This window comes from Shewanella sp. SP2S2-4 (assembly GCF_031932025.1).
In the GTDB taxonomy this organism is placed as follows: Bacteria; Pseudomonadota; Gammaproteobacteria; order Enterobacterales; family Shewanellaceae; genus Shewanella; species Shewanella baltica.
Genome location: NZ_JAUOER010000029.1, coordinates 1 through 57671, shown reverse-complemented (window position 1 = coordinate 57671; position 57671 = coordinate 1). Strand labels below are relative to the sequence as shown.

The 57671-nt window shown below is 46.8% G+C and carries 44 protein-coding genes and 8 tRNA genes (1 of these 52 running past the window's edge); 40 read left to right on the top strand and 12 right to left on the bottom strand.

What is annotated here, in order from left to right; genetic code table 11:
* A protein-coding gene (locus tag Q4Q54_RS18960; protein ID WP_311989253.1) for an MBL fold metallo-hydrolase crosses the window boundary here: on the bottom strand, window positions 1-283 show its 5' end (the start). It extends 641 nt beyond the left edge of the window; only the first 283 of its 924 coding nucleotides appear in the window; its start codon is at window positions 281-283; its stop codon lies beyond the left edge, outside the window.
* Window positions 284-570: 287 nt separating this feature from the next.
* Between Q4Q54_RS18960 and Q4Q54_RS18955 the strand changes: the two genes are divergently transcribed.
* Window positions 571-1515 (top strand): LysR family transcriptional regulator, encoded by a 945-nt coding sequence (locus Q4Q54_RS18955; RefSeq protein ID WP_311989252.1) that lies wholly within the window; start codon window positions 571-573, stop codon window positions 1513-1515.
* A 121-nt stretch (window positions 1516-1636) separates the two neighbouring features.
* Here Q4Q54_RS18955 and ettA read toward each other — a convergent pair whose 3' ends face one another.
* Window positions 1637-3304, bottom strand: coding sequence for an energy-dependent translational throttle protein EttA (gene ettA, locus Q4Q54_RS18950; RefSeq protein ID WP_006082645.1), 1668 nt, complete (start codon window positions 3302-3304; stop codon window positions 1637-1639).
* Between the two features lie 189 nt (window positions 3305-3493).
* On the opposite strand from ettA, the gene glyA reads away from it, so the two are divergent.
* The 9 genes from glyA (at window position 3494) to Q4Q54_RS18905 (ending at window position 11193) form a co-directional block, all read left to right on the top strand.
* Entirely contained in the window at window positions 3494-4747 is a 1254-nt protein-coding gene (gene glyA, locus Q4Q54_RS18945) for a serine hydroxymethyltransferase (protein WP_006082644.1), read from the top strand.
* Between the two features lie 260 nt (window positions 4748-5007).
* The gene (nrdR, locus tag Q4Q54_RS18940) at window positions 5008-5457 is read left to right on the top strand and encodes a transcriptional regulator NrdR (protein ID WP_006082643.1); all 450 of its coding nucleotides are present in this window, start codon (window positions 5008-5010) and stop codon (window positions 5455-5457) included.
* 25 nt (window positions 5458-5482) lie between these two features.
* The gene (gene ribD, locus Q4Q54_RS18935) at window positions 5483-6661 is read left to right on the top strand and encodes a bifunctional diaminohydroxyphosphoribosylaminopyrimidine deaminase/5-amino-6-(5-phosphoribosylamino)uracil reductase RibD (protein WP_311989251.1); all 1179 of its coding nucleotides are present in this window, start codon (window positions 5483-5485) and stop codon (window positions 6659-6661) included.
* A gap of 105 nt (window positions 6662-6766) precedes the next feature.
* Complete coding sequence (locus Q4Q54_RS18930; protein WP_106651244.1) at window positions 6767-7423, top strand: riboflavin synthase; 657 nt, start codon at window positions 6767-6769, stop codon at window positions 7421-7423.
* Window positions 7424-7518: 95 nt separating this feature from the next.
* Window positions 7519-8622 carry a bifunctional 3,4-dihydroxy-2-butanone-4-phosphate synthase/GTP cyclohydrolase II gene (ribBA, locus tag Q4Q54_RS18925; RefSeq protein ID WP_063882553.1) on the top strand — a complete coding sequence of 368 codons (1104 nt, stop codon included), beginning with the start codon at window positions 7519-7521 and terminating at the stop codon, window positions 8620-8622.
* A gap of 130 nt (window positions 8623-8752) precedes the next feature.
* Complete coding sequence (gene ribE, locus Q4Q54_RS18920) at window positions 8753-9232, top strand: 6,7-dimethyl-8-ribityllumazine synthase (protein ID WP_006082639.1); 480 nt, start codon at window positions 8753-8755, stop codon at window positions 9230-9232.
* A gap of 11 nt (window positions 9233-9243) precedes the next feature.
* Window positions 9244-9648: a transcription antitermination factor NusB gene (nusB, locus tag Q4Q54_RS18915; RefSeq protein ID WP_006082638.1), complete on the top strand. Its 405-nt coding sequence runs from the start codon at window positions 9244-9246 to the stop codon at window positions 9646-9648.
* A 78-nt stretch (window positions 9649-9726) separates the two neighbouring features.
* Window positions 9727-10683: a thiamine-phosphate kinase gene (gene thiL / locus Q4Q54_RS18910; RefSeq protein WP_311989264.1), complete on the top strand. Its 957-nt coding sequence runs from the start codon at window positions 9727-9729 to the stop codon at window positions 10681-10683.
* Window positions 10684-10698: 15 nt separating this feature from the next.
* Entirely contained in the window at window positions 10699-11193 is a 495-nt protein-coding gene (locus Q4Q54_RS18905; protein WP_311989250.1) for a phosphatidylglycerophosphatase A, read from the top strand.
* 134 nt (window positions 11194-11327) lie between these two features.
* On the opposite strand, the gene recN is transcribed toward Q4Q54_RS18905, so the two are convergent.
* A complete protein-coding gene (gene recN / locus Q4Q54_RS18900; RefSeq protein WP_106651241.1) occupies window positions 11328-12986 on the bottom strand; it encodes a DNA repair protein RecN in 1659 nt (552 codons plus the stop codon).
* 128 nt (window positions 12987-13114) lie between these two features.
* On the bottom strand, window positions 13115-14077 hold the full coding sequence (locus Q4Q54_RS18895; protein WP_311989249.1) for an AEC family transporter: 963 nt from the start codon (window positions 14075-14077) through the stop codon (window positions 13115-13117).
* A gap of 299 nt (window positions 14078-14376) precedes the next feature.
* Between Q4Q54_RS18895 and lldR the strand changes: the two genes are divergently transcribed.
* Window positions 14377-15276, top strand: coding sequence for a LysR family transcriptional regulator LldR (lldR, locus tag Q4Q54_RS18890; protein WP_006082633.1), 900 nt, complete (start codon window positions 14377-14379; stop codon window positions 15274-15276).
* Between the two features lie 21 nt (window positions 15277-15297).
* Here lldR and Q4Q54_RS18885 read toward each other — a convergent pair whose 3' ends face one another.
* From Q4Q54_RS18885 to barA, 3 genes are all read right to left on the bottom strand, one after another.
* On the bottom strand, window positions 15298-15531 hold the full coding sequence (locus Q4Q54_RS18885; RefSeq protein ID WP_106651239.1) for a DUF3319 domain-containing protein: 234 nt from the start codon (window positions 15529-15531) through the stop codon (window positions 15298-15300).
* A gap of 157 nt (window positions 15532-15688) precedes the next feature.
* The gene (locus tag Q4Q54_RS18880; protein WP_006082631.1) at window positions 15689-16288 is read right to left on the bottom strand and encodes a YjaG family protein; all 600 of its coding nucleotides are present in this window, start codon (window positions 16286-16288) and stop codon (window positions 15689-15691) included.
* Window positions 16263-19064 carry a two-component sensor histidine kinase BarA gene (gene barA / locus Q4Q54_RS18875; protein ID WP_311989248.1) on the bottom strand — a complete coding sequence of 934 codons (2802 nt, stop codon included), beginning with the start codon at window positions 19062-19064 and terminating at the stop codon, window positions 16263-16265. The genes Q4Q54_RS18880 and barA overlap by 26 nt, the downstream gene beginning before the upstream one ends.
* 100 nt (window positions 19065-19164) lie before the next feature.
* Between barA and rlmD the strand changes: the two genes are divergently transcribed.
* The 3 genes from rlmD (at window position 19165) to Q4Q54_RS18860 (ending at window position 24669) form a co-directional block, all read left to right on the top strand.
* The gene (gene rlmD / locus Q4Q54_RS18870; RefSeq protein ID WP_311989247.1) at window positions 19165-20517 is read left to right on the top strand and encodes a 23S rRNA (uracil(1939)-C(5))-methyltransferase RlmD; all 1353 of its coding nucleotides are present in this window, start codon (window positions 19165-19167) and stop codon (window positions 20515-20517) included.
* 152 nt (window positions 20518-20669) lie between these two features.
* The gene (gene relA, locus Q4Q54_RS18865) at window positions 20670-22880 is read left to right on the top strand and encodes a GTP diphosphokinase (RefSeq protein WP_011847452.1); all 2211 of its coding nucleotides are present in this window, start codon (window positions 20670-20672) and stop codon (window positions 22878-22880) included.
* A gap of 505 nt (window positions 22881-23385) precedes the next feature.
* Complete coding sequence (locus Q4Q54_RS18860; RefSeq protein ID WP_311989246.1) at window positions 23386-24669, top strand: hypothetical protein; 1284 nt, start codon at window positions 23386-23388, stop codon at window positions 24667-24669.
* A 380-nt stretch (window positions 24670-25049) separates the two neighbouring features.
* On the opposite strand, the gene Q4Q54_RS18855 is transcribed toward Q4Q54_RS18860, so the two are convergent.
* Window positions 25050-25406 carry a hypothetical protein gene (locus tag Q4Q54_RS18855; RefSeq protein ID WP_115334131.1) on the bottom strand — a complete coding sequence of 119 codons (357 nt, stop codon included), beginning with the start codon at window positions 25404-25406 and terminating at the stop codon, window positions 25050-25052.
* Between the two features lie 73 nt (window positions 25407-25479).
* The gene (locus Q4Q54_RS18850; protein WP_311989245.1) at window positions 25480-30246 is read right to left on the bottom strand and encodes a DUF3320 domain-containing protein; all 4767 of its coding nucleotides are present in this window, start codon (window positions 30244-30246) and stop codon (window positions 25480-25482) included.
* A gap of 652 nt (window positions 30247-30898) precedes the next feature.
* Between Q4Q54_RS18850 and Q4Q54_RS18845 the strand changes: the two genes are divergently transcribed.
* Entirely contained in the window at window positions 30899-31873 is a 975-nt protein-coding gene (locus tag Q4Q54_RS18845) for a DUF1852 domain-containing protein (protein ID WP_311989244.1), read from the top strand.
* A gap of 55 nt (window positions 31874-31928) precedes the next feature.
* Window positions 31929-33008, top strand: coding sequence for a methionine synthase (locus tag Q4Q54_RS18840; protein WP_311989243.1), 1080 nt, complete (start codon window positions 31929-31931; stop codon window positions 33006-33008).
* A 190-nt stretch (window positions 33009-33198) separates the two neighbouring features.
* Here the strand turns inward: Q4Q54_RS18840 and Q4Q54_RS18835 are convergent, their stop codons facing one another.
* Window positions 33199-34905 (bottom strand): amidase, encoded by a 1707-nt coding sequence (locus Q4Q54_RS18835; RefSeq protein WP_259513660.1) that lies wholly within the window; start codon window positions 34903-34905, stop codon window positions 33199-33201.
* A 77-nt stretch (window positions 34906-34982) separates the two neighbouring features.
* Window positions 34983-36095, bottom strand: coding sequence for an agmatine deiminase (gene aguA / locus Q4Q54_RS18830; RefSeq protein WP_311989242.1), 1113 nt, complete (start codon window positions 36093-36095; stop codon window positions 34983-34985).
* Between the two features lie 542 nt (window positions 36096-36637).
* Between aguA and mazG the strand changes: the two genes are divergently transcribed.
* From mazG to rpoS, 11 genes are all read left to right on the top strand, one after another.
* The gene (gene mazG, locus Q4Q54_RS18825) at window positions 36638-37534 is read left to right on the top strand and encodes a nucleoside triphosphate pyrophosphohydrolase (RefSeq protein WP_311989241.1); all 897 of its coding nucleotides are present in this window, start codon (window positions 36638-36640) and stop codon (window positions 37532-37534) included.
* Between the two features lie 116 nt (window positions 37535-37650).
* Window positions 37651-39288, top strand: a complete 1638-nt coding sequence (locus Q4Q54_RS18820) for a CTP synthase (protein ID WP_012587102.1) — start codon at window positions 37651-37653, stop codon at window positions 39286-39288.
* Window positions 39289-39518: 230 nt separating this feature from the next.
* Window positions 39519-40814 carry a phosphopyruvate hydratase gene (eno, locus tag Q4Q54_RS18815; RefSeq protein WP_006082616.1) on the top strand — a complete coding sequence of 432 codons (1296 nt, stop codon included), beginning with the start codon at window positions 39519-39521 and terminating at the stop codon, window positions 40812-40814.
* Between the two features lie 99 nt (window positions 40815-40913).
* A complete protein-coding gene (gene ftsB, locus Q4Q54_RS18810; protein WP_086010657.1) occupies window positions 40914-41213 on the top strand; it encodes a cell division protein FtsB in 300 nt (99 codons plus the stop codon).
* A gap of 12 nt (window positions 41214-41225) precedes the next feature.
* On the top strand, window positions 41226-42017 hold the full coding sequence (ispD, locus tag Q4Q54_RS18805; RefSeq protein ID WP_311989240.1) for a 2-C-methyl-D-erythritol 4-phosphate cytidylyltransferase: 792 nt from the start codon (window positions 41226-41228) through the stop codon (window positions 42015-42017).
* Between the two features lie 37 nt (window positions 42018-42054).
* A complete protein-coding gene (gene ispF / locus Q4Q54_RS18800) occupies window positions 42055-42540 on the top strand; it encodes a 2-C-methyl-D-erythritol 2,4-cyclodiphosphate synthase (RefSeq protein ID WP_006082613.1) in 486 nt (161 codons plus the stop codon).
* A gap of 20 nt (window positions 42541-42560) precedes the next feature.
* Window positions 42561-43685 carry a tRNA pseudouridine(13) synthase TruD gene (gene truD, locus Q4Q54_RS18795; protein ID WP_311891861.1) on the top strand — a complete coding sequence of 375 codons (1125 nt, stop codon included), beginning with the start codon at window positions 42561-42563 and terminating at the stop codon, window positions 43683-43685.
* A complete protein-coding gene (surE, locus tag Q4Q54_RS18790) occupies window positions 43682-44431 on the top strand; it encodes a 5'/3'-nucleotidase SurE (RefSeq protein WP_106651220.1) in 750 nt (249 codons plus the stop codon). Before truD ends, surE begins: the two co-directional genes overlap by 4 nt.
* Complete coding sequence (locus Q4Q54_RS18785; protein ID WP_012197442.1) at window positions 44428-45063, top strand: protein-L-isoaspartate(D-aspartate) O-methyltransferase; 636 nt, start codon at window positions 44428-44430, stop codon at window positions 45061-45063. Before surE ends, Q4Q54_RS18785 begins: the two co-directional genes overlap by 4 nt.
* Window positions 45064-45163: 100 nt before the next feature.
* A complete protein-coding gene (locus tag Q4Q54_RS18780) occupies window positions 45164-46060 on the top strand; it encodes a peptidoglycan DD-metalloendopeptidase family protein (protein ID WP_311989239.1) in 897 nt (298 codons plus the stop codon).
* 80 nt (window positions 46061-46140) lie between these two features.
* Window positions 46141-47121 (top strand): RNA polymerase sigma factor RpoS, encoded by a 981-nt coding sequence (rpoS, locus tag Q4Q54_RS18775; RefSeq protein WP_106651218.1) that lies wholly within the window; start codon window positions 46141-46143, stop codon window positions 47119-47121.
* Window positions 47122-47324: 203 nt separating this feature from the next.
* On the opposite strand, the gene mutS is transcribed toward rpoS, so the two are convergent.
* The gene (gene mutS / locus Q4Q54_RS18770; RefSeq protein WP_311989238.1) at window positions 47325-49895 is read right to left on the bottom strand and encodes a DNA mismatch repair protein MutS; all 2571 of its coding nucleotides are present in this window, start codon (window positions 49893-49895) and stop codon (window positions 47325-47327) included.
* Between the two features lie 403 nt (window positions 49896-50298).
* Between mutS and recA the strand changes: the two genes are divergently transcribed.
* From recA to Q4Q54_RS18705, 13 genes are all read left to right on the top strand, one after another.
* Entirely contained in the window at window positions 50299-51366 is a 1068-nt protein-coding gene (recA, locus tag Q4Q54_RS18765) for a recombinase RecA (protein WP_259510686.1), read from the top strand.
* Between the two features lie 17 nt (window positions 51367-51383).
* Window positions 51384-51854, top strand: coding sequence for a regulatory protein RecX (locus tag Q4Q54_RS18760; protein ID WP_371824904.1), 471 nt, complete (start codon window positions 51384-51386; stop codon window positions 51852-51854).
* A 342-nt stretch (window positions 51855-52196) separates the two neighbouring features.
* Window positions 52197-54821: an alanine--tRNA ligase gene (gene alaS, locus Q4Q54_RS18755; protein WP_311989237.1), complete on the top strand. Its 2625-nt coding sequence runs from the start codon at window positions 52197-52199 to the stop codon at window positions 54819-54821.
* 9 nt (window positions 54822-54830) lie between these two features.
* Window positions 54831-56087, top strand: a complete 1257-nt coding sequence (locus Q4Q54_RS18750) for an aspartate kinase (RefSeq protein WP_006082603.1) — start codon at window positions 54831-54833, stop codon at window positions 56085-56087.
* A 118-nt stretch (window positions 56088-56205) separates the two neighbouring features.
* Window positions 56206-56403: a carbon storage regulator CsrA gene (csrA, locus tag Q4Q54_RS18745; RefSeq protein WP_006082602.1), complete on the top strand. Its 198-nt coding sequence runs from the start codon at window positions 56206-56208 to the stop codon at window positions 56401-56403.
* A 205-nt stretch (window positions 56404-56608) separates the two neighbouring features.
* Window positions 56609-56700: transfer RNA gene (locus Q4Q54_RS18740), tRNA-Ser, on the top strand.
* Window positions 56701-56722: 22 nt separating this feature from the next.
* Window positions 56723-56799: transfer RNA gene (locus tag Q4Q54_RS18735), tRNA-Arg, on the top strand.
* 34 nt (window positions 56800-56833) lie between these two features.
* Window positions 56834-56910 (top strand) — tRNA-Arg (locus Q4Q54_RS18730).
* An 87-nt stretch (window positions 56911-56997) separates the two neighbouring features.
* Window positions 56998-57074, top strand: a tRNA-Arg gene (locus Q4Q54_RS18725).
* Between the two features lie 48 nt (window positions 57075-57122).
* Window positions 57123-57199: transfer RNA gene (locus tag Q4Q54_RS18720), tRNA-Arg, on the top strand.
* A gap of 49 nt (window positions 57200-57248) precedes the next feature.
* Window positions 57249-57325, top strand: a tRNA-Arg gene (locus Q4Q54_RS18715).
* A gap of 45 nt (window positions 57326-57370) precedes the next feature.
* Window positions 57371-57462 (top strand) — tRNA-Ser (locus tag Q4Q54_RS18710).
* Window positions 57463-57565: 103 nt separating this feature from the next.
* A tRNA-Arg gene (locus Q4Q54_RS18705) sits at window positions 57566-57642 on the top strand.
* Window positions 57643-57671: the final 29 nt, after the last annotated feature.

Here is a 57671-nt window from a genome sequence, read left to right as displayed (position 1 = left end):
GAGTCAGCTTTTTACCGCTGGCCTTGATGGTATCAACCAAGGTTTGGGCATCGTTATTTTGAAATTGTGCATCGACTAACATCATTTCGTGTTCGCCGCTGATAAAGCTCGATGACACGGCAAAGATGCTGTTTTCGCCCGGATTAAAATGGCTCACTTGCAATGGTGCCGCATTGACCGCGCCGAGTCCCGCTAGCAGTAAGGTAGCGGCTAGACTGATTTTAGACGAGGCCTTCAATGTGGCGTTAACTGTGTTGCGTATAGCATAGGTCGATGTGTTCATTTTTGGCTCACTTATAGTCACAGGATGAAAGAGTAAAAAGGTTCGATTTAGCATTCATTGATTTGCAGCTGCTGCAAAAAGTGAGTTAAGTATAGGTTGCAATAATCAATAGATAAATGCGAGTATCTGCCCATGTTTGTTGCATTAATCGGACGAATTGCTGGATGTACTCTTAGTTATTATTCATGTGGGGCGCGAGTATGTGAGTGAGCCTTCGAGTGATTGAAAGTGAGTGATTAAACGTTATTGATTGAACGTTATTGATTTAACGCGAGTGGAGATAAATCATGGATAGACTCGAAGCGGCTAAAGTGTTTGTCACTATTGTTGAGCGCGGCAGCATGGTAAGCGCCGCTAATGCCTTAGATATGTCGCGTTCTATGGTGACCCGTTACTTGAGCGAAATGGAAGAATGGTCCGGCGCTAGATTGTTGCATCGTTCGACGCGCAGTCTCAGCTTAACGCCAGCGGGTGAGCAAGTGCTGGATTATTGCCATCGACTGCTCGAACTGGCGAACGAAGTGCCAGCGGTCAGTCATGCTTCGGTGGCGATTCCGCGCGGATTATTGCGCATTAGCTGCTCCCAGTTTTTGGCGCATCAGATTTTAGCGCCCGTGGTGCACCAATACTTAGCCAGTTATCCGCAGGCGAGTGTGAATATCCACGTGAGTAGCCAAACTGTCGATCTGGTCGCCGAGCGGATTGATCTGGCGATTCGCATCACCAATGAACTCGATCCTAACCTTATCGCAAGGCGCTTGGGGGAATGTGAATCTGTGGTGTGCGCTGCACCGAGTTACCTTGCCGCCCGCGCCGCCGTGCTGCATCCCGAAGATTTGACCCAGCATAATTGCTTAACCTATTCCTACTTTGGCGATGTGATGTGGCGCTTTTATCAAGCCGATGTGGCTGCGAAGCAGGCTCAGGCGCTGAACTCTGATCCTAAGTTAAACCAAGGTCAGGCGTTTAATGTGCCGGTGAATGGTAATTTCAGCGCCAATGATTCCATGGTGGTGCTTAATGCCACGCTGGCTGGTGAGGGGATTGCGATGCAGCCGGTTTGGGCGGCGAAACCCTATTTAGACTCGGGTCAGCTAGTGCCTTTATTAACTGAGTTTAAACCTCTATCCCTCGGTGTGTATGGCGTGTATCAATCCCGCAAACACATGCAGCCTGCACTTAGGGTGATGATGGACATGCTGGTGGCTTATTTTGCCAGCTTGAAAAGCTGAGTCGTTCATAGAAATCATTCAAGAGCCCACCATAAAACTAGCTCATAAAAAGCATCCAATAAAAAGGAGCGCAGATCCTTCGACCTGAGCTCCTTTTTGGCTTAATCAATTATGCGTTTGACTACTTAATCATGCGCTTGTATTTCAAGCGGTGTGGCTCAACCACATCGGCGCCATAGGTGTTTTTCAACCATGCCGAGTATTCTGTGTAGTTACCTTCGTAGAAGTTCACTTGACCTTCGTCACGGTAATCCAGAATGTGGGTCGCGATACGGTCGAGGAACCAACGGTCATGCGAAATCACCATAGCGCAACCTGGGAATTCCAGAATCGCTTCTTCCAGTGCGCGCAGGGTTTCAACGTCTAAGTCGTTGGTGGGTTCGTCGAGTAATAAGACGTTACCGCCCGCTTGCAGCAGTTTGGCTAAATGTACTCGGTTACGTTCACCACCCGACAAGGTGCCGATAACTTTTTGCTGATCGCCACCACGGAAGTTGAAGCGGCCTACATAGGCGCGGCTCGGGATTTCCATGTTGTTGATACGCATGATGTCTTGACCACCGGAGATTTCTTCCCAAATGGTGTTCTTATCATTCATCGAATCGCGGAACTGCTCAACTGATGCCAATTGCACTGTATCACCCAGTTCAATCGTGCCGCTGTCTGGCGTTTCAGCGCCGGATAACATGCGGAACAGGGTTGATTTACCCGCGCCGTTGGCACCGATAATACCGACGATCGCGCCCTTAGGCACAGAGAACGACAGGTTGTCGATCAATACGCGGTCACCGTAAGACTTGGTCAGGTTATTCACTTCAATAACCTTGTCGCCTAAACGTGGTCCGGGCGGAATAAACAGCTCGTTGGTTTCGTTACGTTTTTGGTAATCGTTAGTGTTCAGCTCTTCAAAGCGCGCCATACGGGCCTTGCCCTTAGACTGACGGCCTTTCGCACCTTGGCGTACCCATTCCAATTCCTTGGCAATGGTCTTTTGGCGAGCACTTTCGGTAGCCGATTCTTGCTTCAGACGGGCATCTTTCTGCTCAAGCCATGAAGAATAGTTACCTTCCCACGGAATACCTTCACCGCGGTCGAGTTCTAAAATCCAGCCAGCGGCATTGTCGAGGAAGTATCTGTCATGGGTAATCGCGACCACAGTACCGGCATATTCCTGCAAAAAGTGCTCAAGCCACGCCACAGATTCAGCATCCAAGTGGTTGGTCGGTTCGTCCAGTAACAGCATTTCTGGCTTTTCAAGCAGCAAACGACAAATCGCTACGCGGCGACGTTCACCACCGGATAACACTTCGATTTTTTCATCCCAATCCGGCAGACGCAGGGCGTTGGCGGCGCGCTCAAGGACGTACTCTAAGTTATGGGCATCTTGGGCTTGGATAATCGCTTCGAGTTCGCCTTGCTCTTTTGCAAGGGCGTCGAAATCGGCGTCCGGCTCGGCGTAGGCCGCGTAAACGGCATCGAGGCGAGTCAGGGCATTTTTTGCTTCTGCTACCGCTTCTTCAATCGCTTCACGCACGGTTTGATTCGGATCGAGTTTAGGTTCCTGGGGTAGGTAACCGATTTTCAATCCCGGCATTGGGCGCGCTTCACCTTCAATTTCGGTGTCGATACCCGCCATAATGCGCAGTAGTGTCGACTTACCAGAACCGTTAAGGCCGAGTACGCCAATTTTGGCGCCGGGGAAAAAACTTAAAGAAATATCTTTAAGGATCTGCTTCTTAGGCGGAACAATTTTACCCACCCGCAGCATGCTGTAAACAAACTGAGCCATTTTTCTCTATCTTAAGTGACTAATGATGCGGCTAATTCTACTCGATTGCGCGCCGAACTCAACTCGACAATGAGCCAAGTTCAAGCACTATCCACAGGAATTTCATGTTTCAAATACTGGGATTGTGGTCGCGTTCCGAGTAGAATACCGCGCAACCCTACCTATAAGAATTGGCAGCTGGAGTAAGCAATGCTGAAAAAAGATATGAATATCGCAGATTATGATCCGGAACTGTTTAAGGCAATTCAGAATGAAACTCTGCGTCAAGAAGAGCATATTGAGCTGATTGCTTCTGAAAACTACACCAGTCCACGCGTGATGGAAGCGCAAGGTTCACAGTTAACCAATAAGTACGCTGAAGGCTATCCAGGCAAGCGTTACTACGGTGGTTGTGAGTATGTGGACGTAGTTGAAACCTTAGCGATTGAACGTGCGAAAGAACTGTTTGGCGCAACTTACGCTAACGTACAACCTCATTCAGGTTCACAGGCAAACAGCGCTGTTTACATGGCATTGTTAAAACCTGGCGATACCGTACTGGGCATGAACTTAGCCCACGGTGGTCACTTGACCCACGGTTCACCCGTTAACTTCTCTGGCAAACTGTACAATATTATTCCTTACGGTATCGACGAGTCTGGCAAAATTGACTACGACGAAATGGAACGTCTGGCCGTAGAACATAAGCCTAAGATGATGATCGGCGGTTTCTCTGCCTATTCAGGTATCGTTGACTGGGCAAAAATGCGTGAAATCGCAGATAAAATAGGTGCTTACCTATTTGTCGACATGGCGCACGTTGCTGGTCTTATCGCTGCTGGTGTTTATCCAAACCCAGTGCCACACGCACACGTTGTGACGTCAACGACCCACAAAACTTTAGCGGGTCCTCGCGGTGGTGTGATCCTGTCTGCTGCTGACGATGAAGACTTGTATAAGAAGTTGAATTCAGCGGTATTCCCAGGCGGACAAGGTGGCCCATTAATGCACGTTATCGCCGGTAAAGCGGTTGCGTTCAAAGAAGCCCTAGAGCCAGAATTTAAAGTGTACCAACAGCAAGTAGTTAACAACGCTAAAGCTATGGTTGAAGTGTTCCTTGAGCGCGGTTACAAAATCGTCTCTGGCGGAACCAGCAACCACTTGATGTTAGTTGATCTGATTGGTCGTGACTTGACCGGTAAAGAAGCCGATGCCGCCTTAGGTAGCGCTAACATTACCGTGAACAAAAACTCAGTGCCAAACGACCCACGTTCACCCTTTGTGACCTCAGGTGTGCGTATCGGTACGCCAGCCATTACGCGCCGCGGCTTTAAAGAAGCGGAATCGAAAGAGCTGACTGGCTGGATTTGTGACATCCTTGATGATGCAAGCAATCCTGCTGTGATTGAGCGTGTGAAGGGCCAAGTATTGGCACTGTGTGCACGTTTCCCTGTTTACGGCTAATTTGCTGACGCATCTAGGTTTAAGTGCGTATGTGCTTAAGTAGATGACTGGCTGAGAGTGATCGCTTGCTGACTAGGTACTTACATGAGGTACTTAGCATCCGGTAGTTAACCTCAGCCCATAAATAGGATAAAATCCCATGGCCGCATTAAGCGGCCATTTTTATTGGTAAAATCTTAGGCTTAAATCCATTGCGTTTAGCTGAGATTTAACAGGTAAAGCCATTAACGCTTTACTCGCATTCACTGGCAGGAGGCTCAATGCATTGTCCATTTTGCAGCGCGACAGATACTAAAGTCATCGATTCTCGATTAGTGGCGGAAGGCCATCAAGTGCGCCGTCGCCGAGAATGCACCGAATGCCATGAAAGATTTACCACCTTCGAAGGCGCCGAGTTAGTCATGCCTAGGGTGATCAAGCGCGATGGTTCACGCCAACCCTTCGATGAAGAAAAACTCCAAGGTGGCATGTTGCGCGCGGTTGAAAAACGCCCCGTGTCTATGGATGAAATCGAGCAAGCACTCAGTAAAATCAAATCGACCCTGCGCGCCACTGGCGAGCGAGAAGTGCCATCAGAAATGGTCGGTAACTTAATGATGGAGCAATTGATGAGCCTAGATAAAGTCGCCTATATACGTTTTGCTTCTGTGTACCGTGCCTTTGAAGACGTATCTGAATTTGGTGAGGCCATCGCTAAACTGCAAAAGTAGTTATTCGACTAACATAGGGTTGAACATGAGCTTGAACATAAGTTGGTCTGTACTCGATACCCAAATGATGAGCCGCGCGATTCAATTGGCGCGCAAAGGCTTTTACACCACGAGACCCAATCCCAGTGTGGGCTGCGTTATCGTTAAAGATAATCAGATTGTCGGCGAAGGTTATCATCAAAAAGCGGGTGAGCCCCACGCCGAAGTGCATGCGCTACGTATGGCAGGTGAACACGCCCGCGGCGCAACGGCCTATGTCACCTTAGAGCCCTGCAGCCATTATGGCCGCACGCCGCCCTGTGCCTTGGCGCTGATCAATATTGGCGTTAAACGTGTGGTGGTGGCGGTTGAAGATCCTAATCCGCAAGTCGGTGGTCGCGGTATTCAAATGCTGCGCGACGCCGGTATTGAAGTGGATGTGGGATTACACCGTGATGAAGCTTATGCCTTGAATTTAGGTTTTATGAAGCGCATGGAATCGGGTTTGCCCAGAGTTACAGTCAAATTGGCTGCGAGTCTCGATGGTAAAACCGCGCTGTCTAACGGTGTGTCTAAATGGATTACCGGGCCTGAATCTCGCCGCGACGTGCAGCGCTTACGCTTACGTTCCTGCGCGTTGGTGACTGGGATTGAAACCATACTGGCTGACGATCCCTCGCTCAATGTGCGATATCAAGAACTTGGCGACATAAAAGACTGCGTAACCGAGGCGCAATTACTGCAGCCATTAAGAGTGATACTCGACAGTCGCGCCCGTTTGCCGTTATCGGCTGCCTGTTTGGCTATCGTATCGCCGATACTCTTGGTCTCGACCGTGGCTTATCCCGCAGTGTTTCAAGCACAATTGCCCTATCATGTGAGTTGCCTAGTATTACCAGCAATTGCAGGTCGCGTATCCTTACCTGAACTATTAAGCTATTTAGGCCAAAGTTGTAATCACGTGCTGGTGGAAGCGGGGGCAACCTTAGCGGGCGCATTTTTAGCACAGGGGCTGGCTGATGAATTAGTGCTGTACCAAGCGATGAAAATCCTTGGTGGGCAAGGGCGTAATCTGCTGCAGCTACCCGATTATCAAACCATGGCGCAAATTCCTGCATTAACTTTGGTCGATGAGCGCAAATTAGGGCCAGATACCCGTTTAATCTTGAGCGTTAAGCTTGATACCTCTTTATCTAAATCGAATTGGAGCAAGATAACCGTTTAACCTTGAGCGTTATGCTTGATACTTCTTTATTTAATTAGGGCAAGATAACCGTTAAACCTTGAGTCTTATGCCTTATTACTTCTTTATCGAATAAGTGAGTTAACCATGTTTACTGGGATTATTGAAGCCGTTGGCACCCTGCGAAAGCTTGAACGCAAGGGCGATGATATTCGTTTGACCGTGGCGAGCGGCAAACTGGATTTAAACGATGTGCGTTTAGGCGACAGTATTGCCACCAACGGTGTGTGTTTAACGGTTGTGCAGCAATTAGCCGACGGTTATGTGGCCGATGTTTCTGCCGAAACCGTGAGTCTAACTGGCTTTGCTAACTACAAAGTAGGCACTAAGGTAAATCTTGAAAAAGCCGTTACCCCAACCACACGTTTAGGCGGGCACATGGTCAGCGGCCATGTAGACGGTATTGCTATGGTTGAGCAACGCTTAGTGCGTGGTCAAGCTATCGAGTTTTGGTTAGCCGCCCCCGCAGAGCTTGGGCGTTACATTGCCCATAAAGGTTCCATCACCATTGATGGCGTGAGTTTGACGGTTAACGAAGTGGATGGCAGTCGATTCCGCCTGACCATAGTGCCGCATACCGCAGGTGAAACCACGTTAATCGACCTGCAAGCGGGCGATAAGGTGAATATCGAAGTGGATTTGATCGCCCGTTATCTGGAACGCTTGATGAATTATGATGGCAAAGACAGCAAGAGCGGCGGCGTCACCCTAGAAATGTTAGCCCGTGCCGGCTTTGTGCGTTAGTGCACAGGAGCAGATTATTTAACTTAAGCTTATCGGCAGCTTAGGTTATTTAGGTATAGAATTTCATAATAACAGCAAAATCATAAGGTCCTACAATGGCGCTGCACAGTATAGAAGAGATCATCGAAGATATTCGTCAAGGCAAAATGGTTATTTTGATGGATGACGAAGACAGAGAAAACGAAGGTGATTTGATCATGGCGGCCGAAATGGTCACGCCAGAAGCGATTAACTTTATGGCGAAATATGGCCGTGGGCTTATTTGCCAGACCATGACCAAAGCCCGTTGCCAGCAGTTAAATCTGCCCTTAATGGTGACGAATAACAACGCCCAGTTCTCGACTAACTTTACGGTTTCTATTGAAGCAGCCGAAGGCGTCACTACCGGTATTTCGGCCCACGACCGCGCGGTAACAGTCAAAGCGGCTGTGGCTAAAGAGGCTAAAGCGTCTGATTTAGTGCAACCTGGACATATCTTCCCGTTAATGGCGCAAGATGGCGGCGTATTAACCCGCGCAGGCCACACTGAAGCCGGTTGTGATTTAGCCCGTCTTGCGGGACTTGAGCCATCGGGCGTTATCGTTGAGATTTTGAACGAAGACGGCACTATGGCACGCCGCCCAGATTTAGAGGTTTTCTCCGAGTTGCATGGCATCAAAATCGGCACCATCGCGGCATTGATCGAGTATCGCAACACCAAAGAAACCACGGTTGTGCGTGAAGCTAAATGCAAACTACCGACCCGTTTCGGCGAGTTCGACATGGTGACTTTCAGAGACACTATCGACAATCAACTGCATTTTGCCTTAGTCAAAGGTGAGGTGAAGAGCGATTGTTTGGTGCGCGTGCATCTGCAAAACACCTTCAACGATTTACTCCATTCAGAGCGCGATCAGCAACGTAGCTGGCCACTCGAAAAGGCGATGGAGCGTATTTCTGCAGAAGGTGGCGTATTGGTTTTATTAGGGAATCAAGAACATCCCTGTGAAATCCTCTCTAAGGTGAAAGCCTTTGAAGCCGAAGATCAAGGCCAAGCGCCTGCTTCTGCAAAATGGCAGGGGACGTCGCGCCGTGTGGGGGTGGGTTCGCAAATCCTCGCTAGCCTTGGCGTGACTAAGATGCGTCTGCTCAGTTCGCCTAAACGTTACCATTCACTTTCGGGCTTTGGCCTTGAAGTGACTGAGTATGTGGCGGACTAAAACCCAAAGTTACACTGAAGTAAAATTAACAATTTCTGATAATTTGCATAGGGCTCTGGGCAATTGGCTGTGATATCATGTCGCCACTTTTCGCCCCGAGCTGGGTGCTTTAGCTAAATTAGGTAAGATAATGAACGTAGTTCAAGGTAATATCGAAGCGAAAAATGCCAAAGTTGCGATTGTAATTTCGCGTTTCAACAGCTTTTTAGTTGAGAGCTTGCTTGAAGGTGCACTTGACACGCTGAAACGTTTTGGCCAAGTCAGCGACGACAATATCACTGTTGTCCGTGTACCAGGTGCGGTTGAGTTGCCGCTAGCTGCGCGTCGCGTAGCTGCCAGTGGTAAATTCGACGGTATTATCGCATTAGGTGCGGTGATCCGTGGTGGTACTCCTCATTTTGATTTTGTTGCAGGCGAATGTAATAAAGGTCTAGCTCAAGTTGCTTTAGAATTTGATCTGCCTGTTGCTTTCGGTGTTTTGACCACAGATACCATTGAACAAGCTATTGAACGTTCAGGTACCAAAGCGGGTAACAAAGGCGGCGAAGCTGCTTTAAGTCTGCTTGAAATGGTCAATGTTCTGCAAGAACTTGAACAACAGTTGTTATAGTAGGAAAAATAATGAAGCCTTCTGAGCGCCGCAAGGCCCGCCGTTTAGCCGTTCAAGCCATCTATTCATGGCAACTAAGCGGGAATAATATTGCCGATGTCGAGCATGAGTTTTTAACTGAACAAAGCCTCGACGGTGTTGATGTAGCTTATTTTCGTGAGCTATTTTCAGGCGTTGCAACGAAGAAAACCCAATTGGATGAGCTGATCATCCCGCATCTGGAACGCCCGATTGATGAAGTGTCTCCAGTAGAGAAAGCCATAGTTCGTTTAGCGACCTATGAGCTGACTTTCCGTAAAGATGTGCCATACAAGGTCGCGATTAACGAAGCGATTGAGTTGGCAAAAGCTTTCGGTGCGGACGAGAGTCATAAGTTTGTGAACGGACTGCTCGACAAACTGGTTGCACGCAAGTAATAAAGACAAACGGTATCTTAGGATACCGTTTTTCATTGCTAACAAAGGTGGCCGATGTAAGTCGTGCCAAACTGTACAGTGAAAGAATTCCAATTAATTGAATGTTATTTTAGCAACCGCGGCCCCACTCGCCGTGATGTGAAGCTTGGCATCGGTGACGATTGCGCTTTAGTGCAACCCGCAGAAAACAAGTCGATTGCTATCTCCTGTGACACCTTAGTCGAAAATGTCCATTTCTTCCCCGATATGCCTCCTGCTGCCTTAGGTTACAAAGCCTTAGCGGTAAATTTATCTGATCTGGCTGCCATGGGCGCTGAGCCAGCGTGGATGACGCTTGCCTTGACGCTACCCGAAATCGATGAAACTTGGCTCAGTGGTTTTAGCGAAGGTTTATTTGAAGCGGCCGATTACTATGGCATTGCCTTAATTGGCGGCGATACGACGCGTGGCCCACGGGCGATTAATATCACAGTGCACGGCCAAGTCCCACAGGGTAAGGCACTCACGCGTCATGGTGCTAAAGCTGGTGATTGGATTTATGTCACGGGCACGCTCGGAGATTCGGCCTTAGGTCTGGATATCATTCGCGGCGCGCAGCAAGCCAGAGCCGAGCACAAAGAATTCCTGATTAATCGCCATTATCGTCCAACACCAAGAGTCTTAGCCGGCCAAGCTTTGCGCTCGCTTGCCTCCAGTGCAATCGATCTTTCCGACGGGTTTATCTCGGATATCGGTCATGTGCTTAAGGCTTCGGCAGTCGGTGCGGTTGTCGATGTTAATTGCATCCCGCTGTCACGCGCGATGCAAGATACCGTCAGTGAGGAAAGTGCTTTAGGTTATGCGCTGACAGGGGGCGAAGATTACGAACTGCTGTTCACCGTTCCTGAGGCGCAAAAAGGCGCACTGGAAACTGCCTTGAGCCATGCGGGTGCAAAGTTTGTTCGTGTTGGACAAATTTGTGCGGGCAGTAAGCTCAAGTTGCAACTCAATGGCGAGCCGTTTACACCGCCTTATCACGGTTTCGAGCACTTTTAAGCTAAGAGCATGTTAATGAAATTGTTGTCAAAGGATCAGGCGTTAACGCGCCTGTCATTAAAAAATCCTGTCCACTTTTTGGCACTCGGTTTCGGTAGCGGACTCGCCGCTAAAGCGCCCGGTACTTTCGGTACCATAGCTGCTATTCCCCTCTATTTACTGATGGCGCCATTACCGCTTGCTTGGTATCTGGGCTTAACTTTAGTGAGTGTATTTGCAGGATTTTATATCTGTGGTAAAGCGGCACATGACATGGGCGTACACGACCATGGCGCGATTGTGTGGGATGAAGTGGCTGGACTGTTGATCACTATGATAGCGGCACCAGCGGGCTGGATTTGGCTGTTAGTGGGCTTTGGTTTATTTCGCTTTTTTGACATCATCAAACCTTGGCCAATCCGTTGGCTCGATGCCAAAGTCGAAGGTGGTTTTGGCATTATGATTGACGATGTTTTAGCGGGTGTATTTGCCTTTATCTGTCTGCAAGGGCTAGTCTGGTGTGTTAGCTAATATGATAGCTAAATTGGCATGATAGTTAACATGGCCAACAACTAACCCTTAGCTTTTGATTTCGCATTTTTCTGATTGAAGCTTGATTGAAGGGATTAGCTGAACATCCCTTATCCCTTTTCTGCTTGATTCTACTATTGCAGCAGTTCCCTTGCGTTCGCTAGGGTATTGCTAGTGATAGTATCGCCACCTAACAGTCTTGCAAGTTCTTGAATGCGTTGCTCACGATCGAGCGACTTCATTGTGGTCTCAGTACTGCCCGCCTTATTAAACTTATCGACGAACATGTGTTGATGACCATTGCCCGCAACTTGCGGCAAGTGAGTCACGCACAGTACTTGGGTCGATTCCCCTAAGCTGCGTAACATGCGGCCCACCACTGCGGCGGTGGGGCCGGAAATCCCAACATCCACCTCATCGAAAATTAATGTCGGCGTGGCTACTTTCTTCGCGGTAATCACTTGGATACCTAAGCCTATCCGTGAAAGTTCACCGCCAGATGCGACTTTTGAAATCGGTTGCAAGGGTTGGCCAGGGTTAGTGGTGACCATAAATTCGATATTGTCACTGCCATTGGCTGACATTTGCTCTGGGTTGAAATTGACTTCGATAGTAAATTTCCCCTTAGGCATATTCAGTTCGTGGATTGACTGAGTCACCAGTTTGTCGAGTTCTTTGGCATATCGAGCGCGGCTTTGACTGAGCTTTTGTGCGTTGCTAAGGTAAGCGGCTCTGCTGGCATCGACCTGCAATTGAATTTCTTCGAGCTTGCTTTCGTCACTGTCTAAGGTGCTCAGTTCTGCTTTTAATGCTAGATGATGTTCGGCCAGTTTATTCGGGCTAACATGGTGCTTACGAGCCAGTTGCATGGCTTTTGATAGCCGCTCTTCTAAATAGGCAAAATGAGCTGGATCGAGTTCAAGCTTACTCAAATAGTGTTGTAATTCGCCTGCGCTTTCTTGCACTTGGATTAATGCATCATTGAGCATAGTGTTGATATTGCTTAATGCAGGATCGTAGCTTTGCAGGTCTTCGGCGAGGGAAACCACTCGGTTGAGCAGTGACTCTATGTTGTTTTCTTCGCCCTCAGTAAGTATATCTAGACTCGCCTGACAGGTATCAATCAACTCAGTGCCATTGGCCAGACGTTTGTGCTCTTGCTCAATTTCATCGAACTCATCGACTTTAAGATCAAACTCATCAAGTTCTTCTACTTGATATTGCACTAATTGCTTACGGGCAATACGTTCATGCTGGGAGGCTTCGAGTTGCTTTAGATCGGCCTCAATTTGTTTGCAGCGTTGAAAGCTGGCGGCAACCGTATCGATAAGCAATCTGTGGTTGGCATAACTGTCGAGCAGGGTGAGTTGGTGTTCACTTTTTAACATCGCATGGTGCGCATGTTGACCGTGAATACCGATAAGCAACTGACCCAGTAATTTAAGCTGTGTCAGTGGTACTGGATTACCATTGATGTAGGCGCGTGAACGGCCATCGCTACCAATAGTTCGACGTAGGATACACTCATCATCGAGTTCAAGATCGTTATCTTCTAACCAACGTTTTGCCAGTGGAATATCGTCCAAGGAAAAGCGGGCGCTGACCTCGGTTTTATTGGCTCCTGGGCGAACACTGCTGGCATCGGCACGATTGCCTAGGCACAGGCCTAGCGCATCGATGGCGATCGATTTACCTGCACCGGTTTCACCTGTGATGCTGGTCATACCGGGGCGAAAATCCAGTTCTAAAAAACGGACGATTGCGAAGTTATTAATGCTGAGTTGGCAAAGCATAGTGAATTCCTGTCGAAAAACATACCAAACCACTGTATTGATAAACAGTATATACTGATTTTATATACAGTAAAGTGGCTTGGGTAAATAATCGGCATTATCGGCAGTAAATATTTTTAATTGACTGATTATGCGTAGGTTCTTACTAAGCTTTCTAAGATAGGCAAACTGAAAAAAGTGACTAAGGTGCCAAATAGAATGCCCTGAGCACTGGTTGAAGCTTGAGTGTTATAGCGCTGGGCGAGCAAGTACACGCTCGCGGCTGTGGGCAGTGCGCTCAAGATCACGCCCATGATCAGGTAGTCGCCGCTCACGCCAAAACGGCAAAGCATAAAGTAGACGAGTGCCGGTTGGATAACCAGCTTGAAGAGGTTGATAAGGCTCAGTTCGATAAAATTCTTGGGGCTAAATACGCTGCTATCTTTCTGGTAGCGCATCGCTTTGGCGAGCACCATACCGATGGCAAACAGCGCGCACGGGCTTGAGGTATTGCCAATTTGCTGGATCATTAGCGCCAGCCCTGAGGGCAGTTTTATCGCTAGCGCCGAAATGCCGACGCCAATTAAACTACCAATAACGATAGGGTTTTTACCGACCGCCATCATCATTATGACTAAGGCGTGGTGTTGTCTTTGGGTGTTTGTGGCCAGTTCCATCGAGACTAAGGCGACGGCAAACATCAGCACGGATAATAAGCTGGCAATCGCGGCGGCGACTAACGCACTTTGCTGCTGCGGAAAGAGGATGATGAGCAGTGGAATACCAATAAATGCGGTATTACCAAAGGTGGCATTGAGAGCTCGAATGGCGGCAACCGCATGCTGTTTAGGGTTAGCGATCAGCGATAGCCCAAGGCAGACAAGATAAGTGATTACCATAGCTGTGCTGTAGCCCGCAATAAATCCCCATTGCAAAATCTCGTCAATCGGCTGCTGGGCGAGGGCGATAAGCATGATTGCAGGGAACGCAATATAGTAGACATATTGGTTTAGCACTTGATCCGTATCGACGGGCAAGAGTTTTAATTTTTGCACTAGTGTGCCGAGCAACATGATCCCGAAGACGGCAAACAGAGGGGTTAAAATGGTCATTTCCCTCACTCATCCTTACGATTAAATTTGAATAAACTCAGCCACCACCGTCATTTCTACTATCGTTATGATTTTAGGTGGGCGCTTGCCTTTTTTATGTCACGTTAGAACCAGAACTAGCGCCAGCGCAGTAAAACTCGCCACAAAATAACATATCATTTCAGTCTAAGGCTATTGCGCTATGGTCGTATAAGTGGATTAATTGATGTTTAAAACACAATGACTTAGCGTACGCTGTGATTGTTGATGACTTTATATAGTGCCTAAAGTGGGCAGCTAGAACAGAATTAGGACATGCAATGAGTGATGATTTAGGCGCTGAACTACAACTTGTCTATCTTTTTGTGCATTTAGTCAATGCGGGCAGTTTTTCACAGGCGGCGAAGGAGCTTGATATGCCCATTGCCACAGTGAGCCGCAAGTTAGCGAAGTTGGAAGAGAAGCTCGATAAGCAGCTTTTTATGCGCAGCACCCGCAAGTTACGACTGACGGAGGAAGGACTGGCGCTCTTTCAACGCTACCAGAGTGTGGTTGCCCAATTTGATGAACTGAGTGGTGCGGGCAGCGATAAACCCGAGGGCACCCTGCGTATTGCCGCGCCGATTTCAATTATTTCCATCGTGTTCATTCAAGCTTTAAATGAATTTGGCCGCCTGTATCCCGATATCCGTTTGCACATTTCCCAGAGCAATGAGTTAGTGGATTTGATCGACAAGGGCATAGATGTGGCGATTGTCGGCGGGGCTCAGCCTGATTCTTCTTGGGTGTCGAGTACCTTAGGCGAGCTGGATTATTGCCTGTTTGCCACGCCAGAATATTTGGCTCAGGCACCTAAACTTGAGCATCCCGATGATCTCGAAGCCCATCAGCTGATAAAAGTCTGGCCGCTGTTTAATTGGCATTTAAAGCATCCGAGCGGTGAGTCTTTCTATTTTAATGGCCCAACTAAGCTGACCCTCACGGATTTGCACGGTGCGATTCAGGCGACCTTAGGCCATGGCGGGATCTTGTATGGTCCCGAACTGTTTGTAAAACAGCAGATTAAAGAAGGGAAACTTAAAGTGTTATTGCCAGAATGGATTGGCGAGCAGAGGCGGATTTCGATTTTATATCATCAGCGTAGCCAGCAGCCGCTAAAGGTCAGAGTCTTTATTGAGTTTATGCAGTCAAAGGCGCCAGAGTTATTCTCTATGCGTTGATTTAACGAGGGGAACGAATGCTTAACGTCTTTTAGGTTTTACCGTGTTTTTGCTCATGGTATTTTGCGTTTGTTTCGCGTCTTGCAGGCTGGAGCGTGTCGCGGGTAATATGCCGAGTTCTAAGAAGTATCCCACTAAACGCCGCAGTTCGAATAAAGAACCGATACGCTGTTGATCTTTGATGGTCAGTTTCCAACTGTCGGTTCGTCCTTCGCTATTGGTTAAGACAAATCCTTGATAAACAATCTTTCTCATTGGAATAACTCAATATTGGCTGATGGAACTTGCTAGCTTTGGTCTTACTCGTTTTGGGCTTGCTTGAACGTGATTGCAGTCGAGACTAGAGGCTTATTGTTTAGACGTACTGTTTAGGAAGAATAAGGGTGCTTGAGTTACCCCAAGCACCCATCAATTAAGCGACGCTGATGCCGATATTTGATACGCCAGCTTCGATAATGTCTTTGCGTAAACCTTTAACCAGTTCCGCTGTGATCTTGGGATTTTCTTCGATAATTTCCAGCAGAGAATTTTGTAACTCTTTCTCTTCTTCCATGACTTCATGGGCAAAAACAAAATCATCTAATGCTTCATCGACTAAATCGACATCACTGATGGCTTCGATATAGTTAGCCACTGTGCTCGATGACAGTTTGCTGATATTGACGATATCTTCTTCAATCTTGCCTTGAATCGCACCCAATAAGGTCGATATGGCGACCACAGCGTCCATGGCTGGATAGACGCCATAGGCTTCAAAATCAGCGGGTTCTGGGGTGTTATCTTCAAGACGTTGCAGATGCACATCGATATTGAATTTAAGCTTAGGGTCGTACAGGGATTGCCACAGTAGTTCTAACGCAGTACTCAACACAGCAGGGTCACCAAACTCACAGACTTCGGAAAACAGTTGATAGTTGGGCAACATGCGTTGGCAAAGTGCAGTGGCGAAGAGTTGTTTTTGTGGCAGTGTTAACGCCTTAAGACGTTTAAAGAAGCCCGTTTTTTTGGTCATCTGTTATTTCCGCTGATAGCTGTGATATCACTTGATTTGCCGCAGATTCTACCTTAGTTAACTCATCAAGTAACTCTAGTATTTCGGGTTCGAGATCTTCGACCGCTGTTTCATGTTTTAGCGCCGATTCAATTTCTTGGCATAGTCTTTGGGTTGTAGGCACGCCGCAGTAGCAGCTCGCACCATGTAGTTTATGGATTGTACTGAGCATGACGGGATGATCGTTTTGACTCAGCGCGGTCTGAATTGTTGTCACGGTTTGCGGTAAAGAGTCGAGCAACATTCTCAGCATGTCTAAGGCAAGATCTGCCTTGTGATTAGCTTGGGTTAAGCATAAATCCCAGTTCAGGGTATGCAGGTCAAAATGGGTGAATTTAGGCCGAGTGATCCAGCGATGGATAACGTCTTTGAGCGCAGCCTCATCAATAGGTTTCGGTAAATATCCATCCATGCCACTGCCTAAAATCAGCTCGCGTTCTTCAGCAATCGCATGGGCCGTCACGGCAATAATTGGCGTGTTACGGTTCATTGAGCCTTGGCGAATTTGCTTAGTGGCACTAATGCCATCTGTGCCTGGCATCTGAATATCCATAAAAATCAAATCGAAGGTGCGAGTCTTCGCCTGTTTAACCGCTTCATCACCACTGTTGACCGCGATAACCGTCGTCACTAACTCACTGAGCAAGGTGTCGATTAGTTTTAAGTTGGCAAAGTTATCATCCACCGCCAGTACGGTTAAGGATTGGCGCGCCGCCGGCGTGGCTATGGTCACTGGGGCTATGATGTCGTATTCCATCGGTGGATAGAGTAAGTTGCGGGCAAGCTGGTGCTCACTCACGGGCAGAGACAACACCACATCGGCATTCGGGCGAATAAATTGGGTTAAGGCATCCTGTTCTTGGCAATCGTATAGCACCACAAGGCAATCGGTTTTGGTCTTCGCCAAGTTAAGTGTGCTTACCAGTTGTCCTGCATCGCTAAACCCATGGCAACTCAAGAGAACATAGTCGTATGGCGCTTCGGCCGTGTTGAGCGTGGTCAGCAAGCTTGGGATATGCTGATGGTGGGTAACTTTGGTATCCCATTGATTCAATTGGCGACTCAAGACAGCATGAGTCAGCACTCTGGGCTCATAAAACAGTATGGTTTTGTTTTTGAGTTTTTCGAGCGGCAGTGAGTCACCGATTTGGAACTGACCTAATCCGAGCGGCAAACTGAACCAGAAGTTTGAGCCTTTCTCTGGGGATGAGGTAAAGCCGATTTGGCCGCCCATTTGATTCACTAAACGCTTAGTGATCACTAAACCTAAGCCTGTGCCACCAAAGCGGCGGGAAATCGACGAGTCGGCTTGGCCAAAGGCTTGGAATAAAAAGTCCTGCTGGCTTTCATCGATACCAATACCGGTATCGACCACATCACAGCGCAGTACAACCTGTTCTTCCGACTGGCTTTGCAGTTCGATTTTGACCATCACGCTGCCAGAGTCGGTGAATTTAATCGCATTACCGACCAAGTTATTGATGATTTGGCATACGCGCATGGCATCGCCATTCACATTGTCGGGCACGTTAGGGGCGATATCGACAACCAGTTCTAGGCCCTTGGCTTGAGCACTGCCCGAAATCAAGGTGATGGTATCGCCTATGGTTTCCCTCAGACCGAAGGGCATGTTTTCCAACACCATTTTACCGGCTTCGAGTTTAGAAAAATCGAGAATATCGTTGATGATGCCCAGCAGGTTAGTGGCGCTGCGCTCAATGGTCTTGATGTAATCCACTTGGCTCGAATGCAAAGGGGTTTTCACCAATTGCCGCGCAAAACCAATAACCCCATTAAGCGGCGTACGTAACTCGTGTGACATGTTGGCTAAGAATTCAGATTTAATTCGGCTGGCTTCTAGGGCGCGTTTTTTCGCTAAATCTAACTCGACGTTTTGGATTTCAATCTGTTCTAAGGTTTCCCGCAGATCCGACGTGGCTTGGTCGATATTTTGCTGCATCTCATCATGGTATTCCGACAACGACCCCGCCATGGCATTGATGCCGCGTTTGAGTAAGTCCAGCTCACCAATCAAGTTGCCATCTAAGCGGGCGTCCAATTTACCTTCACGGATTTTAGCAACGACGCGCACCATTTCAGTAATGGGCTGAGTGACGTTTTTCACCAGCCGGAAAGTGAACAGCAAGTTCAACTGTACCCCGATCAACACGATAATAAAGGCGGCGACCGCGGCTCTATGTTGCTCGAGCAAGGCGCGTTCTTTATTGATGATGATGGAGATATAACCTAATAGCTGACCATCGTCGGTTTGGATATCGTAATTGGCGGGAGCGGCGCTGGGGCCGGTGGAGAAAATCGGTGTCCGTAAAATCAGGCTGTCGCCCACATGCTCAATTTCGGTTTTATGCAGTGTGTTAAGCGCTTCTTTGTAGCGCATAATTTCAAAGTCTTTGTGGTAGTGCGAGGTCACAAAGAGTTGATTGTTGGCATCGAAAATCGCGATGGATTTCACTAAGGTGGATTTGTTGAGCTGCGCCGCGGCGAGTAAGCGTTTGGTCGCCTCGCGATCATTGGCCACTAAACCGATTTCACTGGCAATCGACAGCGGCTCGATAATATTGCTGCCCTGTTCGACGAGCGTATCTTCAAGCTCATAAAAACGATTTATGGTAAAGTAGCTGCCCAGAAGGATACCGACCAAGATTGTTGGCGCGAGCGCCAGCACAAGAACCCAAGAACGTAGGCTGTATTTGGTCATGTTGTTGACTGGGTTCATAGCAGCGGCGGTGTTTCCTGTGACAGAGACTAAGATAATTTTATAAGACTGCCAGAAAGAGGGCGGTCTTTGCCAGTATTTTATTGATTTAGAGGCCGAAATGGCGCAATTTTTTAAAGCAAAACCAAATAGTTCCAAACAGTTGTCGGCTAAGTTATCACTGAGTGTCAATCAGCTCGATCACTTAGGCGCAGGTATAGCACAACATCAAGGTAAAGTCGTGTTTATCCCAGGCGCACTGCCCGATGAAACCGTGACGGTACAGCTCACCGAGCAAAAGAAAAATTATGCCCGCGCCAAGTTAATTAAAGTCGATGCACCTAGCTCTGAGCGCGTCGAGCCTGAGTGTCCACACTATCACACCTGCGGCGGCTGCGACTTACAGCATATGTCATTATCGGGCCAGCGTGAGCATAAAGAAGCGGCGCTACTGGATATTATGGCTAAGTTTGCCGGCGCCGAAGGCGGCGCTTTATCGCCCGCATTAACGGGTGAAGGGTGGCATTATCGTCGCCGCGCCCGTCTTGCGACCTTATTTGATAAAAATACCAAGCACTTAAGCTTAGGTTTTCGCGCCGCCAGTAGCAGTAATGTGGTGCCAATCAGTCAGTGTCTGGTGTTAGCTAAGCCGTTATCGAACTTGATCGTCCCCTTTGCTAAGTTGCTGAATCAATTGTCGGCTAAAGCGAGCTTAGGCCACCTTGAGTTGATTGCCGCCGATAATGGTCACTTCGCCGTGCTGCGTATCACTAAGGCGCTTAACGATAAAGATCTCGCTAAGCTGTCAGCCTTTGCTGAGCAGCATCAAATTCACATTTGTCTGCAGGATAATGAAGGCCAATTCCAAGGCGTTGGCGCCGAGTTAGTGTTACCGGTTTATCAGCTGTTAGATGACAAAGTTGAGTCGGATGCGGTGAGTTTAAGCTTCACCCCAGGTAACTTTGTGCAGGTGAATGGACAAATTAACAAGGCCATGGTCGCTCAAGCGATGGATTGGTTAGCGCCAGCGCCTGATGAGCGCATTTTGGATTTGTTCTGCGGTATGGGGAATTTCAGTTTGCCCTTAGCGAAAATGGGCGCGGATGTGATTGGCGTCGAAGGGGTTGCCGAGATGGTAACTCAGGCACGGGTGAACGCGAAAGCTAACAATCTTGATAAACTGACCTTCTATCACGGCGACTTGAGTGCGGATTTATCCCTTGAGCCTTGGATGGGCAAAATTGATAAATTACTGCTCGATCCTGCCCGTGCAGGGGCGTTTGAAAGCTTGCAATGGCTGAAGAAATTGAAGCCGCGCAAAGTCGTGTATGTATCTTGTAATCCTGCGAGCTTGGCCCGCGATAGCGCTGTACTGTTAGAGCGCGGTTACCGATTACAGCAATTGGGACTTATCGACATGTTCCCACAAACACACCATATCGAAGCCATGGCACTGTTTGAATTAACCAAGTAATTTGCGCTGGCAAAGTAAGCAAAGCGTTTGAATAACGTAAAAAATGTGATTATTACGTCGGTTGGGTTTGACAAGTTCGCGCCAATGCTGAAGATAGGAGAGCTGAAGTGGTGCCCACTTTCTCTCTGAGCACGGATAAGGAAATAAATTAGATGGTCTCTGTTCGCGAAGCGCACTTTAATGATCCCGATTTTCACTTAGAAGATTGGGTGGCTCGCTATGTCGGTCATGCCGATGAAGCGCAGATGCTGCTCTCCTTGATAGGGCAGATTGACGCCTTACCTGCCAAGAGTCCTGCGGCGAAGAGAGAACTGCTCGAACGTGCTCGAGAGATGATCGAAATCCTCGCACCGCTGAACATGGACATTGAAACCCTGCAAGCGGCGATTCTGTTTGTGGTGTTCGATGCTGGGTTACTGACCGAAGACGCCATCAAAGAAAAATTTGGTGAACCGCTGGCGCGTTTAGTGGCGAGCGTTGTGACCATGAATGCCATCGGCGCCTTAAAAATCAATCCCAACAGCCGCTCCACCGAGCCACAAATCGACAATATCCGCCGCATGTTACTGGCGATGGTTGAAGATGTGCGCGCCGTGGTCATCAAGCTTGCTGAGCGTGTGTGTTTGCTGCGGGCGGTGAAAAATGCCGACGAAGAAACTCGCGTGCTGCTGGCCCGCGAAATTGCCGATATTTATGCGCCGCTGGCCAACCGTTTAGGCATAGGTCAACTAAAGTGGGAGCTGGAAGATATTTCTTTTCGCTACCTGCATCCAGATACCTATAAAGACATCGCTAAGCAGTTAGACGGCAAACGACTGGATCGTGAAGTCTTTATCGACAAGTTTGTCAGCCAGTTGCAACAAAGACTAGATGAAGACCAAATTCGCGCTAAGGTCTACGGCCGGCCAAAACATATCTACAGTATATGGCGCAAGATGAAGGGCAAACACCTCAAATTTGATGAGTTGTTTGACGTGCGCGCCGTGCGTATCGTGACCGATCGTCTGCAGGATTGTTATGGTGCATTAGGCGTAGTGCATACGCTTTGGCACCATATTCCGCGGGAATTTGACGACTATGTCGCCAACCCTAAACCTAACGGTTATCAATCGATTCATACCGTAGTGGTGGGGCCTGAGGGCAAAACCGTTGAAATTCAAATCCGTACCCAAGATATGCATGAAGATGCAGAGCTGGGTGTGGCCGCGCATTGGAAATACAAAGAAGGTAATAATCATTCCGGTAAGCAAAGCGGCTACGAAGAAAAAATTAACTGGCTCCGTAAAATTCTGCAATGGCAGGAAGACGTGGTCGAAAGTGGCAACTTGGTCGAAGAAGTCCGCAGCCAAGTGTTTGAAGATAGAGTCTATGTGTTCACCCCAAGCGGTGAAGTTGTCGACTTGCCACTGGGCTCAACCGTGCTCGACTTTGCCTATTACATTCACTCCCAAGTGGGACATAAATGTATTGGCGCTAAGGTCGATGGCCGTATTGTGCCGTTCACCTATCAGGTTGAAACGGGCGAGCGTATCGAGATCATCACCTCGAAACAGCCCAACCCCAAGCGCGACTGGCTTAACCCTAACTTAGGTTATATCCGTACCTCACGTGCGCGTTCGAAAATTCAGCATTGGTTTAAGCAGCAGGACAGAGACAAGAATATTGTCGCCGGCAAAGAAATGCTTGAATCTGAATTGGCGCGGGTGAGCCTTAAAATTAAAGACGCGGCCATCGCGGTCGAGCGCTTTAATATGGCGAGCATGGATGACTTACTGGCGGCGATTGGCGGCGGTGATGTGCGTCTGCATCAAGTGGTTAACCATATTCAGAGTCGTCTGCGACTCGACGAAGTGTCAGAAGAAGATGCCGTCGAAGAATTAGTTAAGAAAGGCCAACATAAGCCGACTTCCAGTGGCCGTGGTCAGGTTGAAGTCAACGGTGTGGGAAACTTGCTTAACCATATCGCCCGTTGTTGCCAGCCCGTTCCCGGTGATGAAATCTTAGGTTTTATCACTAAAGGCCGCGGCATTTCTGTGCATCGCGCTGATTGTGAACAAGTTAAAGAGTTAATGCGGGTTCACCCAGAGCGTGGTGTCGATGTGGTCTGGGGCGAAAATTACTCCGGCGGTTATCGAATGCGTTTGCGGGTATTAGCCCACGATCGTAGTGGTTTATTACGTGACTTAACCTCAGTACTGGCTGCCGAAAAATCCAATGTTCTGGCCATGAGTTCGTCATCGGATACCAAAAACCAGACCGCCGCGATTGAGTTGGAACTAGAGCTTTATAACCTTGATGGTTTATCGCGAGTGTTATCTAAACTGACCCAGGTCGATAGCGTGATAGAAGCAAGACGGCTTTAGGTTTCATTCACTACAGTAAAAAAGCGGTAGGGCGAATTTCGCCTGCCGCTTTTTTATTTTATGGAGAATTGTGCTGCATGGTCGTACGCTATTTAAACTATTGAGAGCTTAGCGTGTGCTTATGTCCATGGATACAGGTTCGCCATGGCATTCACTCATCGATACAGTGAATAGAAACCTAGGTTTTCTGAGCTTATGAACAAGATCCATGGAGGGCGAACTGGCAGTTAAAAAGGGATGTTGTTCAAGTTAATCCTTGGATGCTCGACCGCCCCGTCCATGGGGTGGACGGTCGTCTCTCAAATCATCATTGCGTCCCTTTTTTATACCGATTTTTCTTCAGTTTCTCTCGTTCCCCCCGTTTTTTGAACATTCTCTGCCCGAACTTTTCTTAGTGGTGAAACTAACATTCTTCTACTACATTTGTTTCTCTTATAGGTGATCCAGACTACCTATACGATTGTGTAAACCAAATCGATGAAACATCTACCAAAAGGAAAGGGTAATGAAAACACAGATCGAGTCTAAAAATCTCACACTACGTCAGATAAATTTTATAAGTAGGGCATACAGAAACTTAGCGGTATTGGTTTTTACCCTAATTGCCTTATTTTCACCCTTCGCCATCGCGGCAACCTATCAAATGTCGACCCCTGCAAATGATGATGGTCAAGGAAACTTCCTATTCCTTGATAGGCACCATGTCGATTGCGGCGTTAATGCAATGAGTTCACTTCACTTGTTCAGACCTTCATTAACCGAAATTGCTTATGAATATCAGTGCACCGAAATGGGCAATGACAACAGCACTAACGTCTTTACTACTGACAATGATGATGGTGGGGGCAATGTTATTTACTTGGATCGACACACTATAAATTGTGAGAATAAAGGGCTTCAATATCTGCATTTAGAACGTCCGACCGCGAGCACAGCTCGTTATAATTACCGCTGTGGCAATCAAACGCTGAGTAATGTGACGGATTATTTTACTGCTGCAGATGACGATGGTGCTGGTAACGCAGTTTTTCTTGATAGACACAATGTGAGTTGTCCAAACAATAAGGTACTGAGCTACCTTCGACTGGAAAGACCTACCAGTAATACCATTCGGTATCATTACAAGTGCGGAACTTATAGTGATGCAACGGTTCATGGATTTACAGGAGCCTTTGCTCCGGGTCATTGGAGTATATCGGGTGTCGCAGCTTCAAGCATGAGCAGCTCGGCATTGACAGCAGTAGTCAATTCCGGAGGAGGTGGTGTAACGGCATCAATCACCATACCCGTAAAGGGAACCATCAACTTTGACTGGATGATATCCATCTACTCTGCTGGTCAATATGGAGATGTCATCAAGTACCTGATAAATGGCGTGTCTTACAATCTCTCTACAGCCGGCAGTGCTTCTGGTTCAGCTCAGGGTATCGAAGTTAATACCGGTGATTTATTTGAACTTCTGACATGGGGGACTACGCGGTCTTCCAGTTATAGCGCCAAGTTCGATAATTTCAGCTTTGTACCATTAGCAGCAATTACTCCCCAATGTGCCTTTGCAGGTGACAACCAAGGTCGTAACGATGCAGGCTTTACTGGACAAACTTTTGTTTATAGTAACACCAGTTACGGTACCAACAGATTTATGTGGGACGGCATTAACAAAGGTGAAGTGCCAATAGGTACAGGCTCAGTAACCGATGAGAATGGCAACGTATTTACTTTAGGGGCGCAAGTATCGCATCCATACGCAGACCTGTGGTATTACGAGATTTGCGTAAACACGCCCTGAGCCCTGCTAATTTAACCTGAACTCAGGATTAGAAAGTTAGAACTAGAGGCCCTCTTAGTGCTTAGATCTTTCGACCAAGAATCATCCAACCACAACAAAGAGGGCCTATACATAAGTTAATGGAAGTATTTTGTAATGTCGGTCTTTTTCTATAAAAATAGGGCTGTCACAGTTTTTAGTCTTGTAAATAAATATGAGCACTCAAAACTGATTTGGTAAAGTTGAATGTTTTTTGAAACTAAAAGTTGGTAGCTTTGTTGAGCTTGTATTTTGACTTGTTCAGAGTTTTTATATTTTCCTTAAAAAATATTTGTCTACTTTTTAAGGCAACCAAGAAAACCTTTATGGTCTACCCAATTTTGGTGAGATAAAAACTATTCTTAGTATCTAAATACATGTAAATCATAAAAAGAATCATTGTGTAAGCACGCGAATGTAATATAAGCCCCCGTTAACTTAGCCTCTTCGATTTGCCTATCTATCGTTTTGACGATTTCTATATCTCCTTTTTTTTCAATGTAGTCTCGAAAATCTTCAAGTTCCATTAGTGTTAGTTTTTTTCGTAAAACAATGATCTCATCAAACTCTTCTATTAAATATTCAATATTTTCATAGAATTCAAAAAGCTCCCCATCTTCCCCCTTTACTTTGTCATCTATGACAGCTTTCACTTCACATTTGTGATAGAACTCATACCCCTGTATTTCATCAAAAATTAAGTCGGTATCTATTAGCATTTCATTACCCCATATAAAAATAAGGATTAGTTGTTGAAATTTTTTGCTGGCGTTAATTTGTGTTCTTTGTTTTTCAGGGCAACGAAGGCTTGGCTATTGATATTTTCAACCGCTCATTCTCACAAACCAGCACATTTTTATCACACTGAATCTGTGCCAACTTGCTCATTCGCTCAGCTGCCTGAGCTGTTGCCCGTTGAAAGCCCAATAGGCCCAGAGCTGCAGAAGCTGCATCCGTCACGCTAATGGCATGGGCGTCTTGCACTGTCAGCAATAAGGCGTTGGTGAGCTCGGCATCACAGACGTTTTCCAGCTTACGGGTCGCGGTGTCGACGCTGTTCCAGTTTCTTAACTTGACTGTACTGCGGCCATGCGGCCATAACACTTCATCGCTATCTAGCTGGATTAATCCTTTGGCAACAGCGCCTGTAATGGCCTGGTCTACAGTGCGTTTAATTTTGGCGCCAACCCTTGTCAAGCCAGCAGCATTAGCTAAACGAGTAGCAACTAGGCTGGCGAATATTGGGTATTCGGTTTCAACAATACGCTCCACTGCATACACCAACATACTTAAAGGGATGGCGCTGAAATCATCGACATGCGGAATATTGAGCTTAGACACATCAGCTTTTTTATAGGGCGTAGTGCAGGCTTCAAATTCTGGTTGTTCTTCTACCCGCATTATTGGCGTTGCAATGGCCTCTGGCGCAGCAACTTTGTGTTTCACTTGTCTGGTGCTAGTGGCTTGTGCTGCCATTGTTACCATCAGTTCGTTATGTTGGGTTATGGCTTTGTCTATGAGTACTTTCAGGCGATGTAACTCTGCCTCTGGATCTCGAAACCAGTCAGTGGACCAAATGCGTTCAAAGCTCCAGCCAAGGCCTTCCAGTACACTTTGCCGCAACCTTTCGCGGTCGCGTGCCGAAGTTGCTCCATAATAGCCAGCGCCGTCATATTCCAGCGCCAATACAAATTTACTGGGGTCTTCAGGATGCTTGATGGCTAAGTCGATGTAATAACCTTGACTGCCGACTCGGGTGGCTACCTGATACCCTAAACGCTGGATTGCCTGATGCAGTAGGGCGCCAAAAGCAAAGTTTTGTTCCTGCTGTTTTTCATAGGCTTTGTTCAATTGGCCTGATTCGGCAAACTGCAAAAAGATTTGCAGTGAACGCACACCAAAAGGGCTGTCTGCGCCAACTTTCAGTTCATCACCTTTGAAGTTGGCAAACACTTCCATTGCCAATCGCGCACGTGAAATCAGTACGTTTAACCGCCGTTCGCCGCCTGGTTTGTTCAGAAGGCCAAAATTCTGGCTCAGCTGGCCTGTGCTGGTTTTGCCGTAACAAATGCTGATCAAAATAACGTCGCGTTCGTCACCCTGCACGTTCTCCAGGTTCTTTACAAAAAATTCATCACCACCTGCATGTTGTGCAAAGAATTCGTCAGTTTCTGGCTGTAAGCGGCGCTCTTTTTCCAGCTCAAGCAAGATAGCATCTCGCTGCGAAAGGCTAAACGCAACCACGCCTAACGATAGGTGAGGTTTAGTTAAAGCGTGATTCAGTACTGCTGCAACCACAGCTTTTACTTCGCCAGTATTAGTGCGAGAGCTGCCTTTGTCGTAATGCGTTTCAGGTAAATAATGAAACTTCAGCCCTGTTGCATCGGGGTGAAAGCCTGGGCTTGGGAAGGCCACTAACTTGTTTTTATAAAACTGGTCGTTGGACACTGCGATCAGTGAATCGTGGAGAGAGCGGTAGTGCCAGCGCAGCATTTTGCTTGCCGCACCACGGGCTTCCATTAATGCCAGAATACTTTCCATTTCTGCGGTGGCGCTGCTTTCCAGTTCCTCCTCTTCCAGTTCAACGGCTTTACCAAACAGGTTGCTTGGTGGCATTTGCTTACTGTCACCTACCACAATTACTTGCTGCCCGCGCAGCATTGCGCCTAAGGCATCGGGTGCTGGAATTTGACTCGCTTCGTCAAAAATCACCAGGTCAAAATCTAACGCACCTTGTTTTAGGTAGGTGGCGATGGACATAGGGCTCATCATAAAAATAGGTTTTACTTGCTGGATCACGTTACCTGCTTCCGCCAGCAATTTCCTAATAGGAATATGACGTTTTTTCTTACCTAGCTCACGCAGTACTAATTCCATTTCACCTTTAGCTGTTTTCTTCGGCAAGCGCTCGTACAGACTGTTTACTAAAAACTCTTGGGCGAAAAATAAACTGTTACCATCAATACGTTTAAAGTCGCGTAGGCTTTGTTCATGTTTATTGCGGTCAAATTGCCGTATTGCTTCTGAGCTGTCATAGGCATTGTTAACCAGACCAGAATAATAGCTAAGTTCGAATACTGTCATTAGCAAGTCTGGGGCTGCATTCCATGAGTACGCCAGTTTAGTGAAGTCCTTGATGTTATAAGGCTCAAACGCCTTAATAATCTGGTTGTAGCGCGCAAAATCGTAAAATAAGGCTGAGTTTTTCCAGCCTTCTAACCAGACATTTAGCTGCGTAAATTGCATTGCTGCTAAATCATGGTTTGGATTGCTGTCGGGGATTTGTATCAGCTCTTGCAGCGTTTGTGCCTGCACTGCAATAGCGTTACAAAGCGCTGTCAGTGAGTTTGTCTGGTCACGCAGCAGCTTTTTATCAACGCCTTTATCAATCAGTTCAGCCAATGACTGCGACAATTCAACACGGTTTACCTTTGCATAAAAGGTGTTTATCCAGCTGTGAATTTGCGTTAATTCATTGTGCTCCGAAAATTCGCCTTGCCACTGCGCGCCAAAAGCTTCAGATAACAGGGAGTGGTAGCTAGTTAGCTCTTTTTTCGTGCTTTGGTAAGTTAAAGCAGTATCTAATGCTGTAAGCCAGTCGGTAGACGAAGCGGGCAGAACGCCAAGCCAAAGCCCTGCTAGCTGTGCTTTGGCTTGGCGATAGCTGGACGATAGGAAACGCCACCATTTATCTGTTTTGCCAATCAAGCCTTGGCGGATACTCAGCAAATCGGCATCCAGCGCCTGCGTGATAAAGTGCTGTTCGCAGCTGGCTTTGAGTGATAAGAAATTAGCTAGGCAGGTCAGGCCGTTATCGATCCGCTTTTTTTCTAAAGCCCATATGGGGTTATTTACTTTAACGCTTTTAAGATCTGGCACTTCGGATAGCCAGCTCGTTGTTGAAATCAGCGGCGTGACTTGTTGCAAGCTTTGTGGTTTATCAAGCTGCAGAAAAACACTGACGGTTTGAGTTTGCGTATCAAGTTCGCTAAGCAACTGGCTAATTTCTGCCAAAGTAGAGGTTAATGCCTGCTGCAATGCAGGTGAAAAGTCAGTGCGACCAGACATCGCAAATGGATGCACTGCAGGTATGCCAATGCGTGCTAGTTGCTGTACTAATTCCGTAACCAGTTTCCTCGCATTACTGTATTCCTCAGCTATCCATTGTTCGAAGTAGCTAAAGGGGAGGGCTGGTAAGGAGTTGTCGGGATCCTTTGTCTTCAATTGCAGCAATGAGCCCAACGCTTCAATGTAATTGATACCGCTACGCAGAATAGGGGCTCGGATGGCATGCACATAAGCATCCAGCGAGGCTTTTGATTCCGCTAAATCTGAAAACTCTTGCTCCCGGTTTGCTGTTTGTGGCCGACCTTGCTCAAGTGACTCAGCAATAGAACCAAGCACAGATTTCTTGGTACTTTTGTGACTATGTAGTTCGAGTACGGCGTAGCCCATATGAGTTTCATCAAGGCGTTTTTTTACCACCTCAAGTGCTGCCATTTTTTGTGCAACAAACAGCACCTTTTTACCGAGCGCAACCGCTTCGGCAATAATGTTGGTGATAGTTTGGGATTTACCTGTACCAGGCGGCCCTTGAATGATCAGGTCCGCGCCAGACTTCATCGCCAAGATTGCTTCAATCTGGCTGGAATCGGCGTCTTTTACCAAGTGGAGTTTTTCTGGATGATTCAGATCTGCTAGATTGATCTCTGCATCGTGGGGAAAGCCATCACGAAATAAGCGGCCAATCAAAGGTAACTGTGATGGTTTTTTTCCTTCCGGCCAGCCTGTAGGGTCCAAGTCCATGTACATTTGAAACTTGCCAAAAGAGAACAGCCCTAAACCAATTTTATCTTGATGCACCCGCCATGAAGGTTGCGCTGTAATCGCATCAGCTACCGCCTGATAATAATCTGTGATGACCATCTCATCAGAATAGGCGGGAAGCATTAACTTAAACTCAGTCCTTAGTTTTGCTGCTAAGGTCAGGTTTGAACCCAGCTCTTCGCCTGTGTAGCGTAATTTGAAGCTATCTCTGGCTGATGAGCGCATTAGTTGAACAGGGATCAGAATTAAAGGCGCATATCTTGAAACCGATGAGTTTGTTGGCTCATTCCACTGTAAAAAACCAAGTGCTAAATACAGAACCTCGACACCTTGCTCTTGCAGCATGGTATGGGCTTCGGTTTCCAGTTTCAGCAGGGCTTTATCCAGCTTGGCGGGCACTAATCCGGTTTGTAGGTATTTGTCGGTGAAGCGGGCCGCTCCCTTTTTCTGTTCGAGGTATAAATCAAGAGGTGGCAATTCCGATTCATCGTCGGTCTGAAAGAATGATCCTTCATCTTCGCTGTCGGCAATTTTTTGTTGATAAGCTTCTGGCAATGGTAAAAAGCTGAGTGTGTTTTCTTGCTCAACCAGCATTTCAAATATCTTGGCAGATTGCTCATCAATAATGTCGAGGGCTTTACTACCACTGCGGTAATTCAGCTGAGGGTTGGATCGAAGACCCATATCAAGTAATTCCAGACGCGCACGTTCCAGCTGCTGCTCAACAACCATAAAAATCCATCTCCGAGATATGCTGAACAGCAATAGTTTTCACTAGGTTTTTGCTGGTGGCGTTGGTTAAAAATCTACCATATCAATGGTTGTTTCTAAAAGCAATCTTGCGGATTATTAGAATGATAAGAACAAGTCGGGCAGGAAGTGAGTGGTTGGATATTACTTTTAGGGGTCGTTAATAAATTTAACGATATTAGCTAAAGTTGATGGTGCTATTCGCCATGAGATTACTGCTCACCTCATTCCTAATTAAGAAAAATGTGTCCCAGCATTTCTGAGTATGCCCTTTTGCCTGCAAATTACTTAATCGGCCAGCCTCCTTGGTGCTATTACGCTCTACGGAATTATTTAACCAACAACGGCATGCTAATCGATCATGAATATGGCTCATGTTCTATGTGAAATAAAACCGTTTTTGTTCATGTGCCGAACCACGTATAAATGACTCCAAGCGAAATATTAGACAAGCTTGAAGTTTCACCCTAGCTAAGCCATCAGAACTTAAGTTATTGGCAATTAAGTTAAATATAACCTTAGACAGAACTCGAATAATCTCTATCAGAGTCGGGTCTAGAAGCTAGAAGCTAGAAGCTAGAAGCGCAGGGCATAAACTCAGGTTGGAAATCAGACAATGGGATACTGGATCACTATGAATAAGCATTTTACATTTACGATTAACAGCATTTGTCTCGATGAAAATTATCATCCCTCAGACAAGACGCGTATTACGACCAACTTTGCTAATTTGGCCAGAGGCAGTCATCGCCAAGCGAACTTACGCAACGCGTTAAAGATGATTGATAACAGTTTTAATGCCTTAGCGCATTGGGATAATCCTAAAGGCGATCGTTATAGCGTCGAGCTGGAAATCATCTCCGTTAATCTGGATATTGACGACAGTGGTCAAACTTTCCCATCGATTGAAATTTTGAAAACCAATATTGTTGATCATAAAACCAATAAACGTATTGAAGGTATTGTCGGCAATAACTTTTCATCTTACGTACGCGATTATGACTTTAGCGTATTACTGGCAGAGCATAATAAGGGCCAAGCCAAATTTAGTATTCCAGATGATTTTGGTGGTCTACATGGCAAGCTATTTCAGTCTTTTGTTAATTCTGATGCTTATAAACAGAATTTTAATAAGCCACCGGTTATCTGTCTCAGTGTTTCGGATAATAAAACCTACCATAGAATTGAGAATCAGCATCCCGTATTAGGGGTTGAATATCAGCCAAATGAATCGTCTTTAACTGAGCAATATTTCAAAAAAATGGGCTTACAGGTGCGCTATTTTATGCCGCCCAATAGTGTGGCGCCGTTAGCTTTTTATTTCTTTGGTGATTTACTCAATGATTACACCCATCTTGAGTTGATAAGCACCATCAGCACTATGGGAACTTTTCAAAAAATCTATCGCCCTGAGATTTATAATGCCAATGCTGTTGCAGGGAAATGCTATCAACCTAATTTGAAAAACTTGGATCATTCACTGACTCAAATTGTTTATGATCGAGCAGAACGTAGCCAATTGGCTAATGAGCAAGGCAAATTTGCCGCGGAGTACTTTATCAAACCCTACCAAAAGTTTTTTGAACAATGGTCTGCTAATTTCGTTTAGTCGCTCTGCACTTAATCGTCACGCTCAATAATTAACCCAATACGGCATCAATATCATGACAACACTACTTAATAAAACACCGCTTAACAAAACATTGCTTAACCAAACCCTGTTACCGACTTCAACGGCAGGTAGTTTGCCTAAACCTGTGTGGCTGGCAGAGCCTCAAACACTTTGGTCTCCTTGGAAATTACAAGGTGAGGAATTAATTGCCGGTAAACACGATGCACTGCGTTTGTCATTACAGGATCAACTACACGCAGGGATTGATATTGTCAGTGATGGCGAGCAAACGCGGCAACATTTTGTCACTACCTTTATTGAGCACCTCAACGGTGTTGATTTTTCAAAACGTAAAACCGTGAAAATTCGTGATCGCTATGATGCGAGTGTGCCCACGGTTGTCGGCCCAGTGAGCCGCCAAAAGTCGGTGTTTGTTGAGGATGCCAAATTTTTACGCAAGCAAACCACGCAACGGATTAAATGGGCGCTGCCTGGCCCAATGACCATGATAGATACGCTTTATGATGACCATTATAAAAGTCGCGAAAAGCTTGCTTGGGAATTTGCCAAAATTCTTAATGAGGAAGCCAAAGAATTAGAAGCGGCCGGTGTTGATATTATCCAATTTGACGAACCTGCTTTTAATGTGTTTTTTGATGAGGTAAACGATTGGGGCATTGCCTGTTTAGAAAGAGCCATTGAAGGCCTTAAATGCGAAACGGCGGTACATATTTGTTATGGCTACGGCATTAAAGCCAATACAGATTGGAAAAAAACTTTGGGCTCAGAGTGGCGTCAATATGAAGAAGTGTTTCCTAAACTGCAAAAATCGAATATCGATATTATCTCGCTTGAATGTCATAACTCCCATGTGCCAATGGAGCTACTTGAGCTCATTCGCGGTAAGAAAGTCATGGTCGGCGCGATTGATGTTGCCACCGATACCATTGAAACCGCAGAGGAAGTGGCTGACACCCTACGAAAAGCTCTTAAATTTGTCGATGCTGACAAGCTCTATCCTTGCACCAACTGCGGCATGACGCCTTTATCCCATCAAGTCGCAAGAGGCAAACTCAATGCTTTAAGTGCTGGCGCAGAGATCATCAGAAAAGAACTCTTGGCATTAAGATAAGACGCGATAAGTGCTGCTGTCTTTTTTACAGCAGCATGTTTTATAGCAGTATGAGTCTAGCTTTGTTGAAAGGGTATCGACGTCGGTATTAAAAAAACGGGATTGGCAAATTGATGCCAATCCCGTTTTCATTTCTAAGCTCATGCATTTAGTGCTTACATTTACATAGGCTTATGTATTGTCTTAGCACCTATTCACCAAGCTTTGGTGTACGTGGCGGTATCATGCGCCTTTCACCTGTTGACTCAAATGCACCTGCAAATTTAAGCAGGTTATTATCGTCATAGGCACGGCCCGCGAAGGTTAACCCCACTGGCATACCAATATCGGCCATCACGCCCATAGGCACAGTCACAGTTGGTACCCCTAAGTGACGAATCGCGAGGTTTCCGTTTGCGACCCAAACTCCGTTGCTCCAAGCGATATCGGCTGAAGCCGGATTCACATGGGCATCGGCAGGGCCGACATCTGCCACGGTTGGGAACAGCACGGCATCAAGTTTTAGCCCGTCCATCCAGTCTTCGAGATCTAGCTTACGGGTCTTCTCTAAGCCACGCAGACCATCGGGAATACTGTCGATCTGGTCATAGGATTTAAGACCACGCTTAGCCATGTTGACGTACTCTTCCATGCCTGCCGCTAAGTCACCTTCACGATTTGGCAAGGTGCCAAGATCATGGGGGAAAATCAAATGCCCAACAACATCAGCAAGTTTGTTGAGTTTAGGGTCATTGTTAGCACGCAGGAATTCATCGAATGCCCAACCCGAGAGTTCCCATAATTCATCATGGAGGAACTGAGGCGTGACTATGCCACGGTTAAACACGGTCGGCGCGCCTGGGCGGTCGCCTTCGCAATTGGAAACCAGCGGAAAATCGACTTCAATCACTTCGGCGCCAGCGGCTTCTAAGGCTTTACGTGCCGCTTCCCACAAATCGATAACCGATTGGCGGGTATGAATACGTTGACCCGTTGGGCCGCCGATACCTGGGTTTTCGCTCGTGCCAGCCAATTCATCTTTATTGATGTACATGCGCGGCACCCCAAAACGCTTACCTTTAAGCGTGTCGGCTTTAGCGGCAAGCGCCAGATAAGATGCTGGACGGACACTTGATGCTTTGGGAATTTCGACCCAAGTTTGTAGACGCCATAGGTCGCCACGGGTAATAGGATCGTCGGCCACAATCACATCCAGCACTTCGAGCATATCTGCCATAGTTCGGGTATAAGGCACCACTACATCCATGGTCGGCGTTAACGGCCAGTTACCGCGCACGGAAATCACGCCCCGTGACGGAGTGTAAGCACACAAACCGTTATTAGATGCCGGACCTCGACCGCTCGACCAAGTTTCTTCAGCAAGACCAAAAGCAGAGTAACTTGCTGCCGTGCCCGTGCCCGCCCCATTGGAAGAGCCCGAAGCGAATGGTGCAGTAAGATACTCAGCATTGTATGGGCTTTCAGCGCGGCCATAGTGACCACGCTGCATGCCGCCATTTGCCATAGGTGGCATATTGGTTTTGCCTAAGCAAATGGCACCCGCGGCGCGCAGGCGCTCGACGGCAAAGGCATCGTATTGCGCCACTAAATCCTTAAAGGCTGGGCTGCCAGACGCCGCCGTCAGCCCCTTCACTAGGTAGCTGTCCTTAGCTGTATACGTAATACCCTCAAGTGGGCTTAAGGTTTCACCACGGGCGCGGCGCGCATCTGACGCCTCAGCTTCTTTGAGCGCATCGGGATTGGGCACCACTAACGCATTGAGCTTAGTCTGCGTAGCTGGGCCGTCATACGCCTCAACCCGTGCGAGATAAGACTTCACCAGCTCCACTGCTGTGGTGCGGCCGGATTCGAGTGCTGCACGCAGCTCGGCAATGGAAACTTCAGTCACTTCAAACATTTTACGCCCTCCCGCAGAAAGCCAATTGTGGTGCAATAACCGTGACATCAAGCGTCATACTGTTCTCCTTGGTGTACTTACTTTCCAGAAGGGATCTGCTGGGTAATACAGTGGATATTGCCGCCACCTAATAAAATCTCCCGTGCAGGCACACCCACAATCTTGTGCTCAGGGAAAATTTCCTGCAGTTTTTGCGCGGCGATATCGTCGGTGGCAGGGTCAAGCAGTGGGAATACGATACGCTTATTGGTGATTAAAAAGTTCACATAAGAACCCGCTAAGCGCTCGCCCGCAGTGCGCGGTACGCCAGTGCCTTCTGTTACGCCTTTTGATTCTTCTTCGGTGCAATACAGTGGACCTGGTTGTGGCAACAGGTGAATTTTTAACTTGCGACCTTGGGCGTCAACAGTGTTTTGCAACACGTCCAGCGCGGCTTTCGAGCGTGGATATTGTGGATCGGTTTCATCGTCGGTCCAGTGCAGGATCACTTCACCTGGGCGCGCGAAACAGCACATGTTATCGATATGGCCGTCGGTTTCGTCCATATAAACGCCCTCTTCCAACCAGATAAACTGCTTAACATTTAAATAGTCGCGCAGTAAGGCTTCGATCTGCTCTTTCGTCAGGTCTGGGTTACGGTTGGCGTTCAGTAAACATTCGGCCGTGGTTATACAGGTGCCTTCACCATCGACATGGATAGAGCCACCTTCGAGGATCAACGGCGCACTATAACGGGCAAAACCATGCTGCTTGAGCATTTGTGCGGCAACCTGTTCGTCCTTATCCCATGGGAAGTACAGACCACCGTTGTGACCACCCCAAGCGTTAAAGCCCCAATCAACGCCACGGCATTCACCCTCGGCATTAACGACTACAGTAGGTCCTGTATCGCGAGCCCAGCAGTCGTTGCTGTCGATTTCGACTAGAGTCACGTGTGAAGGCATCACTTTTTGAGCTTCTGCTAAAAAGGCCTGAGGTACACCCATATAAACGGGAGTTGCCCCACCAATGGCATCGGCCACCTTAGCAAAGGTCGCTTGAGCATAAGCACCTGCAGAGCGCCAGTTATCAGGACGATATGGCCAAATCATCCATACGGCTTGCTGCGCCGCCCATTCGGCGGGCATATAAAAACCATCTTGTGATGGCTTAGTCGTTAACTGCGTGGCATCCACATTCGCGTTTGTCATGAATTTTGTCTCCAGTAATGCTCAAATCTATAAGGGTGTACGCCCAATTTGGGGCGACAGAATAGAAATACACCTAACATAATCAAATAAATCGAATGACCGTATTCATTACGCTGCGCTCATCACGAGCATTTATTACATGCACTAATCACACGTATAGTTAGGCCGAAATTGTTAGGTCTTCACTCAGTGAGTTTTAGCTTCATTGAAATATTGCTGCGTATCTTATCATTTAAGATGGCTTGCGCTAAATACTTGTATGCAGGACATAGATGAGAATTTGCGGGGTAGATAAGTCGTCAGTTTATTGTTCATGGGGTGAATATCATCACCACATGGCGCAAATGCGCTTTTAGCCAAATGCGGACCTATTGAATAAAAAAACTTAGGTTCCGATCTCGGGATCAAAATAGCGCTTTTATGTGACCTCGCTTATCATCGCGTTATTATTGCCTTTTACTAACAAGCACTGCTGAGGCGTATTCTTTTTGTTCATCCTCAGCACTAGCCCGTTTAAGTATTTATCTTTTAAGGATATCAGCATGACTTCCCACACAGAGCCATTAACTTCATTTTCGACCTCGGGACTTTCTGTAACGGGCCTTTCTATTACAGATGTTGAGCCGCTACTTAAGATAATGGAAAAACTGCGCGATCCACAAACAGGTTGCCCGTGGGATAAAGCACAAACTTTTCAAACCATAGTGCCTTTTACCTTAGAGGAAGCCTATGAGGTCGCCGATACCATAGAGCGTTTAGCCTGGGATGAGTTACCCGATGAACTTGGGGATTTATTATTTCAAATCGTATTCTATTGTCAGCTCGGTAAAGAGCAGGGGCTGTTTGATTTTGCCACTGTGATAGAGAAAATCAGCGACAAGTTAACCCGCCGTCATCCCCATGTGTTTGGTGAGCAAAATCCGCAAATAGGCGATAGCGCCCAAGCGATGAAAGCCAATTGGGAGGCGATTAAAGCAACTGAGCGTGAACAAAAGGCGCAGCAAGTGGCAGGGGGAACCCAAACTGATACTGTGGTTTCTGCGTTAGACAATATTCCTCGTACCCAACCTGCGCTGTCGCGCTCAATCAAAATTCAGCAGAGGGTGGCGCGAGTCGGTTTCGATTGGGCTGAACTTGAGCCCGTGGTCGCTAAAATCCACGAAGAAATCGATGAAGTCTTGCATGAAGTGAATCAAACTGAGCAAGACCAAGCGAAAGTGCAGTCCGAAATGGGCGATTTACTATTTGCTGTGGTGAATCTAGCTCGTCATCTTAAGGTCGACCCAGAGCAAGCGTTGCGCCAAGCTAACCTTAAATTTGAACGCCGTTTTCGCGGCGTAGAACAGTTGGCGAGTGAGAGCGGTAAAAGCATGCAAGAGCACACATTAATGGAGCTTGATGCCTACTGGGACCAAGTAAAAGCGACGGAGAAGAGATAAACGGCAAATTATCCCGATTGGTGTTTGTCGAATCGCGCCGCCTTTGGTATACTACTGCCCCGTCCTAGTGCTTTCTTACAAGCACGTATTTTCAAACTCATTTTCTCAGGTTCAGCATGACTACAAGGTATATCTTCGTTACTGGTGGCGTTGTTTCATCACTAGGTAAAGGCATTGCAGCAGCATCATTAGCTGCAATTTTAGAGGCCCGCGGTCTCAATGTAACCATCATGAAACTGGACCCTTACATTAACGTTGATCCGGGTACCATGAGCCCAACCCAACATGGCGAAGTATTTGTTACTGAAGACGGTGCAGAAACAGATCTCGACTTGGGTCACTACGAGCGCTTCATCCGTACTAAGATGAATCGTCGTAACAACTTCACTACCGGTCGTATTTACGAAGAAGTATTACGTAAAGAACGTCGTGGCGATTATTTGGGCGCAACCATTCAGGTTATCCCACACATCACTAATGCGATTAAAGAAAAAGTATTAGCAGGTGGCGAAGGCCATGATGTGGCTATCGTCGAAATCGGCGGTACTGTGGGTGATATCGAATCCTTGCCGTTCCTAGAGTCTATCCGTCAGCTCGGCGTTGAGCTGGGTCGTGATCGTACTCTGTTCATGCATTTAACCTTAGTGCCTTTCTTAGGTGCTGCAGGCGAAGTGAAAACTAAGCCAACTCAACACTCAGTGAAAGAGCTGCGTTCTATCGGTATTGCACCAGATGTGCTGGTTTGCCGTGGTGACCGTGCGATTCCTGCTAATGAAAAAGCCAAAATCTCGCTGTTCTGTAACGTCGAAGAGCGTGCGGTTATTTCATTAAAAGATGTTGATAGTATTTATAAAATCCCAGCTTTGTTACGTTCGCAAGGTTTGGATGACTTAGTGGTTAAGCGTTTCGGTTTAGAATGCCGTGAAGCGGATCTGTCTGAGTGGGAAAATGTGATTTATCAAGAAGCTAATCCAAACGGCGAAGTCGTTATTGGTATGGTGGGTAAATACATTGAACTGCCAGATGCATATAAGTCAGTTAACGAAGCATTAAAACACGCTGGCCTTAAAAACCGCGTATCTGTGACCATCAAGTACATTGATTCACAAACCGTAGAAGCCAAAGGCGAAGAAGTCTTACAGGGCTTAGACGGTATCTTAGTACCAGGCGGTTTTGGCGAGCGTGGTGTTGAAGGTAAGATCTTGGCGGCAAAATTTGCCCGTGAAAACAATCTACCGTATTTCGGTATTTGTTTAGGTATGCAAGTTGCCCTGATTGAATTCGCGCGTAATGTTGCTGGCATGGCTGATGCACATTCAACAGAATTCAATAAAGAAACACCATTCCCAGTCGTGGGTTTGATCACTGAATGGATTGACGAAGAAGGTAATGTCGAGCAGCGCCATGAAGCGTCTGACTTAGGTGGCACTATGCGTTTAGGCGCTCAATTGTGTCATTTACTCGAGGGTTCGAAAGCGGCTCAAGCCTACAAAGGCAATAGCTGTGTAGAACGTCACCGTCACCGTTATGAAGTGAACAACAAATACAGAGAGCGTTTAGAACAAGCTGGCATGATCTTCAGCGGTTTGTCTTCTGATCGTAAGCTGGTGGAAATGATCGAATTAAAAGATCACCCATGGTTTGTTGCAGGTCAATTCCATCCTGAGTTCACCTCAACTCCGCGCGATGGTCACCCATTGTTCGAAGGGTTTATTGCTGCGGCAAGTGCGCATCAAAAACGTGATCTGAAGTAAGAATATTTGAGGCCAGACCCGCGACAGTGGGGCCGGCCTTTTGCTACACTCGTCGCTACTTGAAACATAAGAATTTAATACCTCTGGGTATAAACAGCATGCGTATCAGTTGCATCTGTATGGACGCAAACCGTAAATGGAATTTTGTTATTTTCTGCGGTATGTGACTTCCATTTATTCCCATAGGTATTGGTTTTTTCTTTTATCTTTAAACTTAAATCGAGGGTGTTATGGCTAAGATTATTAACGTGATTGGTCGCGAGATTATGGATTCTCGTGGTAACCCAACTGTTGAAGCCGAAGTGCATTTAGAAGGTGGTTTTGTGGGTATGGCTGCGGCGCCTTCTGGCGCATCTACCGGTAGCCGCGAAGCGTTAGAATTACGTGATGGCGATAAAAGCCGTTATTTAGGCAAAGGCGTATTAACGGCTGTTGCCAATGTAAACGATTTAATCCGCACTGCGTTATTAGGCAAAGATGCCACTGCACAAGCTGAGCTTGATCAAATCATGATCGACTTAGACGGCACAGAAAACAAAGACAAGTTAGGCGCAAACGCGATTCTGGCTGTGTCTTTAGCGGCTGCCAAAGCGGCTGCAGCATTTAAAGGTATTCCTTTATACGCGCACATCGCTGAATTGAACGGCACGCCAGGCCAATATTCTATGCCTGTGCCTATGATGAACATCTTAAACGGTGGCGAGCACGCGGATAACAACGTTGATATCCAAGAATTCATGGTGCAACCAGTTGGCGCGAAAACCTTCCGTGAAGCACTGCGCATGGGCGCTGAAATCTTCCATACGCTGAAAAAAGTATTGCACGACAAAGGTCTAAGCACTTCTGTAGGTGACGAAGGTGGTTTTGCACCTAACTTAGCCTCAAACGCTGATGCGTTAGCCATTATCAAAGAAGCGGTTGAACTGGCTGGCTACAAGTTAGGTACGGATGTGACCTTAGCGCTGGATTGCGCCGCATCTGAATTCTACAAAGACGGCAAATACGATTTAGCGGGCGAAGGCAAAGTATTCGACTCGAACGGTTTCTCTGATTTCTTAAAATCATTGGCTGACCAATATCCAATCGTGTCTATCGAAGACGGCTTAGACGAATCAGATTGGGATGGTTGGGCTTACCAAACACAAATCATGGGCGACAAGATCCAATTAGTGGGCGACGATTTATTCGTAACTAACACTAAAATCTTAACCCGTGGTATCGAAAACGGTATTGCTAACTCAATCCTTATCAAGTTTAACCAAATCGGTTCATTGACTGAGACTTTAGCGGCCATTCGCATGGCGAAAGAAGCGGGTTACACAGCAGTGATTTCACACCGTAGTGGTGAAACTGAAGATTCAACTATTGCTGACTTAGCAGTAGGTACTGCTGCTGGCCAAATCAAAACCGGTTCACTGTGTCGTTCTGACCGTGTTGCTAAATACAACCAATTGCTGCGCATCGAAGAGCAATTAGGTGAAAAAGCGCCATACCGTGGTTTGAAAGAGATCAAAGGTCAGGCGTAATTTAAACTTTGATGTAAAAAGGCCACCACTTGGTGGCCTTTTTTGTTGTACTATCTGCTGTATATTTTTTTAATCCAAGATACTGACGCTAATTCCTCCATGAAATTTTTTGTCATTGCACTCATAGTGCTACTCGGTTTGCTGCAATTTCGTCTTTGGTCGGGAGATAATAGTCTTCCTGAATATTTCGTCCTGCAAAAACAAATTGCCGCGCAGCAAGAAGGTAACGCCAAACTTAATGAGCGTAACCAAGTGCTGAAGGAAGAAATCATCGATTTGAAAAGTGGTACCGAAGCCATAGAAGAACGTGCGCGTAACGAACTTGGCATGGTCAAAGAAGGTGAAACCTTCTATCGCGTCGTGGGTGGTGATCGCTCAGTATCGAGTCCATCCCAGTAATATGGAGTTAGGATGTCAGAGCTAGGACATTTAGATCTTGGATTAAGCGAACAATCCAATCCAGGCAGTCAATCTGAGCCGGTAATGCAAACTGAATTGCAGCGCCAAGCTGAGCATATCACTCAAGCTGTGGTGGCCATCGTTCCCGCTGCGGGCATTGGCAGCCGCATGGGCGCCGACAGACCTAAACAATATCTTGAAGTGTGCGGCCAGAGTATTCTCGGCCATACTTTAGATAAGCTGTTGTCTCACCCGCACATTTTCCACGTCATCGTCGCCTTACATCCGAATGATACTATTTTCAATACCCTGCCACAGGCCGCGCATCCCAAATTGACCACAGTGTTAGGCGGCGGTGAGCGCGCAGATTCTGTGTTGGCGGCGCTGCAAATTGCGCCCGAACATAGTTGGGCCCTAGTGCACGATGCGGCAAGACCTTGTTTGACCGCGACGGATATCGACAAGTTACTCGCATCCAGAGTGCTATTTCCCCAAGGCGCAATTTTGGCCATGCCAGTGCGCGATACCATGAAGCGCGCCAATAAACAGGGCGAAATAAGTGCTACTGTGTGCCGCGATAATTTATGGCATGCATTGACGCCGCAGTTATTTCAGGCAGCGCAGCTAAAAAATTACCTCAATGCCGCTCTGGCGGCAGGCGCGGTCGTGACAGATGAGGCTTCGGCGATGGAATGGGCGGGCATTTCACCCGGACTCGTTTCGGGCCGTGCTGACAATATAAAAGTGACGCATCCCGATGATTTGGGACTAGCCGAACTGTTTTTAATGCGTGCCGCAAAATAGTCATAATCCAAGTAAAATAATACGTTAGGAATATTAAATGAAAATCCGTATCGGCCATGGTTTCGATGTGCATAAATTTGGTGCTGCACGACCCCTCATTCTTTGCGGCGTCGAAGTACCCTATGAAACTGGCCTAGTCGCTCATTCAGATGGTGATGTGGTACTGCATGCGATTTCCGATGCGATTCTCGGCGCATTGGCGCTGGGTGACATAGGTAAACATTTCCCCGACACAGATGCCGCCTATAAAGGTGCTGATAGCCGCGTATTGCTGCGTCATTGCTATGCTTTAGCGAGGGCGAAAGGCTTTGTGCTGGGTAATCTTGACGTCACTATCATAGCGCAAGCCCCTAAAATGGCGCCGCACATTGAGGCAATGCGCCAAATATTGGCCGCAGATTTAACCTCGGAACTTGACGACATTAACGTCAAAGCGACCACGACTGAACAGCTAGGATTTACCGGGCGTAAAGAAGGTATTGCGGTAGAAGCCGTGGTATTGATGACCCGTAAACACGATTAACTTAAGAGTAAAAAAGTCCCATGAGCGAATTACATTATCTGTATGGCAAGCCTTTAGGTACAGCAGATTTAAGAACCCAAAATAGCGATTTTATCGTGAAAGAGATTTTACCTTTTAGCCCAACGGGTGAAGGTGAACATCACATGCTGCATGTACGCAAAGAAGGGCTAAATACAGTACAAGTCGCTGAAATGATCGCTAAGTTCGCTAAGGTGCATCCAAAGGAAGTGACCTACGCTGGGCAAAAAGATAAAAATGCCATCACAGAACAATGGTTCGGTGTGCGTATTCCGGGCAAAGAAACGCCTACTTGGAAAGATCTCAATAGTGAGCGTTTGACTATATTGTCGAGCAGCCGTCACAGCAAAAAACTGCGAATTGGTGCTTTAGTCGGTAACCGTTTTATTCTTACCCTTAGAAATGTCACCCAAGTCGAAGACATTATCAGCCGCATCGAAAAGGTCGCTCAAGTGGGCGTGCCCAATTACTTTGGTGAGCAACGCTTTGGTCACGATGGTAAAAACTTAGTATTTGGTCGCCAAATGATGGCGGGTAAAAAAGTCAAAGACAGAAATAAGCGCAGCATGTACCTGTCTGCGGTGCGCTCAAATCTGTTTAACACTGTGGTGTCATACCGTTTGGCCAACCATGGCACTAAGCCGCTAGCAGGTGATTGTGTGATGTTGGCGGGCAGTAAAAGCTTCTTTGTTACGCCTGAATGGGATCTCATCGTGTTGAAACGTCTGATTGAAAAAGACATTCAACTGTCAGCACCTTTATGGGGCCGTGGCATGATGCTACCCCAAGGTGAAGCTGCAGCAGTGGAAACCTTGGCCATGAGTGAATTGGCCGACGATTGCTATGGCCTTGAACATGCGGGATTAGAACAAGAGCGTCGTCCGTTACTGCTTGAGCCCCAAGGTCTGAAATACGAACAAACCGCCGATGGTCTTGTGCTGGAGTTTGTGCTGCCTGCGGGTAGTTTTGCCACATCCTTGTTGAGAGAGTTAGTCAATTATCAAGATGTTAAAGAGCAGCAATGGCAAGCGACACTAGTGCAAGAGCCTGCGCCCGAGGTAACGAATACCCACGTCGCAGCAGAGACTAACCCTGAAGCTGCGCCTAACACTGAAGCAGAGTCATGATCCGCATTTTAGTGAGCAATGATGACGGGGTTAATGCGCCGGGGATCAAAGCCTTAACCGAGGCGTTGACCGAGATTGCGACTGTATTAACAGTAGGGCCTGATCGCAACTGCTCCGGCGCGAGCAATTCATTAACCTTGACTAATCCATTAAGAATTAATAGGTTAGATAACGGTTACATTTCAGTTCACGGTACACCGACCGATTGTGTGCATTTGGCTATCCGAGAATTGTACGATGGTGAACCCGATATGGTGGTGTCTGGCATCAATGCGGGCGCGAACATGGGCGATGATACCTTGTATTCAGGGACGGTTGCTGCCGCGATGGAAGGGCGCTTTTTAGGTTTTCCTGCGGTAGCGATTTCGCTCAATGGCCGTAAATTCGAACATTATCAATCGGCGGCGATTTATGCTCGGCGGATAGTTCAAGGTTTGTTGGCCCAGCCTCTGGCAAAGGATCAGATCTTAAATGTGAATGTGCCGGACTTGCCGCTTGAGCAAATTAAAGGCATTAAAGTGACCCGTCTCGGCGCTCGTCATAAGGCTGAAGGCATAGTACGAACCCAAGATCCCGCAGGACGCGAGATCTTCTGGCTCGGTCCACCAGGACAAGAGCAGGATGCCACTGAGGGCACTGATTTTCATGCTGTCGCCAATGGCTATGTGTCAATTACGCCTTTGACGGTTGATTTAACTGCCTACGGACAACTAACGGCATTGCAAAATTGGGTAGATAAAATATGACTCGAGTTGCCTTAACATCGGCGGTGAACTTAGCTAAAAAGCTTCATGATGCGGGGATCCGTAATCAAGCCGTGTTAAAGGCGATATCGCATACGCCGCGGGAAATGTTTCTCGATAATGCGCTAGCCCATAAAGCCTATGAAAATACCGCTTTACCGATTGGCCAAGGGCAAACTATCTCTCAGCCTTATATCGTCGCCCGTATGACCGAACTCTTACTGCATAAGATGCCCCAGCGCGTATTAGAAGTGGGTACAGGTTCGGGTTATCAGGCAGCCATTTTAGCGCAATTGGTGCCGCAGCTTTGTACTATCGAGCGAATAAAAGGCTTACAAATTCAAGCAAGACAGCGCTTAAAACGCTTAGATTTACATAATGTGTCGTTTAAATATGGCGATGGCTGGTTAGGTTGGGCGAATCGTAGTCCGTTCGATGCCATTATGGTGACCGCTGCCGCTTCAACCATACCTGAGGCCTTGTTGTCTCAGTTAGCCGAGGGCGGAGTCTTAGTCTTGCCAGTCGGCGAAGACACCCAACAATTGATGCGAATCACTCGTACAGGGGAACGTTTTAGTTCGGAAACAATTGAAACGGTTAAATTTGTCCCTTTGATCAATGGAGAGTTAGCTTAACCTTGTGTTGTGCTAGTGTCCTTACTGAATAGCTTGTCTTGCATCGAGGGCATTGTTTTTTCATCATAAACAGTAATACAGCCTCACCAAGGAGTTTTTATTGTTGAATGCGGGTTTAGTCTTAAACCTCTGCTTTATATTTCTGCTTGCAGGCTGCAGCTTTCAGGCCAGCCGACCCGCGCCCGTCGAAAACATTTCCCACAGCTACTCTAAAAACAACAAAGGCCACATTAAATCTAATTCATATAAAGTTAAGAAAGGTGACACGCTTTACTCTATTTCGTGGGGGGCTGGAAAGGATTTTTCTGAAATAGCTAAACTTAATCAATTAGATAACCCTTATACAATTTACCCCGGACAGATTTTATATTTAACGAATGCTAAGTCGAGCAGTCAGTCCAAATCTACGACTTTAGATGGAAAGAAAACGAGTTCCTCGGGTAATAATTCTAGTAAAACTGATAAAAAACAATCAGATAATCAAGTTTATCAAACAGGCGCTAAGTCAAGTAATGATCTGAAAAAAACACTTGATCAGAAAGCTAAGCCCGCGTACCTTGTAACAAGTTCCCAACAAAACGTTAACTCAATCATGGTTCCACCGACTTCGACACTACCAACCAGTGTGAGTCAGTGGGAGTGGCCAGTAAGAGGGAAGTTAATCGGGACTTACTCTGCCAATGAGCAGGGAAATAAAGGCATTAAGATCGCGGGAAATCGGGGAGATATCATCAAAGCTGCTGCAGATGGGCGGGTGGTATATGCAGGAAGTGCTCTTAGGGGTTACGGTAATTTAGTGATTATTAAACATAGTGACGATTACCTTAGTGCTTATGCTCATACGGACAAGATCTTAGTCAAAGAAAAGCAACATGTCCTCGCAGGGCAGACAGTTGCGAAAATGGGCAGTACAGGTGCCAATCGGGTAATGTTACATTTTGAAATTCGTTACCATGGACAGTCTGTAAACCCACTTACTTATTTACCCAAACAATGATTGCTTGGGGCCTTGTTGGCAAATGGAGGATAGGAAATTGCACTAATTCAGCAGTTTAATCAGGTTTGGGAGATTTAATCATGAGCCGCATAAAAAGCACTGCCGCAGAAGCACTAGTAGATTTTTCCGTAGAAACCGTTGACTTCGATCTTGAAAAAGAAGAAGTTGCATCCGACTTAGTTCAAGAGCTAGGAATAGAGCAACAGGTTCAAGATGACCTGCAAAAAAATCTTGATGCCACTCAACTTTACCTTGGTGAGATTGGTTTTTCCCCACTGCTTAGCGCAGAAGAAGAAGTTTACTTTTCCCGTAAAGCCTTAAAAGGCTGCGCAAAATCCCGCAATCGCATGATTGAAAGTAATTTACGTCTGGTCGTAAAGATTGCCCGTCGTTACAACAATCGTGGTTTAGCACTGCTTGATCTTATCGAAGAAGGCAACTTAGGTTTAATTCGTGCCGTTGAAAAGTTTGATCCAGAAAGAGGTTTCCGTTTTTCAACCTATGCGACTTGGTGGATTAGACAAACCATTGAGCGCGCTATTATGAATCAGACTCGTACGATTCGTTTGCCTATTCATGTTGTTAAAGAACTCAACGTTTACTTGCGTACCGCTCGCGAGTTAGCACAAAAACTCGATCACGAACCAACGGCCGAAGAAATTGCCGAAAAACTACAAGTGTCGAGTGCAGATGTCAGCCGTATGCTTAAGCTGAATGAGAAAATCACCTCTGTCGATACGCCTTTGGGGGGCGATAATGACAAGGCGTTGCTGGATATTTTAGCCGATGACGATAACGTTGGCCCTGACTATAAAGTGCAAGATGAAGATATTTCTAATTCAGTGGTCAAATGGCTCAATGAGTTAAACACTAAACAAAGAGAAGTGTTAGCCCGCCGTTTTGGTCTGTTAGGTTATGAACCTTCTACACTCGAAGATGTGGGTGCTGAAATTGGTTTGACCCGTGAACGTGTTCGTCAAATCCAAGTGGAAGCATTGAAACGTTTACGTGACTTATTAGGATCTCAAGGTTTATCTGTTGAAGCATTGTTTAGAAACTAATTATTTCGAAACTAATAAATGAGAAATTAAGATCAGTTGTTCGTTGATCTCTATGCCTAGCTCCTAGCTAAGGTCTAGTGATTTAGTCTAGTGCTTAGGTCTAGTCGATAAAAGTAAAACGCCCACTAGAGAGTGGGCGTTGTTGTTTCTAATCCTTTATTGCTTATCATATCGCTTAGCGAATATCACTCGCTCACAGAGTGTTAGCTCAGACGTTTCAGCTCATAGAGCAAATCAAGTGCTTGTTTTGGCGTTAAGTTATCGGGATTAATGCTACTTAACTTCGTTAGCGCTGGATTCTCAACCGGTTCAGGTAACGCGAGTAAGCTTTGAATAGGCGTCCTCGTTCCTTCAGCTTGATGATCGCGACTCTCCAATTGCTGCAACTTATGTTTAGCGGCTTTAATCACTTTGTTTGGTACGCCGGCAAGCGCCGCAACTTGTAAGCCGTAGCTTTTACTAGCGGCGCCTTCTTGCACTGCATGCATAAAGGCGATGGTATCGTCGTGTTCAATGGCATCGAGGTGCACATTGTAAACACCAGCCATTAATTCAGGTAACTGAGTTAGTTCAAAATAATGGGTGGCGAATAGGGTCATAGCGCCGACTTGCTGAGCTAAATACTCTGCTGCCGACCAAGCGAGCGATAAACCATCATAGGTGGATGTGCCGCGGCCGATTTCATCCATTAACACTAAGCTACTGGCGGTGGCGTTGTGCAGAATGTTGGCGGTTTCTGTCATTTCGACCATAAAAGTTGAACGGCCAGAGGCCAGATCGTCGGAGGCGCCAATACGGGTAAAGATGCGATCGATAGGGCCGATCAGTGCGCGATCTGCTGGCACAAAACAACCAATATGGGCCATCAGCGTGATCAAGGCGACTTGACGCATATAGGTCGATTTACCGCCCATGTTAGGTCCGGTGACAATCAACATACGTCTTTGATTATGCAAGGTCACGGGGTTAGCGATAAACGGTGTTTGACTCACGCGCTCCACCACGGGATGGCGACCTGCCTCTATCTGTACGCCGATATCTTGGCTCAGCTCTGGGCAAGTGTAGCCTAAGGTGTCGGCGCGTTCGGCAAAGTTACTCAACACATCAAGCTCTGCCGCAGCTCGAGCAAAAGCTTGTAATTCATGTAACTTTGGTAGAATAAGATCGAACAACTGTTCCCATAACTGCTTTTCGAGTGCCAGCGCTTTACCTTGGCTCGAGAGCACTTTTTCTTCGTACTCCTTAAGTTCGGGCGTGATATAACGCTCCATATTCTTAAGGGTTTGACGGCGTTGATAATTGAGCGGTACTTGTGAGGATTGCAGGCGGCTTACTTCGATGTAATAGCCGTGTACGCGGTTATAGCCGACTTTAAGTGTATTGATGCCAGTACGTTCTTTTTCTCTGGCTTCAAGTTGTACTAAGTAATCACTCGCTCCTTCGCTCAGACTGCGCCATTCATCTAGTTCGCTGTTGTAGCCTTCACGGATCACCCCGCCATCGCGGATAAGTATAGGTGGATTATCGACTATCGCGCGCTCAAGTAGGGCTTGCTCAGCGGGGAACTCGCCTAAGTGTTGACGCAATTGAGTCGTGTGCGGCGCGCTCAGTGTACTTAAACTCTGTTGTAATTCAGGCAATAAGCCCAGCGCTTGACGTAAACGTGCAAAGTCCCTTGGACGGGCAGTGCGCAGGGCTAACCTTGCCATGATACGTTCGATATCGCCAAGTGCCTTTAACTGCTCATGCAAACCTTCGTGGGCTGCGGTATCGAGGAGTTCAGTCACCGCCTGTTGGCGCGCCTTGATTTGCTTAGGATCTCGCAGAGGCTGATGGATCCAGCGTTGTAACATACGGCTGCCCATAGGCGTTGCCGTGTTATCCAATACTGCGGCTAAGGTATTATCGCGGCCACCGGCAAGGTTTTGAGTTAATTCTAAATTTCGGCGAGTTGCCGCATCGAGTACTATGCTATCGGTTTGATTGAAGCGGATAATGGCATTGATATGGGGCAGTGCCGTGCGCTGTGTGTCTTTGACATATTGCATCAAGCAACCCGCAGCCTGCAGTGATAAACGTGCATCTGCGATGCCAAAACCATGCAAGTCTTTCGTGCCAAACTGGGCCAGTAGTAACTTGATACTCGTATCGTAATCAAATTCCCACTCGGGGCGACGGCGTTTGCCTTTAAAACCGTTAAGTAGACCTAGTTCACCAAAATCTTCACTGTAGAGAATTTCAACGGGATTAGTGCGTTGCAATTCCGCTTCTAATGACTCTCGGGTGTCGAGCTCTGCAATCACAAAACGTCCGGATGAAATATCTAATGTGGCATAACCAAAACCGACTTTACCTTGATAAACCGCGGCTAACAGATTGTCTTGGCGTTCCTGCAGCAACGCTTCGTCGGTTAAGGTGCCTGGCGTGACAATTCGCACCACTTTACGTTCTACCGGTCCTTTAGATGTCGCGGGATCGCCAATCTGTTCGCAAATCGCAACTGATTGACCAATTTGAACTAATTTTGCAAGATAGCCTTCCACAGCATGGTAAGGAAGTCCCGCCATCGGAATAGGATCGCCACCACTTTTACCGCGCGCAGTGAGTGAAATGCCTAACAGCTCAGAAGCACGTTTAGCATCGTCATAAAACAACTCGTAGAAGTCACCCATGCGATAAAACAGCAACATATCGTGATGTTCTGCTTTCATCGTCAAGTACTGACGCATCATAGGAGTATGTTTTTCTAAATCATCGGTATCAATTACATTCATTAAATCGTTATCGTCCGTTGTGACTGCCTAAAGGCGATACAGTTTGTGTGGTTAAGGGTGATTAAGCGCTATGGAAGCGGAAGACTGCTGTACAATTTTCAGCTAAAAAGACCACGCAAAATTTGCTGCGCCAATCTTAGCAATAATTTACCGAAAATTGAGCCCTTGATGACGGATATTCGTCAAAGGGATGCAATATCGAATTTGATATTCGCTAAAACCTTAGCCATATTAAAAAATCCCATTAGCTAAAAATAATTCAGCCATAGGTCTTGATACTGTATGATTGTACAGTATACTAGTCAGCAGAATTAAGACAAAAAGCGCGGCTTTTTGAATTACCCGTTTGTAAATTGAATATTATTTTTGACAGCTTAAGGCTTGTCTTGATGAGGGAACTGGAATGAAGGTCGATCCAAATAAAGAGAAAGCACTTGCTGCGGTATTGATCCAAATTGAGAAACAATTTGGTAAAGGCTCCATCATGAAGCTGGGCGAAGATCGCTCTATGGATGTTGAGACCATTTCTACCGGTTCTCTGTCTCTGGACGTTGCTTTAGGTGCTGGCGGTTTGCCAATGGGTCGTATCGTTGAGATCTATGGTCCTGAATCATCAGGTAAAACGACACTGACTTTAGAAGTGATTGCCGCAGCGCAACGTGAAGGTAAAACCTGTGCCTTTATCGATGCAGAGCATGCACTCGACCCTATCTATGCTAAAAAATTGGGCGTAGATATTGATAACCTTCTGTGTTCACAACCAGATACCGGCGAGCAAGCGCTGGAGATTTGTGATGCATTAACTCGCTCAGGCGCTGTTGACGTTATCGTCGTTGACTCAGTGGCGGCATTAACGCCTAAAGCTGAAATCGAAGGTGAAATTGGTGATTCTCACATGGGCCTAGCGGCACGTATGATGAGCCAAGCTATGCGTAAACTTGCTGGTAACTTAAAGCAATCTAACACCTTACTTATCTTCATCAACCAAATCCGGATGAAGATTGGTGTGATGTTCGGTAACCCAGAAACGACAACCGGTGGTAACGCGCTGAAGTTCTATGCTTCTGTTCGTTTAGACATTCGTCGTACTGGTGCCATTAAAGACGGCGATGAAGTTGTCGGTAACGAAACTCGTGTTAAAGTGGTGAAGAACAAGGTTGCAGCACCGTTCAAGCAAGCCGAATTCCAAATCCTTTATGGCCAAGGTATTAACCGTACCGGTGAGTTAGTTGACTTAGGCGTAGCCCATAAGTTGATTGAAAAAGCGGGTGCTTGGTACAGCTATAAAGGCGATAAAATCGGTCAAGGCCGTGCTAATGCGGGTAAATATTTGACTGAAAACCCAGCCATTGCTGCTGAAATTGACAAGACATTACGTGAATTGCTTTTGAGCAATCCTAGTGCACTGGCTGCTAAAGATGATGCTAGCACGGAAGATAATGTTGATTTAGAAACAGGCGAAGTATTCTGAGTCAGTCAGCCCGTCAAATCGCGGTCGCGCTGTTAGCGCGCCGCGATTATTCCCGCCTACAAATCCGCGATAAATTGCTCGAAAAAGGTTTCGAACTGAATGATATCGAACCTGTGCTCGATGCATGTGAATCCTCCGGTTTTATCAATGATAATCGCTATGCTGAACTGTTGGTCCGTAGCCACATTAGTCGAGGTCACGGTGCCATCCGCATTCGCCAAGCGATAGCGCAAAAAGGCCTGTCTAAAGATTGCATTGAAGCGGCGATAACCAATAGTGATTGTGACTGGTTTGAGCTAGCAAAAGATAAAGCCACTAAAAAATATGGAATTCCCCGCGTAACAGAAGTGAAGGGCTCTACAGCCCGGGATCTCATCGCGAAGGAAAAGGCCAAACGAGTGCGGTTTTTAATGGGCCAAGGCTTTAGCTACGATCAAATCACTTATGCGTTAGATTCAGATCCCAATGATCTCGACGACGATTATTAATCGCCTCAACTCATCGATTGCGATGTAACCTTAAGACTGCAAAAGCTCCTTTAAATATCACTCAATAGGCTTGGTACAATTTCGTTTGATATCGAGTTAAATTCACTCGACACTGCCCTTAATCGCGTAAAATTCATATCGTCATCAATTACCCTTTACTTTGCCATTTTGCCTCTAGCCACTCTTACGTGGGCGATTCACACTAAAATATTAAATTCCTGATGTGTATATCACCAATCAAGGCTGGTCGTCCTTACTCAGTCTGCTTATAATGCTGGGCAAATAGAAATACGGCTAGCCTAAGGCGTAGCTGGTAATGCTTACCCAATTCAGGATGATTTCATGTATCAAACTACAGCAGAGCTTAGAAGCGCTTTCCTCGAATTTTTCCGCAGCAATGGTCATCAAGTTGTGGACAGTAGTTCATTAGTGCCAGGCAACGATCCCACACTTTTATTTACCAATGCAGGCATGAACCAGTTCAAGGACGTGTTTCTTGGCATGGACAAACGCAATTATACGCGTGCGACCACTGCTCAACGTTGTGTACGCGCCGGTGGTAAGCATAACGATTTAGATAACGTCGGTTATACAGCACGTCATCACACCTTTTTCGAAATGCTGGGTAACTTCAGTTTTGGTGATTATTTCAAAGAAGAAGCGATTCGCTTTGGCTGGACTTTCTTAACTGAAACTTTAAAGCTGCCGAAGGAACGTCTGTGCGTCACGATTTATCAAACAGATGATGAAGCCTTTGAAATCTGGAATAAAAAGATTGGTGTTGCTGCCGAGAACATTATCCGTATCGGCGACAACAAAGGTGCTGCTTATGCGTCAGATAACTTCTGGCAAATGGGTGATACCGGTCCTTGCGGCCCATGTTCTGAGATTTTCTATGACCATGGCGACCATATTTGGGGCGGCCGTCCTGGCAGTCCCGAAGAAGATGGCGACCGTTTCATCGAAATCTGGAACATAGTGTTCATGCAGTACAACCGTCAAGCATCGGGTGAAATGCTACCTTTGCCTAAGCCATCGGTTGATACTGGCATGGGGATTGAGCGTATTGCCGCGATTATGCAAGGCGTACATTCTAACTACGAAATCGATATCTTCCGTACGCTGATAGCCAAAGCGGCAGAAATCATCGGCGTAAGCGATTTAACCGAGAAGTCACTGCGCGTCATTGCCGACCATATCCGTTCATGTGCATTCCTTATTGCCGATGGTGTTATGCCGTCGAACGAAGGCCGCGGTTATGTGCTGCGCCGCATTATCCGCCGCGCAGTTCGCCATGGTAACAAGTTAGGCGCGACCGAAGCTTTCTTCTATAAGCTGGTTCCGTCTTTGATTGCGGTGATGGGCGATGCGGCCAAAGGGTTAGCTGAGACTCAAGCGATTGTTGAAAAAGCACTGAAAGCGGAAGAAGAGCAATTTGCCCGGACGCTTGAACGTGGTTTAGGCATTTTAGATACGGCCTTAAACGAGTTAAAAGGTAATACCTTAGACGGTGAAACTGTATTTAAGCTGTATGACACCTATGGCTTCCCAATGGATTTAACCGCTGACGTATGTCGTGAGCGCAACATCATTGTCGATGAGGCAGGTTTCGAAGTCGCCATGGCTGAACAACGTAGCCGCGCACAAGCTGCCGGTAACTTTGGTGCAGATTATAACGCGGCGCTGAAAATCGATGCTGAAACCGCATTCAGTGGTTACACCGAATTAGCGGGCCAAGCTAAGATCACTGCGATTTATCAAAACGGTGAGTCAGTGACGGCGATCAAAGCGGGTGACGAAGCGGTTGTCGTACTCGACGTAACACCTTTCTACGCAGAATCTGGCGGTCAAGTGGGTGATAAAGGCCAACTGGTTGCGAACGGTGTTGAGTTTACTGTTAATGACACACAAAAGTATGGTCAAGCAACGGGTCATCAAGGTGTTTTAACTACAGGTAACTTGAGTGTTGGCCAAGTTGTTGAAGCAAAAGTCGACAAAAAACTGCGTCATCGTACTCAGTTAAACCATTCTGTTACGCATTTACTGCATGCCGCACTGCGTCAAGTGCTCGGTACTCACGTCTCGCAAAAAGGTTCTTTGGTTGATCCTGAGCGTTTGCGTTTTGACTTCTCCCATTTCGAAGGTGTAAAAGCCGCGGAATTAAAAGAAGTTGAAGAATTAGTTAACACTCAAATTCGTCGTAACCATGAGCTGAAAACCGCTGAAATGGGTATAGATGAAGCCAAAGAGAAAGGCGCAATGGCGCTCTTTGGTGAGAAATATGACTCACAAGTGCGTGTTGTGACTATGGGCGATTTCTCTATCGAATTGTGTGGTGGTACCCATGTGGGCCGCACGGGCGATATCGGCTTATTCAAAATCACCTCTGAAGCGGGTATTGCTGCGGGTGTACGTCGTATCGAAGCCGTTACTGGTGCTGCTGCTATGGCCTATGTGGCGCAGCAACAAGCTGAACTGGAAGAAGCTGCAGCCTTATTGAAAGGCGATGCCAACTCAGTCGTTGCTAAGTTAAAAGCCCAGCTCGATAAGATGAAGCAACTCGAAAAAGAAATGGCGCAGTTGAAAGACAAGCTAGCTGCCGCAGCGAGTGCTGATTTAGTGGGTGATGCTATTGTGGTTAATGGCGTTAACGTACTGATCAAAAAGTTAGATGGCGTTGAGGCAAGCTCGTTACGCGGTCTACAAGATGAATTAAAACAAAAATTGAAATCGGCCATTATCGTTCTTGGCACTGCGCAGGAAGGGAAAGTTAACCTGATCGCCGGTGTGAGTAACGATCTGATCGGCAAAGTCAAAGCGGGTGAGCTAGTCGCTATGGTCGCTGCACAAGTGGGCGGTAAAGGCGGCGGTCGTCCTGATATGGCTCAAGCGGGCGGTAGCCAGCCAGAAAATCTGGATGCGGCATTGGCTCAAGTATTACCTTGGATTACTGAGCGTCTAGCTTAAGAGGTTGCTGTGCCCCAAAAACGAAAGCTTAGTGGTAGCAAGCTTTTTGTGAAAAAGTTCGGCGGCACTTCGGTGGGTTCTATTGAACGTATCGAAGCGGTCGCTGAGCAGATTACAAAGTCAGCTCACAATGGTGAGCAGCAAGTCTTAGTCTTATCTGCAATGGCGGGTGAGACTAATCGCCTATTTGCACTGGCAGCACAAATTAATCCGCGGGCCTCGGCGCGCGAATTAGACATGTTAGTGTCAACGGGTGAGCAAGTGAGCATTGCCTTGATGTCGATGGCGTTACAGCGTCGCGGTATTAAGGCGAAATCCCTTACGGGCGATCAGGTACAAATTCATACGAACAGTCAATTTGGCCGTGCCAGCATCGAGCGGGTGGATACTGAGTATTTGCAATCCTTATTAGCCGACGGTGTTGTGCCGATCGTTGCAGGGTTTCAAGGCATCGATCCTCAAGGCGAAGTCACAACCTTAGGACGCGGTGGTTCAGATACCACTGCTGTAGCCTTAGCGGCGGCGTTAGAAGCCGATGAATGCCAGATTTTTACCGATGTGGCAGGGGTATTCACCACAGATCCGAATATCGATAGCAGTGCCCGTCGTCTTGATGTGATTGGGTTTGATGTGATGCTCGAAATGGCAAAGTTAGGCGCTAAAGTATTGCATCCCGATTCAGTCGAATACGCCGAGCGTTTTCGTGTGCCATTGCGAGTCTTGTCGAGTTTTGAAGCTGGGCAGGGGACGTTAATCCAATTTGGCGATGAGTCTGAACTCACTATTGCCTCGTTAGTCCAAGGTATTGCTATTAATAAGGCGCTGGCAACGCTGACGATTGAAGGGCTGTTTACCACCAGTGAACGTTATCAAGCGCTGTTAGGCTGCTTAACGCGATTGGAAATCGATGTGGAATTTATTTCCCCATTGAGGATCCACGAGGATGATCCTTCGGGTCGAGTTAGTTTTATGCTCGCTGAAGCTAAGGTTGATACTCTGCTTAATGAGCTCGAAGGCTTAAGCGAAAGCCTTGCTCTCGGACCATTGATTATCGAACGGCAACGTGCAAAAGTATCTTTAGTTGGCAAAGGTTTACAGGCAAAAATGGGATTATTGACTAAGATGTTAGAAGTCTTGGGTAATGAAACTATTCATGCTAAGTTACTCACGACGTCAGAGAGTAAATTGTCAACCGTTATCGATGAAAGGGACTTACACAAGGCGGTTCGGGCGTTACATCACGCTTTCGAGCTAAATAAGGTGTAATTAAATAACCGTTTGAGTATTGAATACTATTAATTTGTACTAAGCTGACCTTATAATAAGCCCATCTACCGGATGAGTGCCGTGTGTAAGCTGAATTAAGAAATAAAGGAGCTATCGAATGCTGATTTTAACTCGTCGTGTTGGCGAAACACTGATGATTGGTGATGAAGTCACAGTTACAGTGCTAGGGGTAAAAGGCAATCAAGTGCGTATTGGTGTGAATGCACCAAAAGAGGTTTCTGTTCACCGTGAAGAAATCTACCAACGCATTCAATCTGAAAAATCAGGTACACCATCGGAAGGTGGTAACTTTTAGTACCTTGTCTTGGCAAGAGTATTACGGCAACAGAAGAGTCAGTTTTTTAACTGGCTTTTTTATTTTTTAGACCGAAAGATTGGCGCAAATCAATACATTGGCTTGATATAACAGCAATGTGATTAAAAACAGTTCAAATGGAATCTGTTTCGGAAAAAGGGTTTGACTTATTTTCGTCAAACAGTAATATGTGCGCCAAGAAAACGGAGAGGTGGCCGAGTGGCCGAAGGCGCTCCCCTGCTAAGGGAGTATGGGCTTTAACTCCCATCGAGGGTTCGAATCCCTCCTTCTCCGCCATTTCTTACCGATAGAAAACAGTGCGCGTGTAGCTCAGCTGGATAGAGTACCTGGCTACGAACCAGGCGGTCGGAGGTTCGACTCCTTCCACGCGCACCATTTTTTATTGAAAAAGTAAATTTAGATACAAGTCGCGCGTGTAGCTCAGCTGGATAGAGTACCTGGCTACGAACCAGGCGGTCGGAGGTTCGACTCCTTCCACGCGCACCATCTCTGCATTAGTTAATCTTTAACTCATCAGTTTTGAATTTAAGTTAGAAATTTTGTAGATAATTGCTTATAGCAAAATGTTAAAATGCGCGTGTAGCTCAGCTGGATAGAGTACCTGGCTACGAACCAGGCGGTCGGAGGTTCGACTCCTTCCACGCGCACCAATTTAGATTAATATGATTTCGGTCGTATTAATGTTTACCGTTTTAAATGCGCGTGTAGCTCAGCTGGATAGAGTACCTGGCTACGAACCAGGCGGTCGGAGGTTCGACTCCTTCCACGCGCACCAATTTAAATTAATATGATTTAGGTCGTATTAGTGTTTTACCGTTTAACATGCGCGTGTAGCTCAGCTGGATAGAGTACCTGGCTACGAACCAGGCGGTCGGAGGTTCGACTCCTTCCACGCGCACCAATATAGTTAACGAGATTCGTCTTGTTGATTTAAAGCGTTAAACGCGGAGAGGTGGCCGAGTGGCCGAAGGCGCTCCCCTGCTAAGGGAGTATGGGCTTTAACTCCCATCGAGGGTTCGAATCCCTCCTTCTCCGCCATTCTATTCTCTTAGTCGAGGGGAATAGAATAAATTTGCGAGATAAAAGTGCTTATCCTAGACTCAATCATGATTGGATCTGTTAGAAGTACAAAAACGAGTTTGCGCGTGTAGCTCAGCTGGATAGAGTACCTGGCTACGAACCAGGCGGTCGGAGGTTCGACTCCTTCCACGCGCACCATATAGATAAGCCCTGCAAGCAATTGCAGG

Excerpts from the sequence above, each read along its gene's own strand:
- Q4Q54_RS18955 (WP_311989252.1), top strand. The coding sequence starts at position 571 with ATGGATAGACTCGAAGCGGCTAAAGTGTTTGTCACTATTGTTGAGCGC.
- ettA (WP_006082645.1), bottom strand. The coding sequence starts at position 3,304 with ATGGCTCAGTTTGTTTACAGCATGCTGCGGGTGGGTAAAATTGTTCCG.
- glyA (WP_006082644.1), top strand. The coding sequence starts at position 3,494 with ATGCTGAAAAAAGATATGAATATCGCAGATTATGATCCGGAACTGTTT.
- nrdR (WP_006082643.1), top strand. The coding sequence starts at position 5,008 with ATGCATTGTCCATTTTGCAGCGCGACAGATACTAAAGTCATCGATTCT.
- ribD (WP_311989251.1), top strand. The coding sequence starts at position 5,483 with ATGAGCTTGAACATAAGTTGGTCTGTACTCGATACCCAAATGATGAGC.
- Q4Q54_RS18930 (WP_106651244.1), top strand. The coding sequence starts at position 6,767 with ATGTTTACTGGGATTATTGAAGCCGTTGGCACCCTGCGAAAGCTTGAA.
- ribBA (WP_063882553.1), top strand. The coding sequence starts at position 7,519 with ATGGCGCTGCACAGTATAGAAGAGATCATCGAAGATATTCGTCAAGGC.
- ribE (WP_006082639.1), top strand. The coding sequence starts at position 8,753 with ATGAACGTAGTTCAAGGTAATATCGAAGCGAAAAATGCCAAAGTTGCG.
- nusB (WP_006082638.1), top strand. The coding sequence starts at position 9,244 with ATGAAGCCTTCTGAGCGCCGCAAGGCCCGCCGTTTAGCCGTTCAAGCC.
- Q4Q54_RS18905 (WP_311989250.1), top strand. The coding sequence starts at position 10,699 with ATGAAATTGTTGTCAAAGGATCAGGCGTTAACGCGCCTGTCATTAAAA.
- recN (WP_106651241.1), bottom strand. The coding sequence starts at position 12,986 with ATGCTTTGCCAACTCAGCATTAATAACTTCGCAATCGTCCGTTTTTTA.
- Q4Q54_RS18895 (WP_311989249.1), bottom strand. The coding sequence starts at position 14,077 with ATGACCATTTTAACCCCTCTGTTTGCCGTCTTCGGGATCATGTTGCTC.
- lldR (WP_006082633.1), top strand. The coding sequence starts at position 14,377 with ATGAGTGATGATTTAGGCGCTGAACTACAACTTGTCTATCTTTTTGTG.
- Q4Q54_RS18885 (WP_106651239.1), bottom strand. The coding sequence starts at position 15,531 with ATGAGAAAGATTGTTTATCAAGGATTTGTCTTAACCAATAGCGAAGGA.
- Q4Q54_RS18880 (WP_006082631.1), bottom strand. The coding sequence starts at position 16,288 with ATGACCAAAAAAACGGGCTTCTTTAAACGTCTTAAGGCGTTAACACTG.
- barA (WP_311989248.1), bottom strand. The coding sequence starts at position 19,064 with ATGAACCCAGTCAACAACATGACCAAATACAGCCTACGTTCTTGGGTT.
- rlmD (WP_311989247.1), top strand. The coding sequence starts at position 19,165 with ATGGCGCAATTTTTTAAAGCAAAACCAAATAGTTCCAAACAGTTGTCG.
- relA (WP_011847452.1), top strand. The coding sequence starts at position 20,670 with ATGGTCTCTGTTCGCGAAGCGCACTTTAATGATCCCGATTTTCACTTA.
- Q4Q54_RS18860 (WP_311989246.1), top strand. The coding sequence starts at position 23,386 with ATGAAAACACAGATCGAGTCTAAAAATCTCACACTACGTCAGATAAAT.
- Q4Q54_RS18855 (WP_115334131.1), bottom strand. The coding sequence starts at position 25,406 with ATGCTAATAGATACCGACTTAATTTTTGATGAAATACAGGGGTATGAG.
- Q4Q54_RS18850 (WP_311989245.1), bottom strand. The coding sequence starts at position 30,246 with ATGGTTGTTGAGCAGCAGCTGGAACGTGCGCGTCTGGAATTACTTGAT.
- Q4Q54_RS18845 (WP_311989244.1), top strand. The coding sequence starts at position 30,899 with ATGAATAAGCATTTTACATTTACGATTAACAGCATTTGTCTCGATGAA.
- Q4Q54_RS18840 (WP_311989243.1), top strand. The coding sequence starts at position 31,929 with ATGACAACACTACTTAATAAAACACCGCTTAACAAAACATTGCTTAAC.
- Q4Q54_RS18835 (WP_259513660.1), bottom strand. The coding sequence starts at position 34,905 with ATGTTTGAAGTGACTGAAGTTTCCATTGCCGAGCTGCGTGCAGCACTC.
- aguA (WP_311989242.1), bottom strand. The coding sequence starts at position 36,095 with ATGACAAACGCGAATGTGGATGCCACGCAGTTAACGACTAAGCCATCA.
- mazG (WP_311989241.1), top strand. The coding sequence starts at position 36,638 with ATGACTTCCCACACAGAGCCATTAACTTCATTTTCGACCTCGGGACTT.
- Q4Q54_RS18820 (WP_012587102.1), top strand. The coding sequence starts at position 37,651 with ATGACTACAAGGTATATCTTCGTTACTGGTGGCGTTGTTTCATCACTA.
- eno (WP_006082616.1), top strand. The coding sequence starts at position 39,519 with ATGGCTAAGATTATTAACGTGATTGGTCGCGAGATTATGGATTCTCGT.
- ftsB (WP_086010657.1), top strand. The coding sequence starts at position 40,914 with ATGAAATTTTTTGTCATTGCACTCATAGTGCTACTCGGTTTGCTGCAA.
- ispD (WP_311989240.1), top strand. The coding sequence starts at position 41,226 with ATGTCAGAGCTAGGACATTTAGATCTTGGATTAAGCGAACAATCCAAT.
- ispF (WP_006082613.1), top strand. The coding sequence starts at position 42,055 with ATGAAAATCCGTATCGGCCATGGTTTCGATGTGCATAAATTTGGTGCT.
- truD (WP_311891861.1), top strand. The coding sequence starts at position 42,561 with ATGAGCGAATTACATTATCTGTATGGCAAGCCTTTAGGTACAGCAGAT.
- surE (WP_106651220.1), top strand. The coding sequence starts at position 43,682 with ATGATCCGCATTTTAGTGAGCAATGATGACGGGGTTAATGCGCCGGGG.
- Q4Q54_RS18785 (WP_012197442.1), top strand. The coding sequence starts at position 44,428 with ATGACTCGAGTTGCCTTAACATCGGCGGTGAACTTAGCTAAAAAGCTT.
- rpoS (WP_106651218.1), top strand. The coding sequence starts at position 46,141 with ATGAGCCGCATAAAAAGCACTGCCGCAGAAGCACTAGTAGATTTTTCC.
- mutS (WP_311989238.1), bottom strand. The coding sequence starts at position 49,895 with ATGAATGTAATTGATACCGATGATTTAGAAAAACATACTCCTATGATG.
- recA (WP_259510686.1), top strand. The coding sequence starts at position 50,299 with ATGAAGGTCGATCCAAATAAAGAGAAAGCACTTGCTGCGGTATTGATC.
- alaS (WP_311989237.1), top strand. The coding sequence starts at position 52,197 with ATGTATCAAACTACAGCAGAGCTTAGAAGCGCTTTCCTCGAATTTTTC.
- csrA (WP_006082602.1), top strand. The coding sequence starts at position 56,206 with ATGCTGATTTTAACTCGTCGTGTTGGCGAAACACTGATGATTGGTGAT.